The 57,671-nt window shown below is 70.6% G+C and carries 47 protein-coding genes (2 of these 47 running past the window's edge); 32 read left to right on the top strand and 15 right to left on the bottom strand.

Going from position 1 to position 57,671, the window contains the following annotated elements:
* On the bottom strand, positions 1–1,991 hold the start of the coding sequence (locus tag ACFXOO_RS13495) for an endo-1,4-beta-xylanase (protein ID WP_394563864.1). 2,296 nt of this gene lie to the left of the window's left edge; the window shows 1,991 of its 4,287 coding nt (coding positions 1–1,991); it begins with the start codon at positions 1,989–1,991; its stop codon lies beyond the left edge, outside the window.
* Positions 1,992–2,283: 292 nt separating this feature from the next.
* Between ACFXOO_RS13495 and ACFXOO_RS13490 the strand changes: the two genes are divergently transcribed.
* The 11 genes from ACFXOO_RS13490 (at position 2,284) to ACFXOO_RS13440 (ending at position 17,644) form a co-directional block, all read left to right on the top strand.
* Positions 2,284–3,561, top strand: coding sequence for an endo-1,4-beta-xylanase (locus ACFXOO_RS13490; protein ID WP_394563922.1), 1,278 nt, complete (start codon positions 2,284–2,286; stop codon positions 3,559–3,561).
* Between the two features lie 35 nt (positions 3,562–3,596).
* A complete protein-coding gene (gene xylA, locus ACFXOO_RS13485; protein ID WP_394563863.1) occupies positions 3,597–4,802 on the top strand; it encodes a xylose isomerase in 1,206 nt (401 codons plus the stop codon).
* Between the two features lie 106 nt (positions 4,803–4,908).
* Positions 4,909–6,210, top strand: a complete 1,302-nt coding sequence (xylB, locus tag ACFXOO_RS13480) for a xylulokinase (protein WP_378841671.1) — start codon at positions 4,909–4,911, stop codon at positions 6,208–6,210.
* Between the two features lie 44 nt (positions 6,211–6,254).
* Complete coding sequence (locus ACFXOO_RS13475) at positions 6,255–7,115, top strand: transposase (protein WP_394563862.1); 861 nt, start codon at positions 6,255–6,257, stop codon at positions 7,113–7,115.
* Positions 7,112–8,374 (top strand): alpha/beta fold hydrolase, encoded by a 1,263-nt coding sequence (locus ACFXOO_RS13470; protein WP_394563860.1) that lies wholly within the window; start codon positions 7,112–7,114, stop codon positions 8,372–8,374. The genes ACFXOO_RS13475 and ACFXOO_RS13470 overlap by 4 nt, the downstream gene beginning before the upstream one ends.
* A gap of 38 nt (positions 8,375–8,412) precedes the next feature.
* Positions 8,413–9,612, top strand: a complete 1,200-nt coding sequence (locus ACFXOO_RS13465) for a cation:proton antiporter (RefSeq protein WP_378841665.1) — start codon at positions 8,413–8,415, stop codon at positions 9,610–9,612.
* A 31-nt stretch (positions 9,613–9,643) separates the two neighbouring features.
* Positions 9,644–10,135, top strand: coding sequence for a glutaminase (locus ACFXOO_RS13460; RefSeq protein ID WP_394563859.1), 492 nt, complete (start codon positions 9,644–9,646; stop codon positions 10,133–10,135).
* A gap of 117 nt (positions 10,136–10,252) precedes the next feature.
* Positions 10,253–12,469, top strand: coding sequence for a glycogen debranching protein GlgX (gene glgX, locus ACFXOO_RS13455; protein ID WP_394563858.1), 2,217 nt, complete (start codon positions 10,253–10,255; stop codon positions 12,467–12,469).
* Between the two features lie 85 nt (positions 12,470–12,554).
* The gene (gene treY / locus ACFXOO_RS13450) at positions 12,555–14,933 is read left to right on the top strand and encodes a malto-oligosyltrehalose synthase (RefSeq protein ID WP_394563857.1); all 2,379 of its coding nucleotides are present in this window, start codon (positions 12,555–12,557) and stop codon (positions 14,931–14,933) included.
* Between the two features lie 68 nt (positions 14,934–15,001).
* Positions 15,002–16,747, top strand: coding sequence for a malto-oligosyltrehalose trehalohydrolase (gene treZ / locus ACFXOO_RS13445; RefSeq protein WP_394563856.1), 1,746 nt, complete (start codon positions 15,002–15,004; stop codon positions 16,745–16,747).
* Positions 16,748–16,816: 69 nt separating this feature from the next.
* Positions 16,817–17,644, top strand: coding sequence for a tryptophan-rich sensory protein (locus ACFXOO_RS13440; RefSeq protein WP_394563855.1), 828 nt, complete (start codon positions 16,817–16,819; stop codon positions 17,642–17,644).
* Positions 17,645–17,683: 39 nt separating this feature from the next.
* On the opposite strand, the gene ACFXOO_RS13435 is transcribed toward ACFXOO_RS13440, so the two are convergent.
* Positions 17,684–18,442 (bottom strand): GMP synthase, encoded by a 759-nt coding sequence (locus ACFXOO_RS13435; RefSeq protein WP_394563853.1) that lies wholly within the window; start codon positions 18,440–18,442, stop codon positions 17,684–17,686.
* A 101-nt stretch (positions 18,443–18,543) separates the two neighbouring features.
* On the opposite strand from ACFXOO_RS13435, the gene ACFXOO_RS13430 reads away from it, so the two are divergent.
* The 4 genes from ACFXOO_RS13430 (at position 18,544) to ACFXOO_RS13415 (ending at position 24,060) form a co-directional block, all read left to right on the top strand.
* Entirely contained in the window at positions 18,544–19,200 is a 657-nt protein-coding gene (locus tag ACFXOO_RS13430) for an RNA polymerase sigma factor (RefSeq protein WP_394563852.1), read from the top strand.
* Complete coding sequence (locus ACFXOO_RS13425; protein ID WP_378841649.1) at positions 19,190–19,675, top strand: hypothetical protein; 486 nt, start codon at positions 19,190–19,192, stop codon at positions 19,673–19,675. Before ACFXOO_RS13430 ends, ACFXOO_RS13425 begins: the two co-directional genes overlap by 11 nt.
* A 102-nt stretch (positions 19,676–19,777) precedes the next feature.
* The gene (locus ACFXOO_RS13420; protein WP_394563851.1) at positions 19,778–21,445 is read left to right on the top strand and encodes a S8 family peptidase; all 1,668 of its coding nucleotides are present in this window, start codon (positions 19,778–19,780) and stop codon (positions 21,443–21,445) included.
* A gap of 35 nt (positions 21,446–21,480) precedes the next feature.
* Positions 21,481–24,060 carry a CHAT domain-containing protein gene (locus ACFXOO_RS13415; protein WP_394563850.1) on the top strand — a complete coding sequence of 860 codons (2,580 nt, stop codon included), beginning with the start codon at positions 21,481–21,483 and terminating at the stop codon, positions 24,058–24,060.
* Positions 24,061–24,251: 191 nt separating this feature from the next.
* Here the strand turns inward: ACFXOO_RS13415 and ACFXOO_RS13410 are convergent, their stop codons facing one another.
* Positions 24,252–24,584, bottom strand: coding sequence for a biopolymer transporter Tol (locus ACFXOO_RS13410; RefSeq protein WP_378854252.1), 333 nt, complete (start codon positions 24,582–24,584; stop codon positions 24,252–24,254).
* 7 nt (positions 24,585–24,591) lie between these two features.
* The gene (locus ACFXOO_RS13405; protein WP_394563849.1) at positions 24,592–25,365 is read right to left on the bottom strand and encodes a LysR substrate-binding domain-containing protein; all 774 of its coding nucleotides are present in this window, start codon (positions 25,363–25,365) and stop codon (positions 24,592–24,594) included.
* A gap of 48 nt (positions 25,366–25,413) precedes the next feature.
* On the opposite strand from ACFXOO_RS13405, the gene ACFXOO_RS13400 reads away from it, so the two are divergent.
* Positions 25,414–25,812, top strand: coding sequence for a DUF1304 domain-containing protein (locus tag ACFXOO_RS13400; RefSeq protein ID WP_394563848.1), 399 nt, complete (start codon positions 25,414–25,416; stop codon positions 25,810–25,812).
* A 24-nt stretch (positions 25,813–25,836) separates the two neighbouring features.
* Here the strand turns inward: ACFXOO_RS13400 and ACFXOO_RS13395 are convergent, their stop codons facing one another.
* The 3 genes from ACFXOO_RS13395 to ACFXOO_RS13385 form a co-directional block, all read right to left on the bottom strand.
* Positions 25,837–26,244, bottom strand: a complete 408-nt coding sequence (locus ACFXOO_RS13395; RefSeq protein ID WP_378841730.1) for a transferase — start codon at positions 26,242–26,244, stop codon at positions 25,837–25,839.
* A 255-nt stretch (positions 26,245–26,499) separates the two neighbouring features.
* On the bottom strand, positions 26,500–27,873 hold the full coding sequence (locus tag ACFXOO_RS13390) for an aspartate aminotransferase family protein (protein ID WP_394563847.1): 1,374 nt from the start codon (positions 27,871–27,873) through the stop codon (positions 26,500–26,502).
* Between the two features lie 36 nt (positions 27,874–27,909).
* Positions 27,910–29,397 carry a CoA-acylating methylmalonate-semialdehyde dehydrogenase gene (locus ACFXOO_RS13385; protein WP_378841635.1) on the bottom strand — a complete coding sequence of 496 codons (1,488 nt, stop codon included), beginning with the start codon at positions 29,395–29,397 and terminating at the stop codon, positions 27,910–27,912.
* Between the two features lie 91 nt (positions 29,398–29,488).
* Between ACFXOO_RS13385 and ACFXOO_RS13380 the strand changes: the two genes are divergently transcribed.
* Entirely contained in the window at positions 29,489–31,153 is a 1,665-nt protein-coding gene (locus tag ACFXOO_RS13380) for a PucR family transcriptional regulator (RefSeq protein WP_394563846.1), read from the top strand.
* Positions 31,154–31,160: 7 nt separating this feature from the next.
* Here ACFXOO_RS13380 and ACFXOO_RS13375 read toward each other — a convergent pair whose 3' ends face one another.
* From ACFXOO_RS13375 to ACFXOO_RS13360, 4 genes are all read right to left on the bottom strand, one after another.
* Entirely contained in the window at positions 31,161–31,514 is a 354-nt protein-coding gene (locus ACFXOO_RS13375; protein ID WP_378841631.1) for a cupin domain-containing protein, read from the bottom strand.
* Positions 31,511–32,950: an NAD(P)/FAD-dependent oxidoreductase gene (locus ACFXOO_RS13370; RefSeq protein WP_394563845.1), complete on the bottom strand. Its 1,440-nt coding sequence runs from the start codon at positions 32,948–32,950 to the stop codon at positions 31,511–31,513. Before ACFXOO_RS13370 ends, ACFXOO_RS13375 begins: the two co-directional genes overlap by 4 nt.
* 179 nt (positions 32,951–33,129) lie before the next feature.
* A complete protein-coding gene (locus ACFXOO_RS13365; RefSeq protein ID WP_394563844.1) occupies positions 33,130–33,903 on the bottom strand; it encodes a DNA-formamidopyrimidine glycosylase family protein in 774 nt (257 codons plus the stop codon).
* Positions 33,896–38,743: a DEAD/DEAH box helicase gene (locus tag ACFXOO_RS13360; RefSeq protein ID WP_394563843.1), complete on the bottom strand. Its 4,848-nt coding sequence runs from the start codon at positions 38,741–38,743 to the stop codon at positions 33,896–33,898. Before ACFXOO_RS13360 ends, ACFXOO_RS13365 begins: the two co-directional genes overlap by 8 nt.
* A 160-nt stretch (positions 38,744–38,903) precedes the next feature.
* On the opposite strand from ACFXOO_RS13360, the gene ACFXOO_RS13355 reads away from it, so the two are divergent.
* From ACFXOO_RS13355 to ACFXOO_RS13320, 8 genes are read left to right on the top strand one after another with little or no spacing between them, the layout of a single operon-like run.
* Positions 38,904–40,565 carry a TIGR04028 family ABC transporter substrate-binding protein gene (locus ACFXOO_RS13355; protein WP_394563842.1) on the top strand — a complete coding sequence of 554 codons (1,662 nt, stop codon included), beginning with the start codon at positions 38,904–38,906 and terminating at the stop codon, positions 40,563–40,565.
* Between the two features lie 57 nt (positions 40,566–40,622).
* The gene (locus tag ACFXOO_RS13350; protein ID WP_378841621.1) at positions 40,623–41,558 is read left to right on the top strand and encodes an ABC transporter permease; all 936 of its coding nucleotides are present in this window, start codon (positions 40,623–40,625) and stop codon (positions 41,556–41,558) included.
* Positions 41,555–42,406 (top strand): ABC transporter permease, encoded by an 852-nt coding sequence (locus ACFXOO_RS13345; protein WP_394563841.1) that lies wholly within the window; start codon positions 41,555–41,557, stop codon positions 42,404–42,406. The genes ACFXOO_RS13350 and ACFXOO_RS13345 overlap by 4 nt, the downstream gene beginning before the upstream one ends.
* Positions 42,403–44,049 carry a dipeptide ABC transporter ATP-binding protein gene (locus ACFXOO_RS13340; protein WP_394563839.1) on the top strand — a complete coding sequence of 549 codons (1,647 nt, stop codon included), beginning with the start codon at positions 42,403–42,405 and terminating at the stop codon, positions 44,047–44,049. The genes ACFXOO_RS13345 and ACFXOO_RS13340 overlap by 4 nt, the downstream gene beginning before the upstream one ends.
* Before the next feature lies 1 nt (position 44,050).
* Positions 44,051–45,118, top strand: a complete 1,068-nt coding sequence (locus ACFXOO_RS13335) for a putative FMN-dependent luciferase-like monooxygenase (protein WP_378841617.1) — start codon at positions 44,051–44,053, stop codon at positions 45,116–45,118.
* Positions 45,115–45,759 carry a CMD domain protein gene (locus tag ACFXOO_RS13330; RefSeq protein WP_394563838.1) on the top strand — a complete coding sequence of 215 codons (645 nt, stop codon included), beginning with the start codon at positions 45,115–45,117 and terminating at the stop codon, positions 45,757–45,759. Before ACFXOO_RS13335 ends, ACFXOO_RS13330 begins: the two co-directional genes overlap by 4 nt.
* Positions 45,756–46,373 (top strand): alkylhydroperoxidase domain protein, encoded by a 618-nt coding sequence (locus tag ACFXOO_RS13325; protein ID WP_394563837.1) that lies wholly within the window; start codon positions 45,756–45,758, stop codon positions 46,371–46,373. Before ACFXOO_RS13330 ends, ACFXOO_RS13325 begins: the two co-directional genes overlap by 4 nt.
* The gene (locus ACFXOO_RS13320; RefSeq protein WP_394563836.1) at positions 46,370–47,014 is read left to right on the top strand and encodes a VOC family protein; all 645 of its coding nucleotides are present in this window, start codon (positions 46,370–46,372) and stop codon (positions 47,012–47,014) included. The genes ACFXOO_RS13325 and ACFXOO_RS13320 overlap by 4 nt, the downstream gene beginning before the upstream one ends.
* Here ACFXOO_RS13320 and ACFXOO_RS13315 read toward each other — a convergent pair.
* A complete protein-coding gene (locus ACFXOO_RS13315) occupies positions 47,004–47,705 on the bottom strand; it encodes an alpha/beta hydrolase (RefSeq protein ID WP_394563835.1) in 702 nt (233 codons plus the stop codon). The two genes, ACFXOO_RS13320 and ACFXOO_RS13315, sit on opposite strands and share 11 nt — an antisense overlap.
* Before the next feature lie 103 nt (positions 47,706–47,808).
* Here ACFXOO_RS13315 and ACFXOO_RS13310 point away from each other — a divergent pair, with 103 nt between their 5' ends.
* Entirely contained in the window at positions 47,809–48,477 is a 669-nt protein-coding gene (locus tag ACFXOO_RS13310; protein WP_394563834.1) for an NUDIX hydrolase family protein, read from the top strand.
* 53 nt (positions 48,478–48,530) lie between these two features.
* Here the strand turns inward: ACFXOO_RS13310 and ACFXOO_RS13305 are convergent, their stop codons facing one another.
* The 3 genes from ACFXOO_RS13305 to ACFXOO_RS13295 all read right to left on the bottom strand — a co-directional run bounded on the left by ACFXOO_RS13305 (position 48,531) and on the right by ACFXOO_RS13295 (position 51,746).
* On the bottom strand, positions 48,531–49,601 hold the full coding sequence (locus ACFXOO_RS13305) for a threonine aldolase family protein (RefSeq protein WP_378841608.1): 1,071 nt from the start codon (positions 49,599–49,601) through the stop codon (positions 48,531–48,533).
* Between the two features lie 62 nt (positions 49,602–49,663).
* Entirely contained in the window at positions 49,664–50,386 is a 723-nt protein-coding gene (locus tag ACFXOO_RS13300) for an SDR family oxidoreductase (protein ID WP_378854280.1), read from the bottom strand.
* A complete protein-coding gene (locus tag ACFXOO_RS13295) occupies positions 50,379–51,746 on the bottom strand; it encodes a DUF6421 family protein (RefSeq protein ID WP_394563921.1) in 1,368 nt (455 codons plus the stop codon). The genes ACFXOO_RS13300 and ACFXOO_RS13295 overlap by 8 nt, the downstream gene beginning before the upstream one ends.
* 240 nt (positions 51,747–51,986) lie before the next feature.
* Here ACFXOO_RS13295 and ACFXOO_RS13290 point away from each other — a divergent pair, with 240 nt between their 5' ends.
* The 6 genes from ACFXOO_RS13290 to ACFXOO_RS13265 all read left to right on the top strand — a co-directional run.
* Positions 51,987–52,487, top strand: a complete 501-nt coding sequence (locus ACFXOO_RS13290) for an Lrp/AsnC family transcriptional regulator (RefSeq protein WP_378854282.1) — start codon at positions 51,987–51,989, stop codon at positions 52,485–52,487.
* A 68-nt stretch (positions 52,488–52,555) separates the two neighbouring features.
* Complete coding sequence (locus tag ACFXOO_RS13285) at positions 52,556–53,710, top strand: sensor histidine kinase (RefSeq protein ID WP_378841602.1); 1,155 nt, start codon at positions 52,556–52,558, stop codon at positions 53,708–53,710.
* Positions 53,707–54,345 carry a response regulator gene (locus ACFXOO_RS13280; RefSeq protein ID WP_378854286.1) on the top strand — a complete coding sequence of 213 codons (639 nt, stop codon included), beginning with the start codon at positions 53,707–53,709 and terminating at the stop codon, positions 54,343–54,345. The genes ACFXOO_RS13285 and ACFXOO_RS13280 overlap by 4 nt, the downstream gene beginning before the upstream one ends.
* 52 nt (positions 54,346–54,397) lie before the next feature.
* Positions 54,398–55,600 carry a glycoside hydrolase family 3 N-terminal domain-containing protein gene (locus ACFXOO_RS13275; RefSeq protein ID WP_378841598.1) on the top strand — a complete coding sequence of 401 codons (1,203 nt, stop codon included), beginning with the start codon at positions 54,398–54,400 and terminating at the stop codon, positions 55,598–55,600.
* Between the two features lie 85 nt (positions 55,601–55,685).
* Positions 55,686–56,453: an ABC transporter ATP-binding protein gene (locus tag ACFXOO_RS13270; protein ID WP_378841596.1), complete on the top strand. Its 768-nt coding sequence runs from the start codon at positions 55,686–55,688 to the stop codon at positions 56,451–56,453.
* 47 nt (positions 56,454–56,500) lie between these two features.
* Positions 56,501–57,671, top strand: partial view of an FtsX-like permease family protein gene (locus ACFXOO_RS13265; RefSeq protein ID WP_394563920.1) — the 5' portion only. The gene runs 266 nt beyond the window's last position; only the first 1,171 of its 1,437 coding nucleotides appear in the window; its start codon is at positions 56,501–56,503; the stop codon falls past the right edge of the window.

Here is a 57,671-nt window from a genome sequence, read left to right as displayed (position 1 = left end):
CCGTCGGTCAACGGCTGACCGTCGTCGTCCTGGAAGAAGAACGCCGGTGTCTGGCTGTGCCAGGCGAGCGTGTGACCGTAGACCCGCAGATCGTTATCCTGCGCGTACGCCATGAGCGTGTCGGCCTCAGGGTTCGGCGTGAATTCACCCGCCGCGTCGTACCAGGCCTCGGGCTTCATGTAGTTCTCACTCGTCACCTGGTCGAAGTGGCGAAGGAGCAGATCGGATGCCGGACCCGTGGTCTCGCGGGAATCGATTGCGACACCGACGGGGAAGTCCGCCGTGTCCTTCAGAGGCAGAAGGTCTTCGACGGTGCCGGGGCCGGGGGTGGCCACGGTGATGTCGTCGAACAGCAGGTCGGACGTGTTCGTGCCGTTGTAGTTCGTCTCGAAGTACAGCAGGGCGCTCTCAGCGGGTCCCATGGTGAACGTGGCGGTCACCTCGCTCCACCCGCTGTTGGTCACACCGGTGAACTGGCCGATCGTCGAATAGCTCGTCGCGCCGTCGTTGGTGCGCGCCATGCTCAGCCACACGGCGTCCGTGGGCTGGCCGGGTGCGAAGCGCACCCACGCGGACAGGTCATAGGTCACTCCGGTCTCGAGGATGCCCGTCACATCACGGCCGATGCCGCTTCCCTGAGAGGTCCGCGCGGTGACCGCGGCGGCCTGCGCTCCCGCGTGGGCATCGGCGGTCGTGATCCCGACGCTCGGCGCGCCCGATCCGCTGTCCCGAGGTGCCCAGCCGTCCAGTCCGTCTTCGAAGTCGGTGCTGATCGCGGTGGTGCTCTCCGATGCCGGCGTGCCCACCGGAAGCGTGAACTCCCAGCCGGCGGCGAGCCGCTCCGAGACGACGGTCGTGACCGCCGCCAGCGTGCCGTTGCGGTCGCCGCCACCGTCATGGGTCAGGACGATCTCGCCCGGCTTGATGGCGGCGCGCAGGTTGGCGGTGAGGGTCGGGACGTCTTGCGTCGCCCAGTCGTTGATGGTGTTCACGACGGCGAGGGGCTGCATGCCGAGCGACACCGCGGCGGCCGGGGTCTGGCCCCAGCTGCCGTTCGGAGCACGGAAGAACGGCACCTGCGCGTTCGGATCGCCCAGTGCGGTGCGGATGATCTCGAGGTTCTGCGCCATCCGCTCGCGGGCAGCGGACTGCGAGAGCGAGCCCATGTCGTCGTAGGTGGTGGAGTGGTTGCACAGCGTGTGTCCCTCGGCGACGATGCGCTTGAGGATGTCTGCGCCGCCGGGAGCGGTGATGTTCTGACCGATCACGCAGAAGACCGCGCGGATGTCGTTGGCGGCGAGGTAGTCGAGCAGGGCCGGCGTGGTCCCGGGGTTCGGGCCGTCGTCGAACGTGAGCGCGGCGACGTCGCCCGTGCCCTGTGCGAGGCCGACGGGTGTGGGGACGGGGTTGACCGCTCCGCCGGGGACGACCTCGGCGCCCGGTGTGCCGCCGTCATCGGTGGTCACCTCGATGTCGTCGACCAGGTAGCTGTAGGGGCCGGTCAGATCGGCGGTGCCGATGTACACCTGCAGGGACGCGGCATCGGCGTCGGCCGGCACGGTGAACTCTCCGGTGACGGTGGTCCAGGCATCCGCCGTCATCGTGGTGTCGCCGATCCACGTGTAGGACGGCTTCATGACGAAACGCACGCCCGCCGTACCGACCGTGCCCTCGGCGAGCCGGGTGCGCATCGAGAAGCTGTACGACGAGCCGGGCGTGTAGATCCCCGCCGGGCTCTGCAGCCCCACGTAGTCGGCATCGCGGTCGGTGACGAGCAGGGCCTTGCCGCCCTCGATGTCCACGACGCTCAGGGTGCCCGGGCCGCCGCCGCTCGCTGTCCACGCGCCGGTCGTTCCATCCTCGAAGTCCACCGCGGATATCGGAATCGGATCGGCGGTGGCGGCGGAGGCCGGCAGCACCACCAGGGTCGCCGCCGCGAGGGCGGCGGTCGAGATGACGGTCAGAACACGACGAATCGAGTGGCGCATCATGGGGGCGCTCCTTTGCGCTGGGGTTTGTGGCTTGGGCCAACATATGAGCGCGCGATGAGGTCACGGGCCGACCGTTACCGGAAAGTTGCGAAAACTCTTCGAAAGTTCCGGCGAGATTCCGCGGGCGCGGGCGCCCCTACTGTCGACTCCGTTTTCGGTCGGCCATCGTCGTCCGCACGCCTCGCCCGTGTGTGAAAGTGGGGGCCCCGACGACATGTGAGGATGCGACGCCGTGGCCGCTGCTGTTCCCCCGATCGATCCCTCCCTGAGGCATCGCATCGCCGACGTGACCATGAGGGTGCTCGACGATGCCGGTCAACCCCTGCCGGGTGCTTCGGTGACCGTCGCGCAGACACGCCACGCCTTCTCGTTCGGCAACATCGGATTCGATTTCCTCCCGCGTGCCGGCGGCGATCCCGATCACCACGCGCACGAGGACGTCGAGACGTTCGGCGGCGGGACCGGTCGACAGCTCGAGCGGCTCGAGCACCTCGAGGCGCTGTGGCTCGATCTGTACAACACGGCGACCCTCCCGTTCTACTGGGGTCGCTTCGAGCCCGAGCGGGGCAGACCCGACACCGCGCGATTGCGAGCCGCCGCGCAGCGCTTCGCCGACCGCGGTGTGACCGTCAAAGGTCACCCCCTCGTCTGGCACACCGTCACGGCGCCCTGGCTGCTCGATCTGCCGGTGGCCGAGGTGGAGCAGGCGCAGCGCGAGCGCATCCGCCGGGATGTCGGTGATTTCGCCGGCCTGATCGACACGTGGGACGCCATCAACGAGGCCGTCATCATGCCCGTCTTCGACAACGGCGACAACGGCATCACGCGGATGGCCCGCGAGCTCGGCCGTATTCCCACCGTGCGACTCGCGTTCGAGGAGGCGAGGCGGACCAATCCGGGCGCCACCCTTCTCATCAACGATTTCGACCTCGGTTCGGCCTACGAATGCCTCATCGAGGGTGTACTCGAGGCCGGTGTGCAGATCGATGCGATCGGACTGCAGACCCACATGCACCAGGGCTATCGCGGCGAGGATGCCGTCCTGGCCGTCGTCGATCGGTTCGCCCGGTTCGGCCTCCCGCTGCACATGACCGAGACCACCATCGTGTCGGGTCACCTCATGCCGCCCGAGATCGAAGATCTCAACGACTATCAGATCGACGAGTGGCCCTCGACCCCCGAGGGTGAAGAGCGGCAAGCGGATGAGCTCGTCCGCCATTACCGTTCGCTCGTGTCGCATCCGTCGGTGCAGGCCGTCAACTACTGGGGGCTGAGTGACGACGGAGCGTGGCTCGGCGCACCGGTGGGGCTCGTCCGGGCGGACGGGACGGTCAAGCCCTCGTACACGGCGGTCCACGACCTCATCAAAGGCGAGTGGTGGATGCCGCCGACGACGCTGGTGGCGGATGCCGAGGGCGTCGTCCGCTTCCGCGGCTTCGCGGGCGAATACGAGGCGACCGCGCGAGGCGGGCGCACGGTCGTCCTATCGTTCCCGAACCCCGGTCCGACTCGGATCGACGTGCGTCTGCCGTCCTCCTCGGGGGTGGACGCGGCATCCGATCTGTTATAGGTTGTTAACCGCAACAATTCCCGCGAAGGAGCGACATGCCCACCCAGACTTCTGGCCCCACCCCCACCCGTGACGACAAGTTCTCGTTCGGTCTCTGGACCGTCGGCTACAACGGCGCCGACCCGTTCGGCGGGCCGACCCGTCCGCCGCTGGACACCGTCCACGCCGTCGAGAAGCTCGCCGAACTCGGCGCCTACGGCCTCACCTTCCACGACGACGACCTGTTCGCGTTCAGCTCCACGGACGCCGAGCGTCAGACGCAGATCGACCGGCTCAAGGGTGCTCTGGCCGACACCGGTCTGATCGTGCCCATGGTCACCACCAACCTGTTCTCGGCTCCGGTGTTCAAGGACGGCGGCTTCACCTCCAACGACCGCGACGTCCGTCGCTTCGCGTTGCGCAAGGTCTTCCGTCAGCTCGACCTCGGCGCCGAGCTGGGCGCGAAGACGTTCGTCATGTGGGGCGGGCGCGAGGGCGCCGAGTACGACTCCGCGAAAGACATCCGTCAGGCGCTTGAGCGCTACCGTGAGGCCGTCAACCTGCTCGGCGACTACGTGACCGATAAGGGCTACGACATCCGCTTCGCCATCGAGCCCAAGCCCAACGAGCCCCGCGGCGACATCCTGCTGCCTACGCTCGGCCACGCGATCGCATTCATCGACTCGCTCGAGCGCCCCGAGCTCGTCGGCGTGAACCCGGAGACCGGTCACGAGCAGATGGCCGGCTTGAACTTCGCCGCGGGTATCGCGCAGGCGCTGTACCACGGCAAGCTCTTCCACATCGACCTCAACGGACAGCGCGGCATCAAGTACGACCAGGACCTGGTCTTCGGTCACGGCGACCTGCACAACGCGTTCGCCCTCGTCGATCTGCTCGAGAACGGCGGCCCGGGTGGGGTCCCCGCCTACGACGGGCCGCGTCACTTCGACTACAAGCCGTCGCGCACCGAAGACGAGAACGGTGTCTGGGACTCGGCGGCCGCCAACATGCGCACCTACCTCCTGCTCAAGGAGCGCGCCGCGGCCTTCCGCGCCGATCCGGAGGTGCAGGAAGCGCTCGCCGCCGCCAAGGTCGACGAGTTGTCGGTGCCCACGCTGAACGAGGGTGAGACGTACGACGACTTCCTCGCCGACCGCTCGGCGTACGAGGACTTCGACACGGACGCGTATTACGGCGGCAAGGGCTTCGGCTTCGTGCGGCTGCAGCAGCTGGCCACCGAGCACCTGCTCGGCGCCCGCTGACCCGTGCGGGGCCGCCGTCGCGGCGGCCCCGTATCCGTCTGGCTTGACGACGTGGGCCACCGTCGCCACGGAGCTTCGGCGAGAGAAGACGTGAGAAGAGAGACAGATGACATTCGCCATGGGAGTCGACTCGTCGACGCAGTCCTGCAAGGTCGTGATCACGGATGCCGCGACCGGCCGTGTCGTTCGTGAGGGGCGCGCCGCGCACCCCGACGGCACCGAGGTCGACCCCGCCGCCTGGTGGAGTGCCCTCCAGTCCGCGATCGCCGACGCCGGCGGTATGGACGACGTCACCGCCTGGGCGATCGGCGGACAGCAGCACGGCATGGTCGTGCTCGATGATCGCGGGCACGTCATCCGACCCGCTCTGCTGTGGAACGACACGCGCTCGGCCGGCGCGGCGGCGGACCTGATCGCGGAGTTCGGCGCGGAAGAGCTCGCGCGGCGCACGGGGCTCGTGCCCGTCGCCTCCTTCACGATCACGAAACTGCGCTGGTTGCGCGACGCCGAACCCGACAACGCCGCCCGCGCGGCGGCGGTGGCACTGCCCCACGACTGGCTGACCTGGCGGCTGCGCGGCTACGGCCCCGAGGGCGAGTCCGCACTCGGCCCGGTGCTCGGTGAGCTCGTCACCGATCGCTCGGATGCCTCGGGCACGGGGTACTTCACTCCGCAGGACGACGGCTACGACCGCGAGCTTCTGCGCGCGGCCCTCGGGCACGATGCCGTGCTGCCGCGTGTGCTCGGACCCCTCGACCATGTCCTCGACGCGGACGGCCGACGCGTCGGCGCGGGCGCGGGCGACAACGCCGGCGCCGCGCTCGGTCTCGGGGCAGGCCCCGGAGACGTCGTCGTCTCGATCGGCACGAGCGGCACGGTGTTCGCAGTCAGCGCCGACCGCACGATCGATCCGACCGGTACCGTCGCGGGGTTCGCCGACGCCGACGGGCACTTCCTGCCGCTGGTGGCCACGCTCAACGCCGCCCGTGTTCTGGACGTGACGGCGCGACTCCTCGGCGTCGGCCATGGCGAGCTCAGCGAGCTGGCGCTGGCTGCGCCCGAGGGTGCCGGGGGCTTGACGCTCGTGCCCTACTTCGAAGGCGAGCGCACACCCAACCTGCCGGACGCCACGGCCTCGCTCTCGGGTATGACACTGGCCTCGACGACGCGTGAGAACCTCGCCCGTGCCGCGGTCGAAGGCATGCTCGGCGGTCTCGCCGCCGGACTCGAAGCGCTGCGCGGGCTCGGGGTGCCTCTCGAACGGGCGCTGCTCGTCGGCGGCGGTGCGCAGTCGGAGGCGGTGCGCCGTATCGCTCCGCTCGTCCTGGGTCTGCCGGTGGACGTGCCCGCTCCAGGGGAGTACGTCGCGCTCGGCGCGGCTCGTCAAGCCGCACGCATCGCCGGCTGAACCCGCCGCTCGCGCTCGCGCGCGCCGGGCGACAGAATGGCGTCATGGGCGATGCCGCGACCTCCGCCGAGAACGGCGCGTCGGTGGACGCTGCGGCCGCCGAGCTGTACGCGAGGGAGCCCGGGGAGTTCACGGCCGCCCGCAACACCCGCGCGGACGCCACGACCGATCGGGCGGCGGCCAAGGCCATCCGGGCGCTCCGGAAGCCGACGGTGGCGGCGTGGGCGGTCAACCTGCTCGCTCAGGGTCAGCGGCTGGGCGACGCCCTCGAGCTCGCGGCCGAGCTGCGCGAGGCGCAGGAAGACCTGGACGCAGCCGAGCTCAGTCGACTGGGGCGGCAGCGGCGAGCGTTGGTCGCGGCCCTCGCCGCCGACGCGGTCGGGCTCGCCCGCGCGCGAGGAGTGGCCGTCAGTCAGAGTGCTCGCGACGAGATCGAGAACACGCTGAACGCCGCGATGACGGATGCCGCGGCCGCCGCCGCGGTCGGCTCCGGCCGTCTCGTGCGGACGCTCCGCGCTTCGGGCCTCGAGGAGGTCGATCTCGAGGGCGCCGTCGCGGGATCGGCCCCCGCGTCCGCAGCTCAGCCCCGCACCCGCGACGACCTGGCGGAGCGCCGCGCACGCAAGGAGGCCGAGCGCGTACTGCGCGAAGCGGAGCGGGCGCTCGCCGACGCGGACCGGGACGTCGCCAGGACCGCGGCTCGCGAGGCCAAGGCGCGGGAGCGCGCCGGCCATCTGCAGGAGCGCATCGACGACGTGCAGGCGCAGCTCGACGCGCTGCGCGCGGATGCCTCGACCGCAGCATCCGATCTCGACGAGCGTACGGCGGAGCACCGGACGGCCCGGTCGCTCGCCGATGACGCCCGTGCCGCGCGTGACGCCGCCCGGGCAGGAGTGCCGTCGTGACCGACCCCGGCCCGCCGGACCGCGCCGATCCCGACACCGCCGTGCCGCCCGCCTCCGCCCCCCGGAAGGCTCGCCGTGCCCATCGCCTCATCGTCGGATTCTTCGCTGCAGTGCTCGCCGTCGCGATCGTCGTCATCACGGCCGAGGAGATCCGCGTCGCGGGCGACGCCGCCGAGCGACCCGGCGTCGCGGCCTTCTATGCGCAGCCCTCGCCCGCACCCGCCGGCGCCCCCGGCGACATCCTCACGTCGGAGGAGCTTCTCGGCGCCCCCGCGGGCGCACGCGCGTGGCGCCTCATGTACCACTCCCGCGACCTGAATGACGCGGACGTGATCGTGACGGGCATCCTCGTGGTGCCGCTCACGCCGCCCCCCGCCGGCGGGCGCACGATCGTCTCGTGGGGACATCCGACCACGGGCTCCGCGACCGACTGCGCGCCGTCGTCCGGATTCGACCCCTTCTTCCTCATCGAGGGACTCCGCGCGCTCCTGGACCGGGGGTACGCCGTCGTCGGCACGGATTACCTGGGTATGGGGACGCCCGGTGCCAACTCCTACCTGATCGGCGAGACCGCGGGCAACAACGTGCTCGACGCCGTCCGGGCCGCTCAGCACATCCCCGCTGTGAACGCGAGCGACCGCGTCGTGCTGTGGGGGCATTCCCAGGGCGGGCAGGCGGTGCTATTCGCGGCGGAGCGGGCGGCGACCTACGCGCCGGAGCTGAAGATCCAGGCGGTCGCGGCCGCGGCACCGGCGGCCGACCTCACGTCGCTGATGGCTGCGCACCTCGACGACATCTCCGGCGTGACGATCGGGTCCTATGCCTTCGCGGCGTACGCGGGCGTGTACGGACCGTCCGTCGCGGGCGCCGACCTCGCGGACATCCTCACCCCCGCGGCGGTGGCCCTCATCCCGCAGATGACGTCGCTCTGCCTGCTGTCGAACATCACGGAGCTGCACAGGATCGGCGAACCGCTGGTGGGCGCATTCACCTCCAGCGATCCGACGAAGACCGAGCCGTGGGCGGGGCTGTTCGCCGAGAATTCGGCGGGGCAGACCGGGTTCGACGCGCCCCTGTTCCTCGCGCAGGGCCTGGATGACACCCTCGTCGTCCCCGCCGACACCCAGGCCTTCGCGCAGCACGAAGCTTCCCTCGGCATCGACGTCACGTACGAGCCGATCTCGTCCGCCACGCACGGCACGGTGGCCTACCTGGCCGTGCCGGCACTCATGGAGTTCCTCGACGCCAAGGTGCGCTGACCCGACGGCGGCGGCCCCGCTGTCGCTACTGTGAACGCGTGGACCTCGACGGCAGCACACTCTTCATCATCCCGCTGGTCGCTGTACTCGCACCGCTGCTCTCGCGCGGGATCGCACGGTGGCTGCCGGTGCCCATCGTGGTGTTCGAGCTGCTGCTCGGCATCCTGGTCGGCCCGAGCGTCCTCAACTGGGCGCAGGCCTCCGACTTCGCCGCCGCCCTGTCGCAATTCGGTCTCGCGCTGCTGTTCTTCGTCGCCGGCACCGAGATCCAGTTCTCGTCGCTGGCCGGGCGATCCGGTCGGCGGTCGGTGCTCGGCTGGGTGATCAGCATCGCGGTCGGATGCGTGCTCGGCTGGCTCATCGCGCCGGGCGAGCCCGCCATCATCATCGGCATCGCCCTGTCGTCGACGGCACTCGGCACGCTGCTGCCGATCCTGCGGGACGCCCGCGAGCTCGGCACGCCCTTCGGTCACGCCGTGAGCGCGGTCGGCGCCGTGGGCGAATTCGGACCCCTGATCGCCATCTCGATCTTCCTCGGCAGCCGCGAGCCCGGACTGTCGACGATCGTCCTCGCGCTCTTCGCGTTGATCGCCGCCCTGGCGATCTGGTGGGCCATGCGCGCGCCGCAGGGCCGATTCCACTCCTTCGTGAACGCGACGCTGCACACCTCGGGGCAGTTCGCGATGAGGGTCGTGCTGCTCATCCTCGCCACCCTCGTCGTGATCAGCGTCGTCCTCGACATCGACTTCCTCCTCGGGGCGTTCACCGCCGGCATCGTCTGGCGACTCATCATGCGCGAGGCGAAGGAGGCCGACCGCGAGGCGGTGGAGAGCAAGATCGAGGCGATCGCGTTCGGCTTCCTCGTGCCGGTGTTCTTCGTCTACACCGGGGTGACCTTCGACCTCACCTCCTTCTTCGAGCAGCCCCTGCTGCTCGTCGGCGTGGCGGCGGCGCTGCTCGCGCTGCTCGTCGTCCGCGGTCTCCCCTCGATGCTCGCCGCGCCCGCGGGGGCGAGTGCGAAGGAACGCTGGTCGGTCATGCTGATGGGGGCGACGGGCCTTCCGATCATCGTCGCCGTGACCTCGGTCGCGGTCGCCGACGGTGTGCTGTCGACCGGCTTCGCCTCGGTGCTCGTGGGAGCCGGGATGCTGTCGGTGCTCGTCTTCCCGCTCGTGGCGATGGGGCTGCGCGGCGAGCGCGCGAGCGTGCGCACCGCGGTCGCCGAGGGGCCGGCGTGATCACGAGCGTGCGCGCAGCGGCCGGCCGACCGTGACCGACCTGCACGGGCTCTTCTCCCGGGCGCGCGAACGTCTCGAGGGGGCGCCGCAGGAGGCGCTCGGCGACCTGCTGACGGGTCGGCGCTTCCTCGGCATCGCCCGCGCCGACCGCATCAAGCCCTACGGCGAGGCCTGGCATCTCGGCGTGCTGCTGCTCACCGCCGACGAGGTGCTGGCGACCGGCGAGATCGTGCGCGCGCGCACCGAGGCCCCGCGCGGCTACACGGCGGAGTCGCAGCGGGCGAGGTCTGCGCTCGCCGCCGCGGCCGCACGCGGAGGCTTCCCCGATGGACGGGCGGTGCACGTCGGGTGGCGCCGGCTCGACCTCGACGCGATCGCACGGGGCGCGGCATCCGTCCCCCTCAGTGTCGTGGACGGCGAGCCCCTCGTGCAGTGGAGCGGGTCGGCGATGCGCACTCCGCTCGCCGGTTACCTCGACGAACGGGTCGAGCTGCTGCTGCGCCCGCCCTTGGGTGCGAACTGACCCTCTGTCAAGACCCGGGACCCTTTCCGCGCCATCGACCATGCTCGAACGGGCCCTCCGCCGGGCAGCGTGACCACGCTCGACTAAGGTGGGGAGGTTGAAAGAGGGGATCGAGACATGCAGTCATGGCCAGGATCGAGCTATCCGCTGGGGGCGACGTTCGACGGGAACGGCACGAACTTCGCGATCTTCAGCGAGGGGGCTGAGCGCGTCGAGCTCTGCCTGTTCGGCGACCGCGGGAAGGAGACCCGCGTCCCGCTGCTCGAAGTCGATGCCTTCGTCTGGCACGTCTACCTGCCGACGATCGGACCCGGCCAGCGCTACGGCTACCGCGTGTACGGCGACTACAACCCGGCGAGCGGCAATCGCTACAACCCGAACAAACTGCTCCTGGACCCGTACGCGAAGGCGGTCGACGGGCAGGTCAACTGGAACCAGTCGGTCTTCTCGTACAACTTCGGCGACCCGGATTCCCGCAACGATCTGGATTCCGCCGCCTCGATGATGAAGGGGGTCGTCATCAACCCCTTCTTCGACTGGGCCGGTGACCGTCAGCCGAAGACGCCGTACTCCGAGTCGTTCATCTACGAAGCCCACGTGAAGGGCCTCACCGAACTGCACCCCGACGTGCCCGAAGAGCTGCGCGGCACGTACGGCGGCATCGCCCACCCGGCGATCATCGAGCACCTGAAGAAGCTCGGCGTGACGGCGATCGAGCTCATGCCGGTGCACCAGTTCGTCAACGATTCGACCCTTCAGGAAAAGGGACTGTCGAACTACTGGGGCTACAACACGATCGCCTTCCTCGCGCCCCAGAACTCCTACGCGGCCACAGGCCAGCGCGGTCAGCAGGTGCAGGAGTTCAAGGGGATGGTCCGCGCCCTGCACGCCGCGGGCATCGAGGTCATCCTCGACGTGGTGTACAACCACACCGCCGAGGGCAACCACATGGGCCCGACGCTCTCGATGCGCGGCATCGACAACGCGGCCTACTACCGACTCGAAGACAACGACAAGCGGTATTACACCGACTACACCGGCACCGGCAACAGCATGAACGTCGGCAACCCGCACACGCTGCAGCTCATCATGGACTCGCTGCGGTACTGGGTGCTCGAGATGCACGTCGACGGCTTCCGATTCGACCTCGCCTCCACGCTGGCTCGGGAGTTCTACGACGTCGACCGGCTGTCGACCTTCTTCGAGCTCGTGCAGCAGGACCCGGTGGTCTCGCAGGTCAAGCTCATCGCCGAGCCGTGGGACATCGGCCCCGGCGGCTACCAGGTGGGCAACTTCCCCCCGCAGTGGACCGAGTGGAACGGCAAGTACCGTGACACGGTCCGCGACTTCTGGCGCGGTGAGCCCGCCACCCTCGGCGAGTTCGCGTCGCGCATCACCGGCTCGGCAGACCTGTACGCCAACTCGGGTCGTCGACCGGTGGCATCCATCAACTTCGTCACCGCCCACGACGGCTTCACGATCCGCGACCTCGTCAGCTACAACGAGAAGCACAACGACGCCAACGGTGAGAACAACAACGACGGCGAATCGCACAACCGCTCGTACAACTTCGGGGTCGAGGGTCCGACCGACGACCCCGAGGTGCTCACGATGCGCGCGCGCCAGCAGCGCAACTTCATCGCGACGATGCTGCTCTCGCAGGGTGTGCCGATGCTGCTGCACGGCGACGAACTCGGGCGCACGCAGCAGGGCAACAACAACGGCTACGCGCAGGACAACGAGCTGACGTGGGTGCACTGGGACCAGATGGATCACCCGCTGGTCGAGTTCACCGCGGCCCTCGCCAAGCTGCGGCGCGAGCATCCGACCTTCCGTCGTCGGCGGTTCTTCGACGGGCGCCCGGTGCGCCGCGAAGAGGGCGAGCGCGTGCCCGACATCGTGTGGCTGCGGCCCGACGGCACGCAGATGCAGCCCGAGGACTGGGACTCCGGCTTCGGCCGCGCGATCGGCGTGTTCCTGAACGGCGACGGCATCCGCGAGCGTGATCGCCGCGGTCAGCCGATCGACGACCTGCACTTCATCATCATGTTCAACGCGAGCGACGACGAGATCGACTTCACGATCCCCGCCGTCGAGTTCAGCCCCAACTGGGACGTCCTCGTGGACACGGCCGGCGCGCAGTCCGACACCGGTCCGATCCCTCCGGGGGCGACCGTGAAGGTGTCCGCGAAGTCGACGATGGTGCTCGCCGAGCACTCCGAGCCCGAGGTCGAGGCGGACCACTCCGTCGCGGCGTCGCTCGCCGCCGTGATGACGGGCTCGATCGACCTGGTGCCCGGCGCCTCGCCGACCCCGGAGATGCGCACGTCGTAGCCCGTGAGTGCCCGCGCCGTCACCCATCGTTCCGGCGCGGGCACTCTGCACTCCATAGGCGGGTCACCCCGCGAGAGGACGCCCCATGTCTGAGCACCCGTCATCGACCTACCGCCTGCAGATCCGGCAGGCCTTCGATCTGGATGCGGCGGCCGCCGTCACGGACTACCTGCGCGACCTCGGGGTGGGGTGGGCGTACCTGTCGCCTCTGCTCACGGCAGCGACCGGGTCGGACCACGGCTACGACGTCGTCGATCCCACCCGGGTCGACCCGGCCAGGGGCGGAGCGGACGGCCTCGACCGTTTCGCAGTGGCCGCGCGGGCCGCGGGCCTGGGCATCCTGATCGACATCGTGCCGAACCACATGGGCATCGCGGATCCGCGGGAGAACCACTGGTGGTGGGACCTCCTCACGCACGGGCGCGACTCGAGCTACGCCGAGGCGTTCGACATCGACTGGGACTACGGCCACGACCGCGTGCGGGTCCCTGTCCTCGGCTCCCCGCTCGACGAAGCGATCGCCGACATCGAGATCCGGACGGATGCCTCGCGCCGCGCGCCCTTCGGCACACTGCGCTACTTCGACCACGTGCTGCCGTTGGCGCCGGGGTCGGTGCCGGCGGGCGCCGACCTGCGCGACGCCGCGACGGTGCGCTCGATCGCGGACGCACAGCACTACGAGCTGAGCTTCTGGCGCGACGAGGCGACCGCGCTCAATCACCGCCGCTTCTTCACCGTGACCACCCTCGCGGGGGTGCGCGTCGAGGTGCCCTGGGTGTTCGACGAGACACACGCCGAGGTCGTCCGGTGGATCCGCGAGGGCCTCGCGGACGGTCTGCGGATCGACCACCCCGACGGCCTGCGCGACCCCGGGGCCTACCTCGAGCGGCTCGCGGCGGCGACCGACGGCACCTACGTCGTGGTCGAGAAGATCCTCGAGCCCGACGTGCAGGGTGAGCCCGAAGCGCTCGCCGCGTGGTGGGAGACCGACGGCACGACCGGGTACGACGCCCTCGGCGAGGGGGAACGCGTGCTCATCGACGCGAGCGGCGAGGATCTGCTGGACGCGCTGGACGCGCGGCTCCGGGCGGGCACGGACCTGCCCGAGCCGCAGAGCTGGCACGAGCTGATCCACGACACGAAGCGCGACGTGGCAGACACCACCCAGGCCGCCGAAGTGGGCCGACTTGTCCGTACCCTGCCCGCATCGATCGACCTCCCGCCCGAGCGGGCGCGCGATGCCCTCGCCGAACTGCTGGCCTGCTTCCCGACCTACCGTTCCTACCTCCCGGCCGGACGCAGGTGGCTCGCGCAGGCGGCGGCCGCGGCATCCGCTCACCGTCCTGATCTGACCGATGCGATCGACGCACTCGTTCCGGTGCTCGCCGACCCGTCCGAGGAGGTCGCGCAGCGCTTCCAGCAGACGGCGGGACCGGTGATGGCCAAGGGCGTGGAGGACCGCGCGTTCTACCGCTACACGCGGTTGGGCTCTCTCACCGAGGTGGGGGGAGACCCGGGGCTCTTCTCGTCGACGGTCGACGAGTACCACCGTGCGCAGGCGACGCGGCAGTCGGGGTGGCCGCGCGCGATGACGACACTGTCGACGCACGACACGAAGCGGGGCGAAGACGTCCGCGCGCGCCTCGACGTGCTCGCGGAGGTCCCGCAGCGCTGGGCCGATGTGCTCGACGCCTCCCGCGCGATCGCGTCGACGGGTCACGGTCCGTTCGACAACCTGCTCTATCAGGCGATCGTCGGCTCGTGGCCCGCATCGCGCGAGCGGCTGCACGACTATGCCGAGAAGGCCGCCCGCGAAGCAGCCGAGCGGACGAACTGGTTCGACCCCGACGCCGCATTCGAAGACGGTATGCACGTGCTGGTCGACGCGGTGTTCGACGACGCCGATCTCGCGGCACTCCTGCGCGGCTTCGTCGCCGAGATCTCGGCGCCCGGCTGGTCGAATTCGCTCTCCCTCAAGCTGCTGCAGCTCGCGGGCCCCGGCGTCCCCGACGTCTACCAGGGCAGCGAGCTCTGGGAGACGTCGCTCGTCGACCCCGACAACCGCCGCGCCGTCGACTACGAGGAGCGACGTCGGCTGCTCGCCGAGCTCGACGGGGGCCTCGTGCCGCCCGTGGACGAGACCGGTGCGGCGAAGCTCCTGGTCGTCTCCCGCGCCCTGCGGCTGCGTCGCGACCGCCCCGAGCTCTTCGCGCGATACACCCCGATGACGGTGGTGGGTCCGGGTGCGGATCACGCGATCGCCTATGACCGGGGCGGGGCCCTCGTCGTCGCGACCCGGCTGCCGGTCGGGCTGGAGGCCCGCGGAGGATGGGGTGACACCGCCCTCCTGCGGCACGCAGGTGCGGTGACGGATGCTTTCACCGGGCGCCGCTTCGACGGTTCGACGCTGCGGCTGTCGGAGGTGCTGTCGGTGTACCCCGTGGCGCTGCTGGTGGCGGAGTGAGCGGCGCCCCGGTCTCGACCCGCATTTCGCCGAGCGGTCGTACGCATGAGTGATGGAGAGGGAAGACGATGAGCGTGGATGTGTGGGCACCCCGGGCCGAACGGGTCCGGCTGCGCCGGCCCGACCAGGACGACCTCGAGCTGACGGCCGTCGACGGCGGTTGGTGGAGCGCCGAGGTCGCGCTCGCCGACGGCGATGAGTACGGGTTCGTGCTGGGCGACGGCGACGAGCTTCGGCCCGACCCGCGCTCGCGCCGCCAGCCGTGGGGAGTGCACGGGGCATCCGCGGTGTTCGATCCGTCGGTCTTCGCGTGGACCGACCGCGAGTGGACGGGGCGCCACCTCGCGGGCGCCCTCATCTACGAGCTGCACCTCGGCACGTTCACGCCGGGCGGCACGCTCGACTCGGCGATCGAGCGCCTCGACCACGTCGCCGATCTGGGTGTGACCCATGTCGAGCTGCTGCCGGTGAACGGCTTCAACGGCGTCTGGAACTGGGGCTACGACGGCGTGCTCTGGTACACCGTCCACGAGGCCTACGGCGGACCCGCGGCGTACCAGCGGTTCGTCGACGCCGCCCACGCGCGGGGTCTCGCGGTGATCCAGGACGTCGTCTACAACCACCTCGGACCGAGCGGCAACTACCTGCCGGAGTTCGGCCCCTACCTGCGCGAGGGCACCCGCAACTCGTGGGGCGACTCCGTGAACCTCGATGAGCCGGTCGTACGCGACTACATCGTGCAGAACGCGCTGATGTGGATGCGGGACTACCACGTCGACGGCCTGAGACTGGACGCCGTCCACGCTCTGCACGACACGAGCGACGTGCACATCCTGCAGGAGCTGGCCGAGGCATCCGACGCGCTCGCCGCACACCTGGGGCGGCCGCTGACTCTGATCGCCGAGTCCGACCTCAACGACCCGAAGCTCATCATGCCGCGCGAGGCCGGAGGCTACGGTCTCGCAGGTCAGTGGAGCGACGACTACCACCACGCGGTGCACGTCGCGGTGACCGGCGAGACGGCCGGCTACTACGAGGACTTCGCGGCCCTCGAGGCGCTTCCCAAGGTGTGGACCGACGGGTTCTTCCACAACGGCACGTACTCGTCGTTCCGCGGCAGCGATCATGGATTCCCCATCCCCGCGACGGTGCCGACCTCCCGCCTGGTCACCTTTGCGCAGGACCACGACCAGATCGGCAACCGCGCCGCCGGCGACCGGCTCAGTCAGCATCTGTCGTACCGGCGCCTCGCCGTGACCGCGGTGCTCACGCTGCTTTCTCCGTACACCCCGATGCTGTTCATGGGTGAGGAGTGGGGCGCGTCGACGCCCTGGCAGTTCTTCACGTCGCACCCCGAACCCGAGCTCGGCGACGCGGTCTCACACGGGCGTCTCGAGGAGTTCACGAAGATGGGGTGGGATGAGTCGCTGGTTCCCAACCCGCAGGATCCGCAGACCTTCGAGCGCTCCAAGCTGGACTGGAGCGAGGTCGAGCAGGATGATCACGCGCGCCTCCTGCAGCTCTACCGCGACCTCGGAGCGCTGCGACGGCGCTGGCCGTCGCTGACCGACCCGGCTTTCGCCACTCTGGCCGCCGCGAGCGGCTCCCAGGAGTCGAGCGACCCCGCCGACCGCGCGTTCGCTTTCGCACACGGCGAGCTGTCGGTGCTGGTGAACCTGACCACGGAGCCGGTCGCGTGGGATGTCTCGGCGGGCCGCGGCATCCTGCTGACGACGGATGCCGCGGCCGAGGTCGACGACGGGGAAGTGGTCGTGCCGTCCGAGGCGGCCGTGGTCGTGGGTCCGCTCGAGTGAGCGCCGTTTCCGCAGCCGGGCATGTCAAGCCCCGATGCGCACGCCCCCGATCCGCTTAGTCTCGATCACATGGCACACTCGTCGCGCGCTTCCCAGACTCCGGTCGGCCTCGATCTCGTCCGCCAGATCGTCGTGATCTCGGCGGTGTCGTTCATGCTGATCGGCGCGATGGTCGGCATCGGCCTGTTTGGTGGCTCGGCCGTGCAGGACCTGCAGAACGGTGCCCTCGACGCGGATGCCTCCTATCTGGCGCCCGCCCGCCAGGCGTTCTCGATCTGGTCCGTCATCTACGTCGGGCTGATCATCTACACGATCTGGCAGGCGCTGCCCCAGCAGCGCGCGAACTCGCGTCAGCGCGAGCTCGGCTGGCTGATCGCCCTGACCGCGGTGCTCAACGGGCTCTGGCTCGTCGTCGCGCAGTTCGCGACCCTGCCGCTGACGGTCCTCGCGATCGTCGCCCTGCTGATCGCCCTGGGGTTCACGTTCCACCGTGCGGTCGTCACGCGGGTTCCCGACGACGGCCTGGTCGACGCGATCCTCATCGACGGCGTGACCGGACTGCACCTCGGGTGGGTCACCCTCGCGACGGTGGCCAACACGGCCGCGTGGCTGACGGTGAGCGTGCCCGCCGAGTGGGCGGATGCCGCGACCCCCATCGGCATCGCCGTGCTCGTCGTCGTCGCCGTCATCGGGATCGCGATCGCGTGGATCAGCGGCTGGCGCATCGCGCCCGGCCTCGCCCTCGCGTGGGGACTGACATGGCTGGCGGTGGGTCGGCTGACGGGGGAGCCGCACAGCACGGGGATCGGCGTGACCGCCGTCATCGTCGCCGTGGCCGTCCTCGTGCCGGCGCTCCTGGTCGCCGGGCTGCGGATGCTCCGCCCGCAAGGGGACTGACACCACCCCGCACGGATCGGTGCGAGGATCGCGCCGTCGTCAGGCGGCGTCGGCGGGGCCGAACGACCGCGCGAAGGCACGCAGCATCCGCGCCGGCTCGGTGACGGATGCCGCGAGCACACGACCGGCGACGGCCTTGTAGTCGTTCGCCGCGAAGTAGCCGTCGTCTCGGTAGACGGCCATCCGCTCGGTGAAGGCCTTCGTCGTCGGCTCGGGGTGGAACTGCGTAGCGTAGAGGCGCTCGCCGACCCGGTAGGCCTGCACGGGGCACGCGTCGTTGACGGCCAGCAGCTCGGCACCGGGGGGGACCTCGGCCGAACCCTCTTTGTGCGCGGTCAGGGCGGCGAACTGCGACGCGAGCCCGCCGAGGAGGTCGTCTCCCTGGCCGGCCGGCGTGAGGGTCACGGTCATAGGCCCGGTGTCCTCCGGGTATCCGCGAGAGACCGTGCCCCCCAGCATCCTCGTCACGACGCCGATCCCGTAGCAGGTGAAGATCGCGGCGACCGGCGGAGCCGACCCGTCCAGCACGCGATCGGCGATGCGGGCGAGATCGCCCTCGAGCCGCCGCTGCACGTCGTGCTTGCTCGTCTCGGGATCGGTCACGTTGAAAGGGCTGCCCCCGACCAGGAACCCGCTGTACTTCTCGAACGCGTCCGCGGGCAGCGCCTCCGCCACGAGGTCGTGCTGATGCAGGCGCGTCTCGTCGAGCCGCGTCGCGCGCCGGAAGGACTCGTACTCGGCGGCCGCGGCCCCCTTCTGGGGACGCACGCAGACGTAGAGCAGGGGCGCGGTCGTCATGCAGGGAGTCTATGGCGGCGGCGCCCGCGGACGAACGCGATGACGGATGTATCACCGATTGCCCTATCGCACTCCCTGTCTGTGTGGAGACAATGGGCGCTATGACGGCGATCGATCGTGCGGGTGCGGCCGACCCGACCGACCCGACCGACGCGTCCGCCGGCGCCGGCGACGCGAGCGGCCTCCCGCGGTGGGAACGTGCGGCCGCCCTGTTCCTGCGCTGGCGCGAGGGAGACACCCGCGCGATGGACGAGCTCGTGCGCATCATGACCCCTGTGCTCTGGCATGTCGTCCGCGCCTACGGCCTCGACAGTGCGCTCGCGGAGGACGTCGTCCAGACGACGTGGATGACGCTCGTCCGACGGCACGGATCCATCACCGAGCCGCTCGCGATCTCGGGTTGGCTGACGACGTGCGCGCGTCGCGAGGCCTGGCGCGTCGGCAAACTCCATCGTCGGTCCGACGCCACCGAGACGGAGTCGCTGGAGCCGCATCTGCCGACCGCGGCCTCGGCCGAGGACGAGGTGACGGTCAGCGACGAATCGCACCGCCTGTGGCGACTGGTGGGGGAGTTGAACGACCGCTGCCAGCGTCTGCTGCGCGTCGTGGCGTTCGATGAGCGCCCGGACTATGCGCGGATCGCGGCGGACCTCGCCATGCCCGTCGGCTCCATCGGGCCGACGCGCCAGCGCTGCTTGGCGAAGCTGCGCACCCTGTGGGAGAACGCGGCACCGGGAGGAGAGAACCATGGACGTTGACGATCACCCCGCGGACGGGTACGCGGCCGATGCGGCGCTCTTCGCGCGGCTGCGAACGGCGTGGATGCAGGTGGACCCCGTCCCGGCCGGACTCGTCGATCGGATGGTGGCGGCCGTCGCCGTCGAGGACCTGAGTCGTGAGTACGCCCTGCTGACCCTCGTGGAGGGAGCGGCGGTCTCGGCGACGCGCGGCGAGGCCGAGACCGCGACCCTGCAGTTCAGCGACGGGAGCACCAACGTGCTGCTGCACATCAGCACCCTCGAGTCGGGTCAGCACCGCATCGACGGGTGGATCGACGCGCCCACCCTTGCCATACGCCTCGCACAGGGCGAGAGCGAGCGGTCGGCCGAGGCCGCCGAACACGGCCGGTTCGCCTTCGACGAGGTGGCGTCCGGGATCTCGCGCATCCGCCTGGTCGTGCGGGCCGACGACGGCGAGCTGCGCGAGTTCCAGACACCCCAGTTCGAGATCTGATCGGATGCCGCGGCCCCCGCCGCGGCATCCGATCGTCCCGGCACCGACCGGCCGGACACCGCAATGCCCCCGCGCACCTGACGCGGACCCGAAGGAGAGACCATGACAGACCTGCCCCCCTCCGCCTCCGATGATGCGCGTGATCAGCGTCCGGTCGATTGGCGCAGGCGATACGACGCGGCACGCGCGCAGGGGGTGCCCCTCGATCCGCGCAGCGAGCCGGTGCGTGGCGTGGACGCCTACCCCACGGTGTACGCCGCGGACCACCTGCTGCTCAGCACCGGCGCCGAGCTCGACGAGCTGCTCACCCGGCTTCGGGAGGCGGCATCCGATTTCGGCTGGGGGATCGAGCTGCAGAACCTCGACGGGACGCCTCTGGAGCGCGACCGAGCCGTGGAGCGGGCGGAGCGCGCCCGGCGGGAGCTCGATCTGCCGACGATCCACCGCGTCGAGATCTTCCCTCAGCCGAGCCCCGACAAGGACGACCAGCCCGTGCCGCCCATCGACGCCTGGCGCCTGCTCCAGCGTGCGCGGGCGCGGTTCGGTCGGGACCTCGCCGGGGTCTCGCTCGATCACGTGCTCAGCGTCGACCCGTTCGGCAGCACCAACCCCTTCGGCAGCACCAACCCGTTCGGCAGCACGAATCCGTTCGGCAGCACGAATCCCTACGGCAGCACGAACCCGTTCGGGAGCACCAACGTCCCCGGAACAGGCGGATACGCGATGGTCGGCAGCGGCGGCAGGCAGGTCGTCGACTACATCGGGCCCGCCCCCGAGCGGCGTCGCGAGCTGGCCGCGGAAGGTCGTCGTCCCGTCGTCGCGGTGCTCGACACCGGATGCGGCCGGCACTCCTGGCTGCCGGAGAAGATCGTCACGCGCTCCCCGACGTTCGACGGCGAGGTGATCGGCATGGACGACCCCGCGACCGATCCCGAGACACACGGCGACATCGTGGGTGCATACGACGGGGCGCTCGATCCCTCGGCCGGTCACGGGACGTTCATCGCCGGCATCATCCGTCAGGTCTGCCCCGAGGCCGACATCATCGCGGTCCGGGTCGCCGACAGCGTCGGCACTCTGCTGGAGGGCCAGTTCATGCTGGCGGTTCGGACGATCGTGAAGATGATGACGACGCCCGTCGAGGACGGGGGCCGCAGGGTCGACGTGCTCAACCTGTCTCTCGGCTATTACCACGAGACCCCCGAGGACGAGCTGTTCGACCACACGCTGTCGCAGCTGCTCGTCGTCGCGCGCCGGCACGGGTGCGCGGTCGTCTGCTCGGCCGGCAACGACGCGACGGACCGGCCCGCCTTCCCCGCGGCGCTGTGGGACTGGCCCGGCGCGCAGTTCGCGGTCGACGACCCCGACGATGCCGCGCCGCACGTGAGCGTGGGGGCGCTCAACCCCCACCGCGCGTCGGTCGCGCTGTTCAGCAACCTCGGGGCGTGGGTGAAGGTCTACGCGCCCGGGGCGGCGGTGCTGAGCACGTCACCACCGTTCCTCGGCGGTGTGCAGGCGGGGTCGCGCAACGACCGGTACGGCATGCGCCGCGAGAGCATCAAACCTGACGACTTCACCGGTGGTTTCGCGCTCTGGAGCGGAACGTCCTTCGCGGCGCCCTTCGTCGCGGGGGCGCTCGCCGCCGCGCTCGAACCCGGCCTCATGGACGGGTCGATCGCCGACACGGCCGGCCTCATCCAGGCCGCGCGCCGGGCCGCCGATGGTTTCGACGACACCATGAACGGGGTGTCGCTGGCACCCAGCCGCTGAGTGCGACCTGGGTCCCGGTCCGCGAGCCGCGTCGGATGCAGGTTCCCGAGGGGGTTTTCCGTGCATCCGACACGGCTCACGCCGGAGTGACGGCAGTGGCGGTCGTGGAGCACGTGCACGATGATGAGGGCGTGGCCCGGACCGCGGAAGACTTCCATCGGCGTGCCGTCGAACTGAGCAACAACGGCAGATACGCCCCGGCGCAGCGCGCGCTGGACGCCGCTGAGCGCACGGCGGACGCCGACCTGCGCGCGCGCATCGTCGGCACGCGGGCCTTCGTCCTGCAGCGCACCGGCGCCCCGGACGAGGCCGAGAGGCTCTGTCGAGAAGCGCTCGCCGGGCCGGGACTCAGCGATCACACGATCGCCATCCTCAACGGCCAGCTCGGAGCGCTCGCGATGTACGGCGGCCGTCTGGAGGAGGCTCACAAATGGCTCTCCCGCGCGATCAGCAGGCTCAGCGACGACCCCGTCTCGGCCGCCCGGGTGCGGATCAACAGGAGCCTCGCCAGCTCGCAGCGCGGTCGCCTCGACGACGCGGCGGCCGACCTCGAGGTGGCGATCGAGACGTTCGACGCGGCGGGACACCCGGTCGAGGCCGCCCACGCCCGTCACAACCTCGGGTACTTCGCCCTCCTCGCAGGAGACATCGTCGCCGCCCTGCAGGACATGCAGGCCGCGCGCCCGGTGACCGCCGCCACGCCTGTCGGCGCCGCGATCGGCGACGTCGACCGCGCGGAAGTGCTCCGCGACGCGGGCCTGTCGACCGAGGCCGAGCGCATCCTCGAGCGCACGGCGAGCCTCTTCGGGACACTCCGGATGCCGCAATCCCGCGCCGAGGCGGAATTCAATCTCGCCCGATCCCTCCTGACCCATGACGCCCAGCGTGCCGTGCGTCCGGCGGGCGCAGCCGAGCGGCGCTTCCGCGCGCTGGGCAACGACACCTGGGCCGCGCGCGCCCGCGCCGTCAGACTGCGCGCGCTGCTCGCGGGCGGCTCCCTCGACCGGGGAGGCGAACGCGTACCCGAACCGCGTCGCAAGCTCCGACGCGACGACATCGACGACACCGCCGCGATCCTGGATCACCGCGGCTTCCGCGGTGAGGCGGCGGCGCTGCGCATGGCGCACGAGCTCTGGCGGGCCCGCCACGCGGCGGCGATGGACGGTTCGAGCAGAGCGATCCGCATCCCCGCGGATGCTTCGATGGACGTGCGGCTGATGGCGCACGAGGTGCGCGCAGCCCGTGCGGCGACGATCGGGCGGGACGGCGAGTCGCGTCGCCACGCCGCGCGCGGCCTCGACGTGCTCGCCGAGTGGCAGCGCACGTACGGCAGCCTCGACCTGCAGACCTCCATCAGCATGCACGGCGCCAGCCTGATCTGGACGGGACTGGACGCGGCTGTCCGCTCCCGCCGCCCCGAGGTCGTCTTCGAATGGTCTGAGCGTGCGCGCCACCTGAGCCAGCAGGTCGTCCCCCTGCGCCCTCCCCCCGATCCCGAATTCGCCGCGGAACTCGCAGAGCTGCGGATGCTGCGCGCCGATGATCCGAGCGGCGCGTGGCTCTCCGATCCGCGGGCGGCCACCCTGTACGACCGCGCACGCGAGCGACAGTGGTCGGCCACGGGGTCGGTGGAGTTCCAGAAGCGGATCGACCTGCCGGAGCTGAGGTCGGCCCTGGACTCCGACACCGCCCTGCTGGCATTCGTCTACTCCGGCGTGGGCATGCATGCGCTCGTCGTGACGTCGGAGCGCGCCTCGCTCGTCGACGTCGACCGGTGGGGCGACGTGCAGCGCGCTCTGCCCGGCCTCCGAGCCGACCTCGATATGGCGGCGAGCATCCGCACCGGCCCGATGGCGGAGGTCATCGCCCGCTCGCTGCGGGAACGCCTGGAGTCGCTGTCGGCGGCGCTGCTGGACGGACCTCTCGGACTCACGTCGGCACGGCGCATCGTCATCACCGTCCCGGGCGTGCTCAACAGCATCCCCTGGGGGGTGCTGCCGGCGCTGCAGGGGCGGGTCTTCACCTTGGCGGTGTCGGCCACCCGGTGGGCGCGGCTGCACCGGTCGCCCGCGGTCGAGCACGGGTCGATCGGGTTCGCGGTGGGCCCGCGCGTCGCGCGCGGTCTCGAGGAGGTGCGGGCCGCGGCATCCGCGTGGCCGTCCTCATCCCTGCTGCACGGCGAGGACGCCACGGTCGACGCGGTCACCGAGCTCGCCGCGGGTGTCGATCTGCTGCACGTCGCCGCCCACGGTCGACACGCTCTGGACAACCCGCTCTTCTCGGGCCTGTCGCTGGCCGACGGAACGCTCTTCGGGTACGACATCGACCGCATGCCGCGCGTACCGAGCACCGTGGTGCTGTCGGCGTGCGAGGTCGGGCGTTCGGCCGTGCGGTGGGGGGAGGAGGCGATCGGGATGACGCGCACTTGGCTGCACGCCGGTACCCGCGCCGTGGTCGCGACCCCCGTGATCGTCGCCGATGACGTCGCATGCGAGCTGCTCGGGGCGATGCACGCCGGTCTCGCCGAAGGGTTGCCGCCTGCAGAAGCGCTGGCCGCGGCATCCGCCCGCACCGGCATCGTGGCGCCGTTCCAGACCCACGGGGCGGGCTTCTGAGTTTTTCGGGGCGCGGTGTATCAGGGCGGGTGTCGTCCGCTCTGGATATGCGGAACGACGGATCGTGCGGATGATGTCTGGGGGTGTCAGCCGCTGGGGGCGACGGTGATCCTGGGGCGCGAGAGCGTGATCACCGAACGCCGTTCCGAGGGGGGATGTCGCAGAGACCCAGGTCGGCGACATCCCCTCTGTCAGGCTCCCGCAGTGCGGTCGAGTCCGTCGAGTTCGCGCAGCGCCTCCCGTGCGCGTTCGAGTCGCGCCGGCTCCGGCTCGTCCCACCAGTACGGACCTCGCTCGCCGAGACCGTGCTTGGCCAGACCGACGCGGCGGCGGGAGGCGGCGACGGCGTCATCGTCGCCCTGCCGCTTCGCCGCACCCACGCCGGATCGTCCTCGACCGAGGTGAGATTTCAGGGCGGCGACGACGGGCTCCGGAAGCGACGGGTCGGTGCGTCGCCAACGGCGTCCGCCGACGATCAGCCATCGCTCGTCGTCGGTGGCAGGGTCGGGGCTGTCGGGGTGCACTACCGCCTCACTCCCGCGAGGACTGGGCGGTGCGTCCGCGGACGATCCCCACGAACACATCGACGAGGGGCGTCGCGCGGTCCTGACGCCAGGCGAGGGCGACGGTCGAGACGGGTCCGTCGCGCAGGGGGCGGTGTGCGACGTCCTTGCGCTGGTGCGCGCGCGCGAGCGACATCGGAACGATCACCACCCCCACCCCGGCAGCGACCGTGGCGACGGCGTCGGCGGTCTCGGTCGGTGCGTCGAACGACGGCGAAACCGCGCCGGACACCGTCAGCGCGTAGATGTCGTCGCCCGGCACGATCACGATCTCGCCGTGCAGGTCGGCCAGCGTCAGTTCGTCGGCCGCGGTGAGGTGCGAATCGGCCGACATCATCACGACGGGAACCTCGTCGTAGAGCGCGATCACGTGCAGGCCGGAGGTGTCGATCGGGAGTCGGACGAGCGCGGCGGCAACGGTCCCCTCGATGAGCGACGCGCGCTGGTCGCGGACCGAGAGCTGCACCAGTTCGAGCGGCACGGCGGGCAGACGTTCGCGCCAGGTGCCGATCCACTTCCCGGGCGTCGCGCCGGGGATGACGCCGAGGACGAAGGGTCCGGATGCCGCAGCCGCCGGCTTCACGTCCGGCCCGGTGATCGACGCCGACGCGGATCGCACCGGCTTCGCCCCGGGCTGGGCCGCACCGCCCTTGCGGGGGCGGCCGGCGGGACCCGACGCCTTCGCGGGACGCCGGCCTGCGGAATCCCGCCCTCGCCCCCGTGAACTGCCGCTCTGTGCCACGTCGCCAGCGTAGTCGGGACGATATGGTTCGAGCATGGATGTTCGAGCATGGTGACGATACTCGCGACCGTCTTCGCGGCCCTCGCCGCGCTGCTGCACGTCTACATCTTCGTGATGGAGAGCGTGCAGTGGACGCAGCCGCGGGTGTGGAAGAGATTCGGTGTCGCCGATCAGCAGGCGGCCGACACCACGAAGCCGATGGCGTACAACCAGGGCTTCTACAACCTCTTCCTGGCCATCGGCGCGATCCTCGGAATAGTGCTGTTCTTCGCCGGTGGCCCCGACACCGTCGCCGATGTCGCCGGACGCACGCTCGTCCTGTTCAGCCTCGGCTCGATGCTCGCTGCATCCCTGGTGCTGCTGACATCGGGGGCGAGATACTTGCGTCCGGCACTCGTCCAGGGCACGCTGCCGTTGATCGGCTTCGTGCTGTTCGTCTTCGCCTGACGTGGGGTGGTGCGGCCGCGGCGCTTACGCCGCGAGCCGCAGGCCCCGACGATCGGTCGCGACGAGTTCGCCGTCGCCGACGGTCTCGTCGTCGCCGATCAGCGAACCGGTGGCGACGCGCGCCCCCGTGCCGATCTGCGTGCGGACGCCGATCTTTGCCCCCGCGCCGATGGCCGCTCCCGAGCCGATGTGCGCGTGCGGAGCGATGTCTGCATCAGCGCCGATGTGCGCATCGGACTCGACCCACACGCCGCGTCCCACGTGGACGCCGGCGGCGATCTGTACACCCGGCTCGATGTAGGCGCCGCTCTCGACGATGGCGCTCGGGTGCACTTTCGCCCCGTGCGCGATCAACCCGCGCCCGTTGACGTGCTTGCGGTACCGCAACGTCTCGCCACGGTCGTTCTCGATGTCGATGTAGTTCTTGCCCACGATCCCCTCCAACGGCACCAACGGTGCCGAGTAAAGAAATAACCTTCGACGGTGCCAGATCATTCCTGCACAGTGCATTCGTGGCCGATACACCATTGGATTGCCCACAACTCGACGGTACGCGCCTGAAAATCGTGATGCAGGGGGCTTGACGCGGGCTGCCTCACTGCCTTCAGATGGAGGGAAGCCGCCCGTCCGCGGAAAGAGCGCCGCCCGCGGGGTCGGATGAGCCGCCGGGTCGGACCGGCCGGCGTGTCAGATGAGGGACGAGTCCGCTTCCTCCAGTGCCCTGTCGATGACGTCCAGACCGCGGAGCAGGTCCTCCTCGCCGATCACCAGCGGAGGTGCGACGTGCACGCGATTGAAGTGGACGAACGGCCAGACGCCCTCTCGCTTGCACGCCGCGGCGACCGCGGCCATGGGCGCAGCATCCGCTCCGGCGGCGTTGAAGGGCACGAGGGGTTCGCGCGTTCCGCGGTCGCGGACGAGTTCGATCGCCCAGAACAGCCCGCGGCCGCGGACGTCCCCGACCGAGGGGTGCCGCTCGGCCATCGCCCGCAGGCGCGGCTCGACCACGCGCGCGCCCAGGTCGCGGACACGCTCGAGGATGCCGTCACGCGCGAAGACCTGGAAGGTCGCCACGCCGGCCGCGCAGGCGAGCGGGTGACCGGAGTAGGTCAGGCCGCCGGGGAACGCGACGGTGTCGAAGTGAGCGGCGATCCGGTCCGATATGACGACGCCGCCGAGAGGGACGTACCCCGAGTTCACGCCCTTCGCGAAGGTGATGAGGTCGGGCGATGCATTCCACGCCTGGAAGGCGAACCACTCGCCGACGCGACCGAAACCGACCATCACCTCGTCGGCGATCCACACGATGCCGTACCGGTCGCAGAGCTCTCGGACTCCCTCGAGGTAACCCGGAGGAGGCACGAGCACGCCGTTCGTCCCGACGATCGTCTCGAGGATGACGGCCGCGATCGTCGAGGCACCCTCGAGGACGATGGTCTGCTCGAGGTGCTCCAGGGCGCGCTGCGCCTCCTGTTCGGGGGTCGTGGAATGGAACGCGGAGCGGTAGGCGTAGGGGCCGAAGAAGCGGGCCACCGACCCGTCGCCGGGCTCGTTCGGCCAGCGCCGCGGGTCGCCCGTGAGCGAGATCGCCGTGGTCGTGTTGCCGTGGTAGCTGCGATATGCCGCGAGCACCTTGCGCCGACCGGTGACCGCGCGTGCCATGCGCACCGCGTTCTCATTGGCGTCGGCGCCGCCGTTCGTGAAGAACACCTTCGACATGCCGTCGGGTGCCACTTCGGCGATGCGGCGTGCGAGATCTGAGCGGACGTCGTTCGCCATCGACGGCTGGATCGTCGCGAGCCGGCCCGCCTGCGCCTGGATGGCCGCCACCAGATCCGGATGCTGGTGCCCGAGGTTCAGGTTCACCAGCTGCGAGCTGAAGTCGAGGTAGGAGTTGCCCTGGTAGTCCCAGAAGGTGGCGCCGGCACCTCCCGCGACCGGCAGCGGATCGATCAGTGCCTGCGCACTCCAGGAGTGGAAGACGTGGGCGCGATCGTCGGCGCGGACACGGGCGTCCTCGCCGGGATCGACGATCGCCGGCGAGAGCAGGGTGTCGCTCATGGGTTCTCCGTTCGGATTCGGGTGGTTGCGGCGTCGTCAGTGGTTGCTCGGGAATCCGAGGTCGACCTGCGAGGGGGTGTGACCCGGCCAGCGCGTCGTCACGACCTTGGAGCGCGTGTAGAAGTGGATGGACTCCGGGCCGTAGATGTGCGAGTCGCCGAAGAGCGAACTGCGCCATCCGCCGAACGAATAGGCGCCGACGGGGACCGGGATCGGGACGTTGATGCCGACCATGCCCACCTCGATGTCGAACTCGAACTCTCGTGCCGTCCCGCCGTCGCGGGTGAAGAGGGCGACGCCGTTGGCGTAGGGGTTGGCATTGATCAGGTCGACCGCGTCGGCATAGGTTGCCGCCCGCACGACCGCGAGCACGGGCCCGAAGATCTCCTCGTCGTAGACCTTCATCCCCGGCGCGACGTCGTCGATCAGGCTCACACCGATGAAGAAGCCGTCCCCGTCGAACATCTGGACCGTCCCGTCCACCACGACGCGGGCGCCCTCGGCGGCGGCACCCGCGACGTAGGCTGCCACCTTGTCGCGATGCTCGCGGGTGATGAGCGGTCCTATCTCGCTGGCGGCGTCGGTGCCCGGGCCGATCGCGAGCGATGCGATCCGCTCGCTCACCTTCGCGATGAGTTCATCGGCGACGGCATCGCCCACGGCCACCAGCACCGACACCGCCATGCAGCGCTCCCCGGCCGAACCATAGGCGGCCGAGACAGCGGCGTCGGCCGCGGAATCGAGATCGGCGTCGGGCATGACAACCATGTGGTTCTTGGCGCCGCCGAGGGCCTGCACGCGTTTTCCGGCCGCGCTGGCACGTTCGTAGATCGTGCGCGCGATCGGAGTCGAGCCGACGAAGCTGACGGCGCGGACGTCGGGCGAGTCCAGGAGCGCCTCGACGGCGACCCGGTCCCCGTGCACGACGTTGAGGACGCCGGCGGGAAGGCCGGCCTCGGCGAACAGGTCGGCCAGGAACAATGAGGCGCTGGGGTCCTTTTCGCTGGGCTTGAGGACCACCGTGTTGCCGCACGCGATGGCGGACGCCGTCATCCAGAGCGGCACCATCACCGGGAAGTTGAACGGGGTGATGCACGCGACGACACCGACGGGCTGCTTCGTCGAATGCACGTCCACGCCCCGTGACACCTGCTCGCTGTGTTCGCCCTTCAGCAGGTGGACGAGGCCCGCGGCGAACTCGACGTTCTCGATGCCCCGGCTGATCTCGCCCTTCGCGTCCGAGAGCACCTTGCCGTGCTCGCTCGTGATGATCGCAGCGAGCTCGTCCTGCCGCTCCACGAGGAGTTGACGCAGACGGAAGAACACGTCGGCGCGTTTGATCAACCCGGTGGAACGCCAGCCGGGCAGAGCTTTTCCGGCCGCCGCGACGGCCTCCTCGACGACGGCTGCGGTGGCGAAGGCGACTCGATGCTGCACGACGCCCGTGGCGGGGTCGTACACCGGGCCGGTGCGCTCGGCGGTTCCGGTGTCCGCGCCGTCGACGCGGTGGAGGATAAGACTCATGGGTGTTCCCCTCGGGGCTGTCGGACAGATCGACCGGCCATCGCTTAGGCTCGATCCATCCCAGCATCGCAGAGCACGAGGAAGAGTCCTGATGGCTGAACGTCGCGAACACGCGGTGATCCGGACGATCCGTCCGGTCGCCGACGACCCGCAGTCCTCACTTCCCACGGTGCACGATGTCCTCGCACTGGGCGCGGTCGTCGACGGCGTTCCCGAGGTGCTCGTCGGCGGTGCACTCCTCGATGCGTCGGTGCGGTGGGTGCACGTCAGCGACAGCCCCGGCGTCGCCCGACTGCTCGTGGGGGGAGAACTGCTGCTGTCGACCGGATCGGCGTGGCCCGATCAGCCGGACGAGCTGCAGACGTTCGTGGCCGGCTTGGCCGCGGCCGGTCTCTCGGGCCTCGTGCTCGAACTGGGCGTGCACTACCGGTCCGTGCCCGACGCGCTCGTCGATGCGGCCCGCGGGCACGCGCTGGCGCTGGTGGTCCTTCACCGCGAGGTGCGGTTCGTCACGGTGACCGAAGCGGTGCACCGCCGCATCATCCAGCACCAGATCCATGCGCTGGAAGCCCGCGACGAGGTGCGCGAGCGCTTCACCGCCCTTGCCCTCCGCGGCGCGCCCGCCGACTTCGTCGTGCACCAGCTCGCCCATACGCTGGGCGCGCCTGTCGTGCTCGAGAACCTCGCCCACGAGGTGGTGGCGGGCGAGGTGCCGCTCGCTCAGGAGGAGGAGCTGTTCTCGACGTGGGAGGTGCAGTCGCGCGCCGTGCACCGCGGTTCTCGCCACCCGTCGGCTGTCGGCCACGGGCATGCGCTCGACGAATGGCTCGTCGTGCCCGTCGAGGCGCGTGGCATCCGATGGGGTCATCTGATCGCCCTGCCCGGCCCGGCGCACCCCGCGGGCCGCGCAGCCGTGCTGGAACAGGGCGCGATCGCACTGGCCCTCGGCCGCCTCGCCGACGGGGACAGCGACGAGTGGAGCCGCATCGGTCGACGCCGGCTCGTCGACGGACTTCTCGCCGGACGTTTCGCGGGCGTCGCCGGGGCGGCCGCGCGCATCGAGGCTGCGGGCCTGCCGATCGTCGGCGCGAGGCTGTACGGCGTCGTGATCGCCGGAGCCCCCGCAACCGCCGAATCTGTGGACCGCGCTGCGCGTGCCCTCCGGGGACGCGCCCTGTCCGGGTCGGCCCCCGTCGGCGTCGGCGTCGGCACGGCCGCGGCGGCCGTACTGCTCTCCGTGCCCCCGGAGGTCCCCTTCGACGACGCGGCCGCGCTCGCGTTCGCGCGCACCGCCGTCGACGGCGCGGCCGAGCGGGTGGTCGTGTCGGTCGGCTCCGCTGCAGACGGCCTGGAGGGCGCTCTCGCATCGCTGCAGGAGGCCGTGGCACTGGCGCGGGGGCGGCGGCGAAGGGTCGGCGCCGGGGCGCAGCTGCGGCGGATGGCGGATCGCCCGCTGGAGCAGCTCATCATCGGACTGCGGGACGACCACCGGCTGCTCGAGCACGGCGAGCGGATGCTGGCGCCGCTCATCGTCCATGACCTCGAGCGCGGGGGTGACCTGCTGGACGTGCTCGAGGCCATGCTGCAGCATCCGGGCAATCGCACGGCCGCGGCATCCGCCTCGCATCTGTCCCGGTCGGTGTTCTATCAGCGCATCGCGCTCATCGAGCAGTTGCTCGGCCTCGACCTCGACGACGGCGAAACCCAGACCGGGCTGCACCTCGCGCTGCTGGTGCGGCGGGGGTCGGGCCGCTGAGCCCGGATCAGCCGGCGACGAAGACCTTGCGGAGGGTGTCGCGCACGGTCCAGACGGTGCGCATGCCCTGCTCCAGTCGCACGATCGACCCGGGGCGCAGCTCGATCGGCGGCAGTGCGGGCTCGATGAACTCCACCGTGGCGTCGCCCGCCAGGACGACGAAGACCTCGTCGGCCTCGACATCGCTCATCGCCCCCGCAGACATCTCCCACACTCCGATCGAGACGCCGGATGCCTCGTCCAGCGGCGCATACCGGGTGCCGGGTGTACCGGCCACCACCTGAGCGGGGGCGACCGTCTCGAACGGCACGGTCAGCTGCGCGGCATCCGTCACCTCGCCCGGGACGAGCCGCTCGCTCATGAGTCGAACCCGAGCCCGAGGGCATCCAGGGTGCGCAGCAGCACGTTGCGCTTGCCCGCGTTGTGGTCGGCGCGGTTCAACGACCAGCGCGTGGCGTTGATGCCGATCGCCGCGGCGGGTTCCGGGGGGAACGGCAGCGGGCGCCTGCGCACCATCTCAAGGGCCGTCCGCTCGGTCTCGCGTCCTTCGAGCAGGTCGAGCATGACCTCGGCGCCGAAGCGCGTCGCACCCACGCCGAGGCCGGTGTATCCGGCGGAGTACGCGACGCGTCCGCCTCGAGCCAGCCCGTAGAACGCGCAGAATTGCGTCGAGGTGTCGATCGCCCCCGCCCAGCGGTGCGAGAAGCGCAGCCCCGCGAGCTGTGGGAACGTCGTGAAGAAGTGGGAGGCGAGCAGTTCGTACGTCGACGGACGCTCCTCGTACTGCGCGCGCACCTTGCGGCCGTAGTGGTAGACGGCGTCGTACCCGCCCCAGAGGATGCGATTGTCGGCGGTCAGTCGGTAGTAGTGGAACTGATTCGCCATGTCGGCGATGCCCTGGCGATCCTGCCAGCCGATCGAGGCGAGCTGATCGTCGCTGAGCGGTTCGGTCATGAGCACGTAGTCGTACACCGGCACGGTCATGAGTCTGTTGCGACCGAGCAGCGACGGGTAGACGTTCGTGCCGAGAGCGACCTGCGCAGCCGTCACCGAACCGGCCGCCGTACGGACGACCGCCCCTGCGCCATCCGGCGTCTCGACGTCCTTGACCAGCGAGTGCTCGAAGATCTCGACGCCGAGGTCCTCGGCGACGCGCGCGAGCTCGGCCGCCATCTTGCCGGGGTGCAGCATCGCGCATCCCCGGGTGTCCCAGGTGGCTCCGAGGTACGTGGGCGAGCCGACGGCGGCGCGGGTCTGCGCCTCGTCGAGCAGGACGATGGTGTCGTCGCCCTCCGCGACGGCCTCGGCCTTCTGCTCCTGCAGCCACGCGAGCTCGTGCGGCTCGAGCGCGACGGCGAGGGCACCGGTGCGCTCGAAGTCGGCTCGGATATCCCATTCGGCGACGTCGGATTCGAACGCATCGAGGTTCTGCAGTCCCAGCCGCTCGAGGACAGCTGCCTCCTCGGGCCAGCGCGAGACGGCGTTCTCCCGTCCGTGGGTGATGCTCGCCTCGCAGAACCCGCCGTTGCGGCCGGATGCCGCCCACCCGACGGTGCGGGCCTCGAGCAGCACGACCCGAGCAGCCGGATTGCGGCGCTTGGCGAGGACGGCCGTCCACAGTCCGCTGTAGCCGCCGCCGACGATCGCGAGGTCGGCCGTGTGCGCACCCGTGAGGGGCTCGCGAGTCGGAACGTCGGCGAGGTCATCGAGCCAGAACACGCCGTGCCGAGTGTCCATGAGACTCTGTCGGATGGTGGATGCTGCCGGCTGTTGCCGTTCGAACACAGTGGTTCCCACGGCTATCACTTCCTGTCGAACGCGTCGGGGGCGAAATGTCCTCACAGTCAATACGTCGGCGTCGACGGAGGCAAGCGCCCGATGATCTCGCGGACGTTCCGCGCAGGGTCGAGGCGGGGTCGGACGGATTGTCGGGGTCCGCCGCGGCTACCGGAGGCGAAGCCTCCGCTCGGACAGCCTCAGGTCTGGCAGACCGGGCACCAGAACACATTGCGCTCCTTGGTCGGATCCGCACCGAGGGCGCCCGTTCGGATCAGGGCCCCGCATCGGCGGCACGCGCGTCCGTCGCGCCGGTACACCCAGGTGCGGCGCCCGGCGCGGGCATCGCCCGTGAAGGTGCGCTCGTTGCGCACCACGTTCGCCGTGATCATGCGTGCGCCGAGGTCGACGATGCCCGCAGCATCCGTCTCGCTCGCGGGCTTCGAGGGCAGGGTGCCGCGCACGAACAGGATCTCGTTCGCGTACTCGTTGCCGAACCCGGCGACGTTGCGCTGATCGAGGAGCGCCACGTGCACGGGCCGGTCGTCCGCGGCGAGCCGGCGCGCGGCCTCGGCCGGATCCCAGTCGGCTGCCAGCGGGTCGGGCCCGAGGTGTCCGACGATCCGATCCTCGTCGGCGGTGGGCAGCACCTCGACCATCGCGAGCTCGAAGCCGACGGTGTCGAGCTGCGCCGTGCCGACGATGGCGCGCGCGGCGTAGGCGGGTCGTCGCCATCTCTCGCCGGGTCGATAGACGTGCCAGACACCCTCCATCCGCAGATGCGAGTGCAGGGTGAAGTCGCCGATGCGCTCGAGCAGGTGCTTGCCGCGGGGGAGGACGGCATGCACCGTCTCGCCGCGGAGATCCGCGGTGGCGCTTCCCGGAACCCGGATGTCGAACCGGGTCACCGTCTCCCCGGTCAGAGCGTCGGAGAGTTTTCGGGCGGCGCGGAAGACGGTATCGCCCTCAGGCACGACCGGACTCCGCCGCCGGAGAGGTGACCGGCACGGCCGCGGTGGTCGTCGACCCCCGGCGCAGGGTGAGACCGCGTGGCGACTCGGCGAAGCCGGCGTCGCGGAGCGCCCGTCCGACGGCGGTGCCGTAGACGAATTCGCCGTTCACCTGCTCGATCGTCAGGGTGTCGAGGTGACGCGCGCGCGCCGTCGTGGCGACGCTCTTCGTCGCGGCGGCGAGTCGTGCCTCATCGTCGGTGAAGGCCAGCGCCGACTTGCCGCCGCGTTCGAGGTAGATCGTCAACGCGCCGTCGACGATCACCACGAGCCCCCCGGCCTTGCGGCCCGGGCGGTGGCCGACACCCTCGATCGCGGGCCAGGCGAGCGCGGCTCCGTAGGGGTTGGCGGGATCGGTGGCGGCGAGCGTGACGGTGCGCAGCGGAGCCGGGTCGGGCAGACCGGCGAACTCGCGGAGCCGGTCGACCGTGGCGGAGGCCGCGAACTGCGCGGCGCCGAGCTTCTCGATCACGTAGCCGCGTCGACAATGCCCGGCCTGCTCGAAGCCGGCCAGCACGCGGTACGCCTGGGCGAAGCCGCCGGGGAGGCCCTCAGACTGCACGGACCCGCGCGTGACGACCCCGTACCGGTCGAGCAGAAGACTGGCCGACGCCGTCGCGCGCAGGGTCGGGTCGGACTCGGGTGCGGGCAGCAGCGACCACCGTCCACCGAGCGCCGGCGGGCGCGGCGGTGTGCCCTGACGCGGAATCGTCGTGCTGCGGTAGAGACGGGAGCGCGGCGTCTTCCTCGCCACGCGGTGCGTCTGGGCCCCGCCGCCGAGCAGCGTGCGGATGGGGGCGAAGGTGTCGTTCGTGATCCGCCCCGACCAGGTCAGGCTCCACAGCGCTTCGATCACGGACTGCTCGTTCTCGGCCTCGGTGAGCTGCTTCAGCTGAGCCGCGAAGTAGGCCCCGCCCCCGGCCAGCGCCGTGAGCACCCGCTCCTCGAGCGACTCCGGGGCCACCTCGTCTTCGGGCGCGGCGAGCGTGAGCGCGGCGGCGTCGGCGGGATGCAGGGCGATCCAGCCGTCGCGGCCGGGGAGCGAACCACCACCCGACCACAGCACTTCGCCGCTCGCCGTGAGTTCGTCGAGCATCGTCGGACGGTAATCCGCGACCCGCGCGGGCAGGATGAGCGACTCCCAGGCACTCGCCGGGATCGGCACACCGGCGAGCTGTTCGACCACGGCGGCGACCCCGTCGATGCCCTCGAGCGGCCGCGTGACGTGCTGCCATGTGGGCAGGAAGCGCGCGAACGCCTCCGGCGGGACGGGCTCGACACTGCCCCGGATGGCGGCGAGCGACCGCATGCGCAGGCGGCGCAGCACCTCGGTGTCGCACCACTCCTGGTCCTGGGCGCCCCCGGCGCGCGTGCCGGCGTCGGACGTGTCGGGGAGGAAGTAGCCGCTCGTGATGCGGCCTCGGCTCTCGAGCCGCTGCAGGGTCTGCCGGGCGACCGCGACGCCCACGCCGAAGCGTTCGGCGACGGCATCCGCGGTGAAAGGACCGTGCGTCCGCGCGTAGCGCGCAACGAGGTCGGACATCGGGTCGCTGTGCGGCTCGAGGAAGGCGAGCGGGATGCCGACGGGCAGCGCCACCCCGAGGGCGTCCCGCAGTCGCCCGGCGTCTTCGATCGCTGCGATCCGGGGGACGCCCGCGATCGTCACCGCGATCGCGCGGCGCGCGTCGGCGAGGGCCGTCAGGTGGGCGGATGCCTCGTCCCGGAGCAGAGCCCGCATCGATTCGGTCTGTGCGGTCTGCGGCGCGGAGCCCTCGTTCGTCTCGGATGCATCGGCCGTGCTGTCGGATGCCTGCTCGACGGGATCGAGCCGGAGCGCCACCTCGGCGGCATCGAGCGGACCGAGCACGCGCAGCAGATCCGCCACGCCCTCGACGCCGCGCGCCCGCCGATCCGGATCGAGGCGCTGCGCCTCGCGCTCGAACTGCGCGATGATGTCGGGGTCGAGCAGCTCGCGCATCTCGACTTTGCCGAGCAGTTCGCTCAGGAGCGCGGGATCGACCGAAAGCGCGGCTGCGCGGCGCTCCGCGAGCGGCGAGTCGCCCTCGTACATGAACGCGCCGACGTACCCGAACAGCAGATCGCGCGCGAACGGCGACGGCTGGGTGGTGGTGATCTCGACGAGCCGGATGCGGCGGTCGCCGATGCTGCGGGCGATCCGCAGGAGAGCAGGCACGTCATAGACGTCCTGCAGCACCTCGCGAAGGGTCTCGAGGATGATCGGGAACGTCGGGTGGCGCTTGGCGACCTCGAGCAGCTGCGCCGACCGCTGGCGCTGCTGCCAGAGCGGACTGCGCTTGTTCGGGTTCATGCGGGGCATGAGCAGAGCGCGGGCCGCGCACTCGCGGAACCGCGAGGCGAACAGCGCGGAACCGCCCACCTCGTTCGTGACGATCTGCTCGAGCTCGTCGGGATCGAAGACGAACAGCTCGGCGCCCGGTGGCTCGGCGGTCGCGTCCGGCACACGCGCGATGATGCCGTCGTCGCTCGCGACGGCGGCGCCCTCGACCCCGAGACGCTCGCGGATCCGCGCATTCACGGCCAAGGCCCACGGGGCGTGCACCTTCATGCCGTACGGGGAATGCAGGATGACGCGCCAGTCGCCCACTTCGTCGCGGCCGAGCTCCACCGTGAGGCTCTTGTCGGTCGGCAGGCTGCCGGTCGCCTCCTTCTGCTCGTCGAGGTAGGCGAGCAGGTTCGCGGAGGCGCGGTCATCCAGCCCGGCCTCGGACAGTCGGTCCTGCGCCTTCTCGCGCGAGACGGACAGGAGGTCGCGCGAGAACTTCCCGAGCGCTTCGCCGAGTTCGGCGGGGCGGCCGATGCCGTCACCGTGCCAGAACGGAAGCTTGCCCGGCTGACCGTAGGCGGGCAGGACGTTCACGCGATCGTGGGTGATCTCGACGATCCGCCAGCTGGTGGTGCCCAGAGTGAAGACGTCGTTCACGCGCGACTCGTAGACCATCTCTTCGTCGAGCTCGCCGACGCGGGCGTTCTGGGACTCGCCGGCGATGAAGACGCCGAACAGGCCGCGGTCGGGGATCGTCCCGCCGCTCGTGACGGCGATGCGCTGGGAGCCCGGCCGCCCCGTCAGCGTGCCCTTGTCGCGATCCCACACCAGGCGCGGGCGCAGTTCGGCGAACTCGTCCGACGGATAGCGACCCGCGAGCAGATCGAGGGTCGCCTCGTACGCCGACCGCGGCAGCATGCGGAACGGCGCGCTGCGTTTGACGGTCTCGAACCACTCCTCGACGTCGATCGAGCCGAGGGCGGACGCGGCGACGGTCTGCTGAGCGAGGATGTCCAGCGGGTTCTGCGGGATGGAGATCGCCTCGATCTGCCCCGCCAGCATCCGCTCGGTGACGATCGCGGTGTGCAGCACGTCGCCCCGGTGCTTCGGGAACAGCGCCGCGCGACTGACCTCGCCGACCTGGTGACCGGCGCGGCCGACGCGCTGCAGGCCCGATGCCGCGGAGGGCGGTGCCTCGACCTGGATGACGAGATCGACCGCGCCCATGTCGATGCCGAGCTCGAGACTGCTGGTCGCGACGACGCAGCGCAGGACGCCGGCCTTCAGCTCCTCCTCGACCTGCGCGCGCTGCTCCTTCGAGACCGACCCGTGGTGCGCTTTCGCGAGCACGGGTTCGGCGCCGCCGGTGGAGCCCGCCTGCGCCATCGTCGCCGCGGGTACCGACGCCTCGGGCAGATCGAGTCCGAGGCGTTCGCTGTAGATCTCGTTGAGACGCCCGGTCAGCCGCTCGGCGAGGCGCCGCGAGTTCGAGAAGACGATGGTCGAGCGATGCTGCAGGATGCGGTCGACGATCGCCTCCTCGACGTGCGGCCATACCGACCCGCTCATCTCGGTGTTCTCGGGTCGCACGCGCGCATCACCGGCGAACCAGTCCTCATCGGGCGCGGCATCCGTCTCGGGTGCTGTTCGCGGGGGCGGTTCGGACCCGGGCGGCGGCGGCGGATTGAGCATGTCGTCGACCGGCACCACGACGGTCAGGTCGAACGCCTTCGTGGCGCGGGGGGCCACGATCTCGACCGGTGCGGATCCGCCGAGGAAGCGGGCGACCTCGTCGATCGGCCGCACCGTGGCCGAAAGCCCGATGCGCTGGGCGGGGTCCGCATCGGAGTCGTACGAGCGGCGGAGGGCATCCAGCCGCTCGAGGCTCACCGCGAGGTGGGCCCCCCGCTTGGTGGCTGCGACGGCGTGCACCTCGTCGACGATCACCGTGTCGACGCCGCGTAGCGTCTCGCCGGCCTGGCTCGTCAGCATGAGGTACAACGACTCGGGTGTCGTGATGAGGATGTCGGGCGGATCGGTGACCAGCTTGCGGCGGTCGCTGGAGGTGGTGTCTCCAGAGCGGACACCGACCGTGACGTGCGGCACCTCGACACCGAGTCGGCGTGCGGATTGCGCGATCCCGACGAGGGGGGACCGGAGGTTGCGCTCGACGTCCACCCCCAGGGCCTTCAGCGGCGAGATGTAGAGGATGCGCGTGGCGGGGGGCTTCTCGACGACGGGCGCGGTCGCGCCGCGCTTGCGACGGGGAGGAGCGGATGCCGCGGCATCCGGCTGCGCCTTCTTGTCTCGGAAGACACGGTCGATCGCCCAGAGGAAGGCCGAGAGCGTCTTGCCCGAACCGGTGGGCGCGACGACGAGGGCGTGCTTGCCGGCCGAGATCGCCTCCCAGGCGCCCTGCTGGGCGGACGTGGGCGCGGTGAACGCGCTGCGGAACCAGTCCGCGGTCGCGGGACCGAAACGGTCCAACACATCGCTCACCCCTCCATCTTGGTCGCTGCCACCGACATCGGGGCGGGTGGTGGCCGGGATGACGCGGCGGGCGGAACCGTCACATAGCGACACGGATGCCCGGCCTGAGCGACGCGACCGGAGAATTGGGTCTGCACCCAGATACCTATCCCCGAAGAGGAATGCAGACATGGCATCACGTTTCCCGAGATGGGCGCTCGCCGCGGCAGCAGTCGCGACCACCGCCTCACTGCTGGCCGGCTGCGCGGCCGGCGGATCCGCCGACCCGAGTGCGTCCGGTGCCGGCGAACCGGTCACCGGAGGCGACCTCACGTACCTCGAGCCGCAGACCTGGACCACCCTGTACCCGCCCGCAGCGGGGTTCTACCCCAACGGCGGCATCGTCAACAACATCACGTCGCGTCTGCTCTACCAGAACCCCGAGACCCTCGAGCTCGAGCCGTGGATCGCCACCGCTCTCCCCGAGGTCAACGCGGACGCCACCGAGTACACCTTCACCATCCGCACGGATGTGACCTATTCCGACGGCACTCCGCTCACCGCCGAGAACGTCGTGGCCAACTTCGATCTGTTCGGCAAGGGCAACCCCGACAAGAAGCTCACGGTGTCGGAGGCCATCAACAACTACGACCACGGCGAGGTCGTCGACGAGTCCACGGTCAAGTTCTTCTTCACGGCCCCGGCCCCCGGCTTCGGACAGGCCGTCTCGACGATCAACTCGGGTCTCGTTTCGGACTCCACCCTGGCACTGGGCAGCGAGGGATACGGCCCGGGCAACGCCGCGGAGGTCATCGGCGCCGGTCCGTTCGTGATCAGCGACGAGCAGGTGGGCACCCAGGTGACCCTGGAGGCCCGGGACGACTACGACTGGGCTCCTCCGTCGCTCGAGCACCAGGGTCGCCCATACCTCGACTCGCTGACGTATGTCGTGGCGGCCGAGGACAGTGTGCGCGTCGGCACGGTCGTCGCCGGTCAGGCCCAGATCGCGCGACAGATCCCCGCCCCCGACGAGGCGCAGTTCGCCGGCGGCGGACTCTCGCTGCACGCGGCGGCCACCAACGGCGTGAACAACGGACTGAGCTTCCGCTTCCGCAACCCGCTGCTGAGCGACATCCGCGTCCGTCAGGCACTCATCGCGGGCATCGACCGTCAGGCCATCATCGACACGCTCTTCACCGCGAACTACCCCCTGGCCACCGGTGCGCTCGCAAAGACCGCCCGCGGCTACGTCGACACGTCCTCGTACTACGAGTTCGACCCCGACAAGGCGGCCCAGCTGCTCGATGACGCCGGGTGGGCCGTGGGTTCGGACGGCATCCGCGAGAAGGACGGGCAGAAGCTGTCGCTCACCTTCAACGACGCCCTGCCCCAGCCGCGGTCGAAGGAGGTCGTGACGCTCATCCAGGAGCAGCTCGCCGGTCTCGGGGTCGAGGTCAACCTCCTTCCGGGCGACCAGGCGGCGCAGACCGCGGCGAGTCTCGACGTGAACACCGTGCAGGTTTACCACTCGATGGTCGGTCGTGCCGACTTCGATGTCCTGAAGTCGCAGTACGCCTCCGGCAACCGGAACACGCTGCTCAACCGCGACGCGGCCGACAGCTCGGTCGCGGACCCGGAGCTCGACACCCTTCTGGCCGACATCGCATCCGTCCCGACGACGGACGAGCGCGAAGCGGCGTCGAAGGCGGCGCAGGAATACCTGGCGGAGAACGCCTATATCCTCCCGATCTTCGAGGAACCCCAGGTGTTCGGTCTGAGCGGCGGCGTTCAGGGCTTCTCCACCGAGTCCGTCGGACGCCCGTCCTTCTACTCGACCTGGCTTCAGAAGTAGGAACACGAGTCGAGGTGGCCGGTCGTCCCCGCGACGGCCGGCCACCCGAGGCATCCCATGAGATACGTTCTGCAGCGGCTGGGCCAGGCACTCATCGTGCTGGTGCTGGCCTACATCGCCGCCTACGTGCTGCTCGCGCTGCTCCCCGGCGATGCGGTGCTCGCGCGGTACGGGTCGCCCGAACTCGGCCTGTCGCCGCAGCAGCTCGATGAGATCCGCGCGGCGTACGGGGCGGACCAGCCGCTGATCACCCGGTTCGTCGATTCGACCCTGGGATATCTGCGCGGCGACTTCGGGTACTCGGTGCAGTCCGGCGCGGCCGTGTCCACCCTCCTCGCCGCGGCGCTGCCGTCGACCCTGACCCTCGCGTTCTTCTCCACGATCCTCGCCGTGGTGCTCGCGGGCATCATCGCCTTCACGGCGACGCACGGGGCGGGCGGTCCCCTGCGGCGGTTCTTCCGCAGCATGCCGCCGCTGTTCGTGTCGGTGCCGGTGTTCTGGATCGGAATCATCCTCATCCAGATCTTCTCCTTCCGCCTGGGCTGGGTGCCGCTGATCGGCGCCGACCCCGTGCAGGCGCTCATCCTGCCGGTGATCACGATCGCGATCCCCATCGCCGCCCCCCTCGCCCAGGTGCTCATCCGCAGCATCGACGACGTGAGCGCGCAGCCCTTCGTCCAGGTCGTGCGCGCCCGGGGCGCCAGCACCAGCTGGCTGCTCTGGCGAAACATCACGCGCAACGCGCTCCTGCCCACCCTCACGATCGCAGGACTCCTCTTCGGAGAACTGGTCGGCGGGGCCGTCGTGACCGAGACGGTCTTCGGACGGGCCGGGATCGGCCAGCTCACGGCGCAGGCGGTCGCGAACCGGGACTCGCCGGTGCTGCTCGCCATCGTCATCCTGTCGTCCGTCACCTTCGTCGTGATCAACCTCATCGTCGATCTGCTCTATCCCGTGCTCAACCCCCGACTCCGCACCGAGGTCACCGCATGACCGCCCTCACCGCCATCACGGCCGGCCCCGCAGCGCGCGCACGGCGGAGGCGCTGGGTCCGCCCCGGCATCGTGCTGTCTCTGCTGGTGCTCGCGGTCGCTCTGCTGTGGACGGTCCTGCCGTCCCTCTTCGCACCCGGCGACCCGACGGCCGGTTCCGCCGGTCAGGCGCTCAGACCCCCGTCGCCGGAGCACTGGTTCGGCACGGACTCGCTCGGCCGTGACCTGTACACGCGCGTCGTGCACGGCGCGGCGCAATCCGTGACGGGCGCGCTGATCGCCGTCACGGTCGGCTTCGTCGTCGGCACCGCGATCGGCCTCATCGCGGGGTCGGTGCGCGGCTGGGTCGACGACAGCCTGATGCGCGTGATCGACGTCATGCTCGCCATCCCGTCCCTGCTGCTCTCGCTGAGCATCGTGATCCTCCTCGGCTTCGGCACCGCCACGACGGCGGTGGCGGTCGGCGTGACCTCCATCGCCGTCTTCGCGCGACTGTCGCGTTCGCAGGTGGTGAGCGTGCGCGTGAGCGAATACGTCGAGGCGGCGTACGGCAGCGGCGGCACGTTCTGGACCGTGATGTGGCGTCACATCCTCCCGAACTCGATCACCCCGGTGGTCGCACTCATCGCCCTGCAGTTCGGATCGGCGATCCTGCAGATCGCGACTCTCGGCTTCCTCGGCTACGGGGCGCCGCCGCCCACCCCGGAGTGGGGTCTGCTCATCTCCGAAGGACGCAACTACGTCGCGACGGCGTGGTGGCTGACGGTGCTCCCGGGCATCGTCGTCGTCCTCGTCGTGCTGGCGACCAACCGGGTGAGCCAGGCCATCCGCGGAGGAGGAGAAGGATGAGCGCCGAGCCGCTTCTGCGCATCACCGACCTGCGAGTGCAGTACGAGACGGACCGAGGACCGGTGGATGCTGTGGCCGGGGTGTCCTTGGACGTCATGGCCGGCACCACCACCGCGATCGTGGGTGAATCCGGTTCGGGCAAGACGACCGTCGCGCAGACCGTCATGGGGTTGATCGCGGCGAACGGCAGAGTGCCGTCGGGCAGCATCCGTCTGGGCGATCTCGAGCTGGTCGGGCTGTCGGATCGCCGCTTCCGGCAGATCCGCGGACGCCGGATCGGCCTCATCCCGCAGGATCCCGGCAATTCGCTCAACCCGGTCAAGACGATCGGCGCCAGCGTGGGCGAGAGCCTGCGCATCCACGGGTGGCGGGACGGGCGGAAGATCGCTGCGCGCGTGCACGAGCTGCTGGAGAAGGTCGACATCGACGACCCCGAGGCGCGGGCACGCCAGTATCCGCATGAGCTCAGCGGCGGGATGCGCCAGCGCGTGCTGATCGCGGCGGCACTCGCGCTGGAGCCGGAACTCGTGATCGCGGACGAGCCCACGAGCGCGCTGGACGTCACCGTTCAGCGGCGCGTGCTCGAGCTCATCGACCGGTTGAGACAGGACACCGGCACCGGCGTCCTGTTCATCACCCACGATCTCGCCGTCGCGGCCGACCACTCCGAGCAGCTCGTCGTGATGCGTGGAGGCGAGGTGCAGGAGCACGGGCCGACGCGCGAGGTGATCGCCGCGCCGACCGCCGAGTACACCAGGGCGCTGCTGTCGGACGCGCCCTCGTTGAGCACCGTCGTGATCCGCGAGCGGGTGCGGGTGTCCGGAGCCGAATCCCCCCTCGTCGTGGTGGAGGGTCTGCGACAGGAGTACTCGCGCGGGCGCCGCAGGACACCCTTCCTCGCCGTCGACGGCGTGAGCTTCACCGTCCCCGCCGGAACCACCCATGCGCTCGTCGGTGAATCCGGGTCGGGAAAGACCACCACAGGGCGCGCGATCGCAGGGTTCGGGCGTCCGACGGCAGGGTCGATCCGCGTGGACGGGGTCGAGGTCACCGCCTTGCGCTCGGCGCGCGCGTACCGACGCACGACTCAGCTCGTCTCTCAGAACCCCTACGGCTCGCTCGATCCGCGACAGAGCGTCGGAGAGGTCGTCGCCGAGCCGCTGCGCAACTTCGGCCTGGGCGGTGCCCGTGAGCGCGCCGCGTGTGCCGCGCACCACCTGGAACTCGTCGCACTCACCCCGGAAATGGCCACCCGGAGCCCTGCCGAACTCTCGGGTGGTCAGCGCCAACGGGTGGCGATCGCCCGAGCGCTGATCCTCGAGCCGCGCCTGGTCGTGCTCGACGAGGCCGTGTCGGCGCTGGACGTGACGGTCCAGGCGCAGATCCTCCGGCTGCTCAACCGCCTGCAGCAGGAGCTCGGACTCACCTACATCTTCATCTCGCACGATCTGGCCGTGGTGCGTCAACTGGCCGATACCGTATCGGTGATGCGACGTGGCGAGCAGGTCGAACTCGGACCGGTGGACCGCGTGTTCGCCGACCCGCAGAGCGAGTACACCCGGCAGCTGATCGCCGCCATCCCCGGAGCCAGCCTGCGCTCCGGACTCCCCGCTCCACACTCTCCATCGAAACAAGAGGGATGACATGACCACATCGCCCCGTGTCGGGTTCTTCACCCGCGTGCTCGATCAGGCGTCGGCAGCCGATCGCTACCGATTCGCCATCGAGCAGATCGAGCAGGCGGAGCGTGTCGGCTTCGCATCGGCCTGGCTCGCGCAGCACCACTTCCACGAACAGGAGGGCGGTCTCCCCTCGCCGTTCGTGCTCCTGGCCGCAGCGGCCCAGCGCACATCCCGCATCGCGCTCGGCACCGCGGTGGTCACTCTTCCCCTGGACGACCCGCTGCGGGTGGCGGAGGACGCCACGGTGCTCGACGCCCTCAGCGGCGGACGCGTGCAGCTCGGGCTGGCGACCGGGGGCACCCCGTCCTCCTTCGACGCGTTCGGGCGCTCGTTCGACGATCGTCGTCAGGTGTTCACCGATCACTTCGAGGTGCTTCTGGACGCACTCGGCGGGCGCGGCATCCGGGGCACCGAGCACGCGATCTACCCCTACGCGACCGACCTCGACCGCCGCATCTGGCAGGCGACCTTCTCCGTCGAAGGCGGCGTCCGCGCGGCCGAGCGGGGCGACGGGCTGCTGCTGTCTCGAACGCAGCCGCGCCCCGACCGCAACCGTGACATCCCCCTCCACGACGTGCAGGTTCCGGTCGTCGAGGGATATCTCGCGCACCTGGCAGACGGCGTGCAGCCGCGGATCCTGGCGTCGCGCACCGCTCTCGTCGTCGATGAGGAGAACCGCGGAAAGGTCGTCGACCACGTCGGCGAGGCGCTGCACAAGCTCGCCGCCACCTTCGTCGGAGTCGAGCCCGGCGAGCTGTCGATCGACGAGCTCTTCCGGGTCACCGACACCCACGTCGGCACCGTCGATGAGGTGGTCGCCTCCCTCGGTGCCGACCGCACGATCGATCAGGTCACCGACGTGTCGTTCCAGGTGCACTCGATCGACGCTCCGCACGAGTGGACGCTGCGCTCCATCGAGTTGATCGCGACCGAAGTCGCGCCACGCCTCGGCTGGAGTGTCGGACCCGAAGCCGCCGAGGCGCTCCGGAACGCCCACCGCAGCCCCGCCGTCCTGGAGGGAACGCGATGACCACCCCCGCATCCACCACGACGGCCGTCGACATCATCGACCTGCTGAGCGGAGCAGCCGCGTCGAGCGACATCGCCCCCATCCGCGGTCATCGGCCGCAGGCGCGCGAGCAGGCGCAGCGCAGCTTCAGCGCGCTGTTCGAGCCCGCCGACCCCGGCACGTTCCCCGTGGCCGACCGTTACGCCGTCGCCGCCTACGTGTCGGGGCTGCACGGCTTTCCCGCCGCGTCGGCGTTCTACTCGGACCTGCTCGCCGACGAGGACGCGGAACTCAGCGCCCCCGTCGCGGCCCTGGTCCGGGCCACGGCCACCTCCGGACCCTTCGGCACGTATCGAGAAGAAGGACTGCAGGGCGAGAACACCTCGGGTACGGCGTTCGACGCCTCGGAGGACCGGGCCGGCGCTTTCGACACCCGCCTGCGAGCAGCGTTCGCCCATGCTCATCTGCTGGTCTTCCGTCCGCGCGAATCCAGCGGTGCCGCGCTCGCGGCGCTCGCCGACGCCGGATGGTCCGACGACGACATCGTCACCCTGTCGCAGCTCGTGGCCTTCCTGTCGTTCCAACTCCGCACCGCGTGGGGCCTGCGCGTACTGGCGGGCAGCGATCCCGCGCGCGACGAATCGAACGGAGAGCGCCGATGAGCGTCATCGACTACCCCGAGCTGCACCGTCCCGATCGGTTCACCCAGGAGGGCCTCGGCTGGGTCCCCTGGATCGAGCCGGTACCCGAAGAAGAGCTTTCGCCGCGCCAGCGTGCGGCTCTGATCGATGACTTCCGCATCAAGAGCCCTTACTTCCGTCTGCTCGTGCGCAACCCGGAGGCGCTCCAGGCGCGCACGCTGACCGATCTCGACATCTTCTTCAACACCGCCGACGGCGTCGGCCGAGCCGAGCGCGAGCTGGCCGCCGCCGCGACGTCGCGCGCGAACGGGTGCGTCTTCTGCGCTTCGGTGCACGCCGCAGCGGCCACCCGCGAATCCGGTCGCCGTGATGACGTCCAGCGTCTTCTCGACGAGGGCATCGGCGCGGATGTCGGCGACGACGTGTGGAACGCGGTCGTGGATGCCGCGGCGGCGCTGTCAGCGACGCCACCGCGCTTCGGCACCGCGCAGATCGATCGACTGCGTGCCGCCGGACTCGACGATGCGGACATCGTCGACATCGTCAACAGCTCGGCGTTCTTCAGCTGGGCGAATCGTCTCATGCTGTCGCTCGGCGAGCCCGAGGTCCCCGCCCGGCGGGCGGGCACGAAGTGACGGTTCCCGCGCTGCTGGACCACGTCGTCATCGCCGGTCCCGACCTCGAGGTGCTCGTCGGCTGGTTCGCCGCGGCGACCGGGGTGACCGCCGCCGCCGGTGGGCGGCATCCCACGGGTACGGCGAACCATCTCGTCGCCCTCACGGTGGACGGTGCGCGCGTGCCGCACTACATCGAGCTGATCGCTCCGGACGCCGACTCCGACATCGTGCCGACGACCTTCGGCATCGTCGATCTGCCCGGGCCCCGGATCGTGACCTACGCGGTGCATCCCGATGACATCGCGGCTGTGGCCGAGCGTGCCCGCGCCGCCGGCTACGACCCCGGCCCGGTGACGCCTCTCTCTCGCCGCACCCCCGACGGCTCGCTGCTGGAGTGGACGCTCGTGCGGGCGGCCGACCCGATTCCCGAGGTGCCCTTCCTCATCGACTGGGGGACGACGCCCCAGCCCGGGCTGGGCGATCTGCCGACGATCGAGCTCGTCTCCTTCACCCGCATCGAGGAGGATCCCGAACGGGTGATTCGGCTGAACGCGACGCTGGGTCTCGGCGATGGCGCGACGGCCGAGGTCGTGCAGGGGGCGCCGTCTCGGTTCGAGCTCGTGCTGCGGACGGCGGACGGCACGCTCGTCACCCTGTGACGTCTCCCTGCACCTTCTCGAGGAACACGCGCACGTCGGCGAGCTCCTGCTCCGAGACGCTGTGGGTGAGCCCCGGATAGACCCGGCCGCTGAGATCGGCGTGCCCCGGCAGCCATTGGACGGTGTGCTCGACGAGGAATTCCGGAATCACCTCGTCGCGGGTCCCGCGGCCCCAGAACACCGGCGGCTTCCGCGTGGCGAGCTGAGCGTCGCCCGCCAGCAGGCCGGGGCTGGCGTAGCCACTCAGGTTGATGACGAACGCGAAGCGTTCCGGCGCGAGCCGCAGCGCCTGGATCGCGACGGCGGCGCCCTGCGAGAAGCCGAGCATGCCGACGCTCTCCGCCCCGATCGCGGCACGATCCACCCACGCGAGGACGGCGGATGCGGCATCCGTGACGGCGTCCGGATCCCGGCCGTCGAGGGCCGTCCGGGGCCCCGCCCCGGACCCTCCGTTCTCTGACGCGCCGCCGATCGGATACCACGAGTACCCCGGCGACGGCCATGGCGGCGCGAGCGGGGCGCGCACGGCGGCCAGGACGAACTCGGGGGGAAGATGGGGTGCCAGCCCGAACAGGTCGTGTTCGTCGGCGCCGTATCCGTGCAGCAGGACGAGCAACGGCCGCCCGGCGCGCTCGCCGTCGGGCACCGACCAGAGCACGGCGGCGTCGTCGAGGTCGGGGAGTTCGTCCATGTCCCCATCCTGACAGGGGCCGCCGACCTCCGTCAGGGCCGGTGCGGTTCATCGCGACGGTCTGTCGATCGGCGGGGGAGCGACCGTGAGGTATACAAGAGGCATGGCCGTGCGCACCCCAGACCCCGACCCGAACGAGCGCGACGACGACAATTCGTCCCGGGACCAACGTCGCGGGGATGGCTCGTCCGGGTTCACCGGGGGGCACCCCCTGGGCGACGGGAGGTTCGGCTCCGCGGCCGCCGACAACGTGGCCAACCCCGGTTGGCTGTCGGATGTCGAGCTCGCCGAGGCCCGGCGCCGGATGCCGATGCTCTACGTCGAGGCCGTTCCCGTGCGCACTGATGGGATGGGCGCCGTCACCGATGTGGGGATCCTGCTGCGCGCGACGCCGCTCGGCGAGATCACGCGCACGATCGTGAGTGGTCGGGTGCGATACGGCGAGACGGTGCGCGACGCCCTGTTCCGCCACCTCGAGAACGATCTCGGACCGATGGCGTTCCCGCTCCTGCCGCCCTCGCCCGTGCCGTTCACGGTGGCCGAGTACTTCCCGATCCCCGGGGTGAGCGCCTTCCACGACGATCGCCAGCACGCGGTCTCCCTGGCCTTCGTCGTCCCTGTCACCGGTACGTGCGAGCCCCGCCAGGACGCTCTCGAGGTGACGTGGATGCCGCCGCAGGAAGCGGCATCCGACTCCCTCGCCGCCGAGATGGAGGGCGGCCGCGGGTCGCTCATCCGCCTCGCTCTGGCGAGCGTCGGCGCCCTGCGCTGACGGCCTCTGCGCCGGTCGTCGTCGACGCACGGCTATCCGTCGGACGCACGACCTCAGCCGCGGGACGTCTCCCGCGCGATCGCGGCGACGAACGCGTCCACGTCGTCCTCCTGTGTGTCGAACGAGCACATCCAGCGCACTTCGTTCCTCGCGGCATCCCAGTCGTAGAAGCGGAAGCTCTGCCGCAGCGCATCGGCGACCCCGTCGGGCAGGGTCGCGAACACGCCGTTCGCCTGCGTCGGGTGGGTGAACGCGACGCCGGTGATCGAACCGTCGTCGATGCCCGCCTCGACCCCGGCGCGCAGGCGCTGGGCCATGGCGTTGGAGTGGGTCGCGTTCTGCAGCCACAGGTCGCCCTCCAGCAGTGCGATCAGCTGCGCCGAGACGAACCGCATCTTCGAGGCCAGCTGCATATTGAGTTTGCGCAGGAAGGTGAGCCCCGTGGAGGCCTCGGGGTCGAGTACGACCACGGCCTCGCCGAGCATCGCGCCGTTCTTGGTTCCGCCGAAGCTCAGCACGTCGACGCCGACGTCGCGCGTGAAGGCCCGCAGGGGGAGGCCGAGCGCGGCCGCGGCATTGGAGATGCGCGCGCCGTCGAGGTGCACGCGCATGCCGAGCGAGTGCGCATGATCGGTGATCGCCCGGATCTCCTCCGCCGTGTACACGGTGCCGAGCTCCGTCGATTGGGTGATCGAGACCACCAGCGGCTGCGCCCGATGCTCGTCGCCCCATCCCCACGCCTCGCGGTCGATCAGGTCGGGGGTGAGCTTGCCGTCGTCCGTGGGGACGGTCAGCAGCTTGATGCCCGCCACCCGCTCCGGCGCGCCGCCCTCGTCGACGTTGATGTGGGCGGTGGCGGCGGCCACGACCGCCCCCCATCGCGGCAGCATCGACTGCAGACCGATGACGTTCGCACCCGTGCCGTTGAACACGGGGAATGCCTCGACGCCGTCGCCGAAGTGGCCGGCGAACACCTCTTGCAGCCGCGCCGTGTAGACGTCGTCGCCGTACGCGGTCTGGTGGCCGCCGGTGGCGGCGCCGATGGCGGCGAGGACGTCGGGGTGGATGCCGGAGTAGTTGTCCGAGGCGAAGCCGCGGACGGTCTGGTCATGAAGCGTGGTCACGGGGGTCCAATCTAGTTGCGGGTCGCGGCGTCCGGCGCCTGGGGTAGGGCGGGACCGCCGCGTCAGGCGGGGTGCAGCTCGACGACGGAGTCGTTCACGTCCCCCGCAGGTGCGTCCCACAGACCGACGAACGCGGCGCCGAGAACTCCTTCGAGCCCCGCAAGTGCCTTCACCCGGAAGATGACGGATGCTGCTGCCAGCGGCCGTCCGCCGTCACGGGCGGTCTTCGCGAACCCCTGCGCGACGGCGTGCGTCCATGCTTCACTCGCCGCCTTGACGGCCGCGTAGTTCGCTCCGCCCGCGAGGGGACGCGCGACGGCGGTCGAGGAGACGATCGCCTGGCGTGCGGCATCCGATGCCTTCAGGTCATCGTCGAACGCGCGCGACACGTGTCGGAGCGCTGTGAGCGAGCCTTCGAGGAAGCGGAAGTCGTCGTCGCTCTGCCCGGCGAGCCCCCCGCCCCCGCGCCACCCGCCGACGAGGTGGAGCACCCCGTCGACCCGTCCGTGGGCGGCGCGGATACGCTGCGCCAGCGCCGACACCTCCGACTCGCTGCCCAGGTCGCACACCTCGGTGGTCAGCCGTTCGTCGCCGACCGATGCACGCAGACGGTCGAGCTTGCCTGCATCGCGGCCGGCGGCGATGACGCGGGCGTCCGCGGCGACGAGGGAGGCCGCGGAGGCGAGCCCTGCCGCGCTCGTCGCGCCGGCGATGAGCACGAGACGGCCCGCAGCTCCGCCACCGGCCGCAGACCCGACGGAGCGAGCCGCACCGTCCTCAGACATCGCCGGCCCGGATCCCCTCGGTCGATGCGATGACGGGCCGCATCTTCTTCTCCAGGGCCTCGAAGAACATCGACAGCGGGAACTCGTCGTCGAGCACGGCGTTCGTGTAGCCCGAGACGGGCCCGGCGAGCACGTCGTCGGGCAGCCCGCGTGCCCAGTGCGATGCGGGGTGCGGGGTGAGCGTCGTGCGCACGAGGTCGTAGGCGGCCAGCCAGTGCGCTGCCTTCGGGCGGTCGATCGAGCGCCAGTAGAGCTCGTCGATCGCGTCGCCGAGCGCGATGACCGCCGCCGGGACACCGTCCCAGTCGAAGGTCAGTGCCGTATCGGTCCAGTGCAGCACGCCGCGCTGGTGCAGCCAGGCGAAGAGCAGCTGACCGCCGAGCCCGTCGTAGTTGCGTACGCGCGAGCCCGTGATCGCGAAGCGGAAGATCCGGTCGAAGATGACCGCGTACTGCACCAGCCGGGCGTGCTCGAGCATCTGCGTCTCGGTGGTCGAGAGCTCATCGCATTCTTCGGCCCAGGCGGTGAGACGCTGCTGGATCGCGACCGACTCGCGGAAGGCGGTGAGGTCGCAGCGCAGTTCCTCGAGCGAATACAGGAAGTACGGCATCCGCTGCTTGATCATGAAGGGGTCGAACGGCAGGTCGCCGCGCATATGGGTGCGGTCGTGGATGATGTCCCACATCACGAACGTCTGCTCGGTCAACTCCTGGTCGTCGAGCATGCGCGCGGCCTCCGCCGGCAGCTCGAGCTTGGTGATGTCGGCCGCGGCGCGGACGACACGGCGGTAGCGGGCCGCTTCGCGGTCCTGGAAGATCGCCCCCCAGGTGAACGTCGGGATCTCGCGCATCGCGACCGTCTCGGGGAACAGCACCGCCGAATTGGTGTCGTATCCGGGGGTGAAGTCGATGAGCTTGAGCGACAGGAACAGCTTGTTGCCGTAGTCGCCCGCCTCGAGCTGAGCGATGAACTCCGGCCAGATCGCTTCGACGATGAGGGCCTCGACGAAGCGGTTCGCGGAGCCGTTCTGCGTGTACATCGGGAAGATCACCAGGTGACGGATGCCGTCGATCCGGTGCCTCTGCGGCTGGAAGGCGATCAGCGAATCGTAGAAGTCGGGGATGCCGAAGCCGGCGCCCGCCCACCGGCGGAAGTCCTCACCGGAGGCCGAGAGGTACATCGCGTCGTGCGGGAACAGGGGCGCGAGCGAGTCGATGGCGCGGACGATGACATCGACGTGCGCCTGCGCGGTCGGATGGGCGGCCGTGTCGGGCACCGATCCGTCCTTCGCCTGCAGGCCCTGCAGGGCGATCGCCGCCGCCTTGAGTGCGATCCAGGCCGCCGAGCGCTCGACGTCCATCACGGTCGCCGTCGCCTCGGAGGTGTCGACGACGGTCTGCGTGGTCTGCTCGCTGGTCGGGGGGAAGGGCACGGCAACCTCCGATCGAGGGCACCGGGGCCGATCGGGCCGGGCGGTGCGGGGGTCCGACGCTGCGACGAGTCATCGCGCGTTCACGGACACTCTAGGAAGAATGCCCGTGCTTCGCTGGATCACCGGAAATATTCCTGTCGTGGGGCCTCCGGGCGATAGCATCTGGTCATGACCCTCTCCCGTGAGCAGGCCCGCGTTCGGGGCGCACACCCGCTCGACGCGACCGACCTGTCGATCCTCGAGCAGATCTCCGCCGACGGCCGGGCGACGCTCGCACACCTGTCCGAGGGCGTCGGCCTCTCGGTATCCGCCGTGCAGGCACGCCTCCGTCGCCTCGAGACCCGCGGTGTGATCACCGGCTATCGTCCGGTGCTCGACCCGGAAGCGCTCGGCAAGCCGCTGTCGGCGTTCATCGAGATCACACCTCTCGATCCCGGCCAGCCCGACGACGCACCGGACCGGCTCGCGCACCTCGACGCTATCGAGGCATGCCACTCGATCGCCGGCGACGCGAGCTACATGCTGTTCGCCCGGGTGGGTTCGCCGCGCGCACTCGAAACACTGATCCGCGACATCCGTTCCAGCGCGGCCGTGAACACGCGCACCACGATCGTGCTGCAGACCTTCTACGAGAACCGTCCGATCGTGCCGGCGCGCTCGTCCGCCTGACCGGGCGCCCGCCGCGGATACATCTCCAGACGGATGCCTCGGCGGGGGCGCTCGCGTAGCGTGAGAGCGTGTTCCGCCCCCTCACCCGCACTCAGCTCGTCCTGGACGCGGTCGCGGCGATCGTCTTCTTCCTCGCGTTCGGATTCCTGGTGTTCCACTCCGCGGACCAGCCCGCCGGGTACGCCGGCGGGATCGTGGTCTCGCTGCTCATGTCGGGAGCACTGGCCGTGCGCCGGCTCTCGCCGCCGCTCGCCCTGACGATCGCGTGGGTCGGTGCGATCCTGCAGATGAGCCTCGGATTGAACCCCCAGCCGAGCAACATCGCGATCTTCGCCGTCCTCTACGTCACGGCGGCATATGGCAGCCGACTGGTGTTCTGGGTCGGTTTTGCCTCGGCCCTCGTCGGTGCGCTCGTGATCTCGCTGTACATCTTCCTGGGGACGACCTTCACCGGCGTCGGCATCACGCCGTCCACGATCACCCTGGCGGCCGTCACCTACATCGCCGCGACCTTCGCCCTGCTCCTGTCCTGGACCGTCGGTGCGCTCGTGCGCACGACGCGGGGGGCGCGTGTGACGCGCGCGGCGCAGCAGCGCGCCGAGGCTGAGGCGATCGCCGAACAGCAGCGGGTCGCGATCGCGCGGGACATGCACGACGTCGTGGCGCACTCCCTCGCGGTCGTGATCGCCCAGGCGGACGGTGCGCGCTACGCCGCGGCATCCGATCCCGATGCGGCCCCCGCGGCGCTGGCGACCATCTCGTCCACGGCGCGAGCCGCGCTCGCCGATGTTCGGACGCTGCTCGCCCAACTGCGGCACATCCAGAGCGATGGGCCGCAGCCGATGCTGGCCGATCTCGAGGGGCTGTACGCGCGGGTGCGGTCCGCCGGGGTGCCGCTCGAGGTCGACGTCGACCCGGCCCCGCCGGGCGAGCCGCCGGCCGCTGTCCAGCTGGCGGTCTACCGGATCCTTCAGGAGGCGCTGACGAACGCGCTGCGCCACGGGGACGGTCGCGCCGTGCGCATCGCGCTGGCCTGGCACGCCGATCGTGTCGATCTGCGCGTGCGCAACGGTGTTCCCGCCGGCACGACCCCCGGACGCAGCGGGCACGGCATGATCGGCATGACCGAGCGCGCGAATCTCGTGGGCGGTCGGCTTCAGGCCAGGGGCACCGGTGACGATTTCCTCGTGCACGCGACCCTGCCGATCGGAGGGCCGACGTGATCCGCGTCGTCCTCGTCGACGACCAGGCGCTGTTCCGCGCCGGCATCAGGATGATGGTCGAGTCGCAGTCCGACCTCGTCGTCGTCGGGGAGGCGGCCGACGGCGCTCAGGCCATCGAGGTCGTGCGCAGGACGGCGCCCGACGTCGTGCTGATGGACATCCGCATGCCTGTCCTCGACGGGCTCTCGGCGACCGCCGAGCTGCTGAAGGACGACCACCCGCCCCGCGTGGTCATGCTCACGACGTTCGATCTCGATGAGGCGGCGGCACGGGCGATCCGCCAGGGGGCGAGCGGATTCCTGCTCAAGGATGCCGACCCCGAGTTCCTTCTCGCGGCGATCCGCACGGTGCATGCGGGCTCGGCCGTGATCGCGGCATCCGCCACCCGCGACCTGTTCGCGCACTTCTCGGATGCCGCGCCCCGCCCGGTACCGCCCGCTTTCGCCACACTCACCGAGCGTGAGCGCGAGATCTTCGCGCTGGCCGCACGCGGGCTGTCCAACGCCGAGATCGCCGGGCGGGAGTTCCTCTCCGAGGCGACGGTCAAGACGCACATCAGCCGCATCCTGGGAAAGCTCGCACTGCGCGATCGTGTGCAGCTGGTGGTGTTCGCCTTCGAGCACGGGCTCGCCTGATCGCCCGCCGGCTCGGGCCGACGTCGAGACGACCGCGATTAGGCTCGCTCGTGTGACTTTCCGCCGCACCGTTCTGGGGATCGCGGCGACCATCGGTGCTCTCGTGCTGGCGGGGTGCGCACCGCAGAGCGTGCGAGATGCGAGCGCGTCGCCCAGCGACTCCCGCACGATGTCCCCGACCGCGACTCCGTCTCCGACGCCGACGCTCTCCTGCGCGGCGCGCATCGTCGACGGCCTCACCCCGGACGAGCAGGCGGGACAGCTCATCATCGTGGGACTCGGCGATAACGAAGACCCCACATTGTTGGACGACGCGATCACCCGGTACCACCTCGCCGGAGTCGTCCTCCTGGGCGGGTGGGACGGCGGGATGAGCGTCGCTCGGACCGCCTCGACGCACCTGCAGTCGTTGGCGGGTCCCGCGACCGGCGGGCTCGGCCTCCTGATCGCCGCCGACCAGGAGGGCGGTGACGTGCAGCAGCTGCGCGGCGAGGGCTTCACCGCCATCCCCTCCGCGGTGCAGCAGGGCGCGCTCGACCCCGCCACGCTGGCGGCGCAGGCGACCGTGTGGGCCGCCGAGCTCCGCGCCGCCGGGATCAACCTCAACCTCGCCCCTGTGGCCGACACCGTTCCGGCCGACCTGGGGCGCGGCAATCCTCCGATCGGCGGACTGAACCGGCAGTTCTCGAGTGACCCCACGGCCGTGGCATCCCATGTCGTCGCCGTCGTCGACGCGATGGCCGCTGCGGGGGTCGGCACCACGATCAAGCATTTTCCCGGACTCGGGCGCGTGACCGGGAACACCGACTTCACGGCGAGCGGGACGGCCGACGACGTCACGACCTCGACCGACGCGTACCTCCAGCCGTTCGCGGCGGGCATCGCCGCCGGGGTCCCGGCGGTCATGATCAGCAGTGCGATCTACACGCAGATCGATCCCACCACCGAAGCGGTGTTCTCGGCCGCCGTGATCACGTCGCTCCTGCGCGGCCAGGTCGGCTTCGACGGCGTGGTGATCAGCGACGACATCGGCGTCGCGGCATCCGTCGCCTCGACACCCGTCACCGACCGGGCCACCGCTTTCGTCGGAGCGGGGGGCGATCTCGCGCTCACCGCCGATCCGGCGGCCGTCGGGCCGTTCCACGACTCGCTCGTGGCGGCGATGGCAGATCCCGCCTTCGCGGCGAAGGTGACGGACGCGGCGACCCGCGTGGTGCAGCTCAAGGTGGATCTCGGTCTCGCGACCTGCGGGTGAGCAGCGGCAACGTCATCCCTGCGATGTAGGCGGATGACCCTGACGGCGGACGCGCGGCAGTGGGCCGTCTTCGTAGCGTCGAGTCATGCAGATCACATCCAGCGACCTCGGGCTCGCCGCCCACGTCCAGCACCTCACGAAGACCTACGGCAGCGCCGGCACGGCGGCGGGCGCCGTGCGCGCCCTCGACGACGTCTCGGTCGGCATCCGCCGGGGCGAGTTCACCGCGATCATGGGACCGTCCGGGTCGGGGAAGTCCACGCTCATGCACATCATGGCGGGGCTCGATGCGCCGAGCTCGGGCCGCGCATGGATCGGCGACACCGACATCACCGGGCTCAGCGACCTCGAGCTGACGGTCCTTCGTCGCAGACGGGTCGGGTTCGTCTTCCAGGCGTTCAACCTGGTTCCGACACTCGATGTCCGTGAGAACATCAGCCTTCCGTTCGACCTCGACGGGCGGCGACCGAGCGCGATCGAACGCGCGCGCATCGATGGTCTCGTCGAGTCGCTCGGGCTCGCCGACCGCCTGCGTCATCGACCGCACGAGCTCAGCGGCGGCCAGCAGCAGCGCGTGGCGATCGCCCGCGCGCTCGCGACGGCGCCCGATCTCGTGTTCGCCGACGAGCCGACCGGCAACCTCGATTCGCGGTCCGGCCGCGAGGTCCTCGCACTCCTCGCGGCGGCCAGTCGCGACGGCCAGTCGATCGCGATGGTCACGCACGACCCGATCGCGGCGAGCCACGCCGACCGCGTGCTGTTCCTCGGCGATGGGCGCATCGTCGCCGACAAGCCGCGACAGAGCGCCGCCGAGATCTCCGCGTACATGCTGCAGAGCGAGGTCGCGGCATGAGCGCGGCGACATCCGCCGGCCCGGGCGCGCGCACCGTATCGACGCGGATGCCCCGCCCCGCGGCATCCGCACGAATGGGGTGGTTGCGGGAGCGGGGGATGGGGGCGAGCGTCATCGTCTCGGGGATCTCGAGCGCGTTCGGAGTGGTGCTGATCAGCACGACCGGATGGATCGGAGCCGTGATGCGCGCCGATCCGTACATGGGCGACAGCGGGACCCTCGCCCTGGTGCTGAGCATCCTGTCGTTCCTGTTCGTCGCGGTCTCCGTGTACGTCGGCGCCATCGTGACGGCGAACACCTTCGCGACCGTCGTGGCCGGGCGCACGCGCCGCATCGCACTGCTGCGTCTGATCGGGGCCTCGGCCGCGTCGCAGCGCAGGGAGGTCGCACGCCAGGGACTCATCGTCGGCACCATCGGGGCGATGATCGGTCTGGTGCTGGGCACGGCGGTCGCGGCGGCGTTCATCGGCTGGGGCGGGCCGGCGCTCGGGGCGCCCGCAGTGGCGTACGAGCTCGTGCGCGGAGACCTGCTCGTGCCGGCCGCCGTGGTCGCCCTCACGACGTGGGGGGCCGCGTGGGTCGGATCCCGTCGCGTCCTCACGGTCACTCCGCTGCAGGCGCTCGGCGAATCGGTCGAGTCGTCCTCGGCGGAGCTGGTGCGTCGAACGGGCCGCAACCTGATCGCGATCGCGCTGTTCGTCGCGGGCGCGGCCCTGCTGGCCGTCGGGATCGTGGTGGGCCTCACGTCGCCCACCGGCGTACTGGTCTCCTTCGCGGGCGGTGTCCTGTCGTTCACCGGCCTCATCCTCGGCTCGACGATGCTGATGCCGCCGGTGCTGAGTGCGGTCGGCCGCCTGCTGGGTCGTTCGGCGCCCGCCCGCCTCGCCGCGGCGAATGCGCGCCGCAGCCCCGAGCGGTCGTCCCGCATGACGATGGGACTGGTCATCGGAGTCACCCTGATCACGATGTTCGCCGTGGCGCTCGAGTCGACGAAGTCGGTGATCGCGGCCTCGGCCGGCGGGGAGCTCCCCGCCGAGATGGAGACCGTGATGAACACGTTCACGGGCATCGTGACCGCTCTGATCGGCGTGAGTGCCGTGATCGCCGCCGTCGGGCTGGTCAACCTCCTCACGCTGAGCATCCTGCAGCGCCGCCGCGAGCTCGGTCTGCTGCGCGCGCTCGGCCTGGCGTCGGGTCAGGTGCGCGGAATGGTGCTGC

The organism is Microbacterium sp. P03, from assembly GCF_043556235.1.
Classification (GTDB): domain Bacteria; phylum Actinomycetota; class Actinomycetes; order Actinomycetales; family Microbacteriaceae; genus Microbacterium.
Note: the sequence above shows the minus strand (reverse complement) of the source record. Positions and strands in the feature narration are given on the sequence as shown.

Coding starts and splice junctions, on each gene's coding strand:
- ACFXOO_RS13490 (WP_394563922.1), top strand. CDS start 2,284: ATGAGGGTGCTCGACGATGCCGGTCAACCCCTGCCGGGTGCTTCGGTG.
- xylA (WP_394563863.1), top strand. CDS start 3,597: ATGCCCACCCAGACTTCTGGCCCCACCCCCACCCGTGACGACAAGTTC.
- xylB (WP_378841671.1), top strand. CDS start 4,909: ATGACATTCGCCATGGGAGTCGACTCGTCGACGCAGTCCTGCAAGGTC.
- ACFXOO_RS13475 (WP_394563862.1), top strand. CDS start 6,255: ATGGGCGATGCCGCGACCTCCGCCGAGAACGGCGCGTCGGTGGACGCT.
- glgX (WP_394563858.1), top strand. CDS start 10,253: ATGCAGTCATGGCCAGGATCGAGCTATCCGCTGGGGGCGACGTTCGAC.
- treY (WP_394563857.1), top strand. CDS start 12,555: ATGTCTGAGCACCCGTCATCGACCTACCGCCTGCAGATCCGGCAGGCC.
- treZ (WP_394563856.1), top strand. CDS start 15,002: ATGAGCGTGGATGTGTGGGCACCCCGGGCCGAACGGGTCCGGCTGCGC.
- ACFXOO_RS13440 (WP_394563855.1), top strand. CDS start 16,817: ATGGCACACTCGTCGCGCGCTTCCCAGACTCCGGTCGGCCTCGATCTC.
- ACFXOO_RS13435 (WP_394563853.1), bottom strand. CDS start 18,442: ATGACGACCGCGCCCCTGCTCTACGTCTGCGTGCGTCCCCAGAAGGGG.
- ACFXOO_RS13430 (WP_394563852.1), top strand. CDS start 18,544: ATGACGGCGATCGATCGTGCGGGTGCGGCCGACCCGACCGACCCGACC.
- ACFXOO_RS13425 (WP_378841649.1), top strand. CDS start 19,190: ATGGACGTTGACGATCACCCCGCGGACGGGTACGCGGCCGATGCGGCG.
- ACFXOO_RS13420 (WP_394563851.1), top strand. CDS start 19,778: ATGACAGACCTGCCCCCCTCCGCCTCCGATGATGCGCGTGATCAGCGT.
- ACFXOO_RS13415 (WP_394563850.1), top strand. CDS start 21,481: ATGCAGGTTCCCGAGGGGGTTTTCCGTGCATCCGACACGGCTCACGCC.
- ACFXOO_RS13400 (WP_394563848.1), top strand. CDS start 25,414: ATGGTGACGATACTCGCGACCGTCTTCGCGGCCCTCGCCGCGCTGCTG.
- ACFXOO_RS13390 (WP_394563847.1), bottom strand. CDS start 27,873: ATGAGCGACACCCTGCTCTCGCCGGCGATCGTCGATCCCGGCGAGGAC.
- ACFXOO_RS13385 (WP_378841635.1), bottom strand. CDS start 29,397: ATGAGTCTTATCCTCCACCGCGTCGACGGCGCGGACACCGGAACCGCC.
- ACFXOO_RS13380 (WP_394563846.1), top strand. CDS start 29,489: ATGGCTGAACGTCGCGAACACGCGGTGATCCGGACGATCCGTCCGGTC.
- ACFXOO_RS13375 (WP_378841631.1), bottom strand. CDS start 31,514: ATGAGCGAGCGGCTCGTCCCGGGCGAGGTGACGGATGCCGCGCAGCTG.
- ACFXOO_RS13355 (WP_394563842.1), top strand. CDS start 38,904: ATGGCATCACGTTTCCCGAGATGGGCGCTCGCCGCGGCAGCAGTCGCG.
- ACFXOO_RS13350 (WP_378841621.1), top strand. CDS start 40,623: ATGAGATACGTTCTGCAGCGGCTGGGCCAGGCACTCATCGTGCTGGTG.
- ACFXOO_RS13345 (WP_394563841.1), top strand. CDS start 41,555: ATGACCGCCCTCACCGCCATCACGGCCGGCCCCGCAGCGCGCGCACGG.
- ACFXOO_RS13340 (WP_394563839.1), top strand. CDS start 42,403: ATGAGCGCCGAGCCGCTTCTGCGCATCACCGACCTGCGAGTGCAGTAC.
- ACFXOO_RS13335 (WP_378841617.1), top strand. CDS start 44,051: ATGACCACATCGCCCCGTGTCGGGTTCTTCACCCGCGTGCTCGATCAG.
- ACFXOO_RS13330 (WP_394563838.1), top strand. CDS start 45,115: ATGACCACCCCCGCATCCACCACGACGGCCGTCGACATCATCGACCTG.
- ACFXOO_RS13325 (WP_394563837.1), top strand. CDS start 45,756: ATGAGCGTCATCGACTACCCCGAGCTGCACCGTCCCGATCGGTTCACC.
- ACFXOO_RS13315 (WP_394563835.1), bottom strand. CDS start 47,705: ATGGACGAACTCCCCGACCTCGACGACGCCGCCGTGCTCTGGTCGGTG.
- ACFXOO_RS13310 (WP_394563834.1), top strand. CDS start 47,809: ATGGCCGTGCGCACCCCAGACCCCGACCCGAACGAGCGCGACGACGAC.
- ACFXOO_RS13300 (WP_378854280.1), bottom strand. CDS start 50,386: ATGTCTGAGGACGGTGCGGCTCGCTCCGTCGGGTCTGCGGCCGGTGGC.
- ACFXOO_RS13295 (WP_394563921.1), bottom strand. CDS start 51,746: ATGGACGTCGAGCGCTCGGCGGCCTGGATCGCACTCAAGGCGGCGGCG.
- ACFXOO_RS13290 (WP_378854282.1), top strand. CDS start 51,987: ATGACCCTCTCCCGTGAGCAGGCCCGCGTTCGGGGCGCACACCCGCTC.
- ACFXOO_RS13270 (WP_378841596.1), top strand. CDS start 55,686: ATGCAGATCACATCCAGCGACCTCGGGCTCGCCGCCCACGTCCAGCAC.